At 51.2% G+C, this 56,944-nt stretch carries 57 protein-coding genes (1 of these 57 cut by a window edge); 47 read left to right on the plus strand and 10 right to left on the minus strand.

Features of this window, described 5'->3' with window-relative positions; translation table 11 throughout:
• On the plus strand, positions 1-44 hold the end of the coding sequence (gene bfr / locus PsW64_RS26355; protein WP_054784322.1) for a bacterioferritin. 442 nt of this gene lie to the left of the window's left edge; only the last 44 of its 486 coding nucleotides appear in the window; its start codon lies off the left edge, out of view; its stop codon occupies positions 42-44.
• Positions 45-97: 53 nt separating this feature from the next.
• Here the strand turns inward: bfr and hrpB are convergent, their stop codons facing one another.
• From hrpB to PsW64_RS26375, 4 genes are all read right to left on the minus strand, one after another.
• Positions 98-2,551: an ATP-dependent helicase HrpB gene (hrpB, locus tag PsW64_RS26360; protein ID WP_063305555.1), complete on the minus strand. Its 2,454-nt coding sequence runs from the start codon at positions 2,549-2,551 to the stop codon at positions 98-100.
• A 100-nt stretch (positions 2,552-2,651) separates the two neighbouring features.
• Positions 2,652-3,695 carry a glucokinase gene (gene glk, locus PsW64_RS26365; protein ID WP_057464192.1) on the minus strand — a complete coding sequence of 348 codons (1,044 nt, stop codon included), beginning with the start codon at positions 3,693-3,695 and terminating at the stop codon, positions 2,652-2,654.
• A 14-nt stretch (positions 3,696-3,709) separates the two neighbouring features.
• A complete protein-coding gene (locus PsW64_RS26370) occupies positions 3,710-4,138 on the minus strand; it encodes a methylglyoxal synthase (protein ID WP_063286753.1) in 429 nt (142 codons plus the stop codon).
• Positions 4,139-4,399: 261 nt separating this feature from the next.
• Positions 4,400-5,224 (minus strand): DUF1194 domain-containing protein, encoded by an 825-nt coding sequence (locus PsW64_RS26375; RefSeq protein WP_208860247.1) that lies wholly within the window; start codon positions 5,222-5,224, stop codon positions 4,400-4,402.
• Positions 5,225-5,952: 728 nt separating this feature from the next.
• Between PsW64_RS26375 and PsW64_RS26380 the strand changes: the two genes are divergently transcribed.
• The 22 genes from PsW64_RS26380 to PsW64_RS26485 all read left to right on the plus strand — a co-directional run bounded on the left by PsW64_RS26380 (position 5,953) and on the right by PsW64_RS26485 (position 28,219).
• Positions 5,953-6,885: a sugar-binding transcriptional regulator gene (locus PsW64_RS26380; protein ID WP_244271720.1), complete on the plus strand. Its 933-nt coding sequence runs from the start codon at positions 5,953-5,955 to the stop codon at positions 6,883-6,885.
• A 69-nt stretch (positions 6,886-6,954) separates the two neighbouring features.
• Positions 6,955-7,953, plus strand: coding sequence for a BMP family lipoprotein (locus PsW64_RS26385; protein ID WP_082596979.1), 999 nt, complete (start codon positions 6,955-6,957; stop codon positions 7,951-7,953).
• A gap of 306 nt (positions 7,954-8,259) precedes the next feature.
• Positions 8,260-9,798, plus strand: a complete 1,539-nt coding sequence (locus tag PsW64_RS26390) for an ABC transporter ATP-binding protein (RefSeq protein ID WP_063305619.1) — start codon at positions 8,260-8,262, stop codon at positions 9,796-9,798.
• Between the two features lie 61 nt (positions 9,799-9,859).
• Positions 9,860-10,963, plus strand: a complete 1,104-nt coding sequence (locus PsW64_RS26395; RefSeq protein ID WP_063305556.1) for an ABC transporter permease — start codon at positions 9,860-9,862, stop codon at positions 10,961-10,963.
• 10 nt (positions 10,964-10,973) lie between these two features.
• Positions 10,974-11,942: an ABC transporter permease gene (locus tag PsW64_RS26400; protein WP_057464188.1), complete on the plus strand. Its 969-nt coding sequence runs from the start codon at positions 10,974-10,976 to the stop codon at positions 11,940-11,942.
• An 11-nt stretch (positions 11,943-11,953) separates the two neighbouring features.
• Positions 11,954-12,358 carry a cytidine deaminase gene (cdd, locus tag PsW64_RS26405; protein ID WP_063291339.1) on the plus strand — a complete coding sequence of 135 codons (405 nt, stop codon included), beginning with the start codon at positions 11,954-11,956 and terminating at the stop codon, positions 12,356-12,358.
• A 2-nt stretch (positions 12,359-12,360) separates the two neighbouring features.
• Complete coding sequence (locus tag PsW64_RS26410; RefSeq protein WP_063295147.1) at positions 12,361-13,167, plus strand: purine-nucleoside phosphorylase; 807 nt, start codon at positions 12,361-12,363, stop codon at positions 13,165-13,167.
• A gap of 14 nt (positions 13,168-13,181) precedes the next feature.
• A complete protein-coding gene (gene deoC, locus PsW64_RS26415) occupies positions 13,182-13,961 on the plus strand; it encodes a deoxyribose-phosphate aldolase (RefSeq protein ID WP_063305620.1) in 780 nt (259 codons plus the stop codon).
• A 1-nt stretch (position 13,962) separates the two neighbouring features.
• Positions 13,963-15,279, plus strand: coding sequence for a thymidine phosphorylase (gene deoA / locus PsW64_RS26420; RefSeq protein WP_063305557.1), 1,317 nt, complete (start codon positions 13,963-13,965; stop codon positions 15,277-15,279).
• A 99-nt stretch (positions 15,280-15,378) separates the two neighbouring features.
• A complete protein-coding gene (locus PsW64_RS26425; protein ID WP_063286756.1) occupies positions 15,379-16,599 on the plus strand; it encodes a phosphopentomutase in 1,221 nt (406 codons plus the stop codon).
• 250 nt (positions 16,600-16,849) lie between these two features.
• Positions 16,850-17,725 (plus strand): phytanoyl-CoA dioxygenase family protein, encoded by an 876-nt coding sequence (locus PsW64_RS26430; protein ID WP_063295148.1) that lies wholly within the window; start codon positions 16,850-16,852, stop codon positions 17,723-17,725.
• Positions 17,726-17,728: 3 nt separating this feature from the next.
• Positions 17,729-18,730: an adenosine deaminase gene (locus PsW64_RS26435; protein ID WP_063286758.1), complete on the plus strand. Its 1,002-nt coding sequence runs from the start codon at positions 17,729-17,731 to the stop codon at positions 18,728-18,730.
• Positions 18,731-18,973: 243 nt separating this feature from the next.
• Positions 18,974-20,209 (plus strand): DUF1688 family protein, encoded by a 1,236-nt coding sequence (locus PsW64_RS26440; RefSeq protein ID WP_063305558.1) that lies wholly within the window; start codon positions 18,974-18,976, stop codon positions 20,207-20,209.
• Between the two features lie 127 nt (positions 20,210-20,336).
• The gene (gene upp, locus PsW64_RS26445; RefSeq protein WP_057464180.1) at positions 20,337-20,966 is read left to right on the plus strand and encodes a uracil phosphoribosyltransferase; all 630 of its coding nucleotides are present in this window, start codon (positions 20,337-20,339) and stop codon (positions 20,964-20,966) included.
• Positions 20,967-21,137: 171 nt separating this feature from the next.
• Positions 21,138-21,800, plus strand: a complete 663-nt coding sequence (locus PsW64_RS26450) for a phosphoribosylanthranilate isomerase (RefSeq protein ID WP_063305559.1) — start codon at positions 21,138-21,140, stop codon at positions 21,798-21,800.
• 164 nt (positions 21,801-21,964) lie between these two features.
• Positions 21,965-22,474: a retropepsin-like aspartic protease family protein gene (locus tag PsW64_RS26455; protein WP_208981044.1), complete on the plus strand. Its 510-nt coding sequence runs from the start codon at positions 21,965-21,967 to the stop codon at positions 22,472-22,474.
• Positions 22,475-22,616: 142 nt separating this feature from the next.
• Positions 22,617-23,609, plus strand: coding sequence for an aldose epimerase family protein (locus PsW64_RS26460; protein WP_057464178.1), 993 nt, complete (start codon positions 22,617-22,619; stop codon positions 23,607-23,609).
• Positions 23,610-23,656: 47 nt separating this feature from the next.
• Positions 23,657-24,706 carry a histone deacetylase family protein gene (locus PsW64_RS26465; protein ID WP_063305560.1) on the plus strand — a complete coding sequence of 350 codons (1,050 nt, stop codon included), beginning with the start codon at positions 23,657-23,659 and terminating at the stop codon, positions 24,704-24,706.
• 250 nt (positions 24,707-24,956) lie between these two features.
• Positions 24,957-25,400: a DUF805 domain-containing protein gene (locus PsW64_RS26470; RefSeq protein WP_057464176.1), complete on the plus strand. Its 444-nt coding sequence runs from the start codon at positions 24,957-24,959 to the stop codon at positions 25,398-25,400.
• Positions 25,401-25,502: 102 nt separating this feature from the next.
• Positions 25,503-26,672 carry a succinyl-diaminopimelate desuccinylase gene (gene dapE / locus PsW64_RS26475; RefSeq protein ID WP_063305561.1) on the plus strand — a complete coding sequence of 390 codons (1,170 nt, stop codon included), beginning with the start codon at positions 25,503-25,505 and terminating at the stop codon, positions 26,670-26,672.
• A gap of 24 nt (positions 26,673-26,696) precedes the next feature.
• Entirely contained in the window at positions 26,697-27,305 is a 609-nt protein-coding gene (locus PsW64_RS26480) for a hypothetical protein (protein ID WP_063286764.1), read from the plus strand.
• A 95-nt stretch (positions 27,306-27,400) separates the two neighbouring features.
• Entirely contained in the window at positions 27,401-28,219 is an 819-nt protein-coding gene (locus tag PsW64_RS26485) for a DUF2189 domain-containing protein (protein WP_063286765.1), read from the plus strand.
• A gap of 65 nt (positions 28,220-28,284) precedes the next feature.
• On the opposite strand, the gene truA is transcribed toward PsW64_RS26485, so the two are convergent.
• From truA to def, 4 genes are all read right to left on the minus strand, one after another.
• A complete protein-coding gene (gene truA, locus PsW64_RS26490) occupies positions 28,285-29,115 on the minus strand; it encodes a tRNA pseudouridine(38-40) synthase TruA (protein WP_063286766.1) in 831 nt (276 codons plus the stop codon).
• Between the two features lie 151 nt (positions 29,116-29,266).
• Positions 29,267-29,806: a GNAT family N-acetyltransferase gene (locus tag PsW64_RS26495; RefSeq protein ID WP_063286767.1), complete on the minus strand. Its 540-nt coding sequence runs from the start codon at positions 29,804-29,806 to the stop codon at positions 29,267-29,269.
• Between the two features lie 55 nt (positions 29,807-29,861).
• The gene (fmt, locus tag PsW64_RS26500) at positions 29,862-30,800 is read right to left on the minus strand and encodes a methionyl-tRNA formyltransferase (protein WP_208981055.1); all 939 of its coding nucleotides are present in this window, start codon (positions 30,798-30,800) and stop codon (positions 29,862-29,864) included.
• 139 nt (positions 30,801-30,939) lie between these two features.
• Complete coding sequence (def, locus tag PsW64_RS26505; protein WP_063286769.1) at positions 30,940-31,467, minus strand: peptide deformylase; 528 nt, start codon at positions 31,465-31,467, stop codon at positions 30,940-30,942.
• Positions 31,468-31,699: 232 nt separating this feature from the next.
• Here def and PsW64_RS26510 point away from each other — a divergent pair, with 232 nt between their 5' ends.
• A complete protein-coding gene (locus PsW64_RS26510) occupies positions 31,700-32,923 on the plus strand; it encodes a DNA recombination protein RmuC (protein WP_208981045.1) in 1,224 nt (407 codons plus the stop codon).
• Between the two features lie 4 nt (positions 32,924-32,927).
• Here PsW64_RS26510 and PsW64_RS26515 read toward each other — a convergent pair whose 3' ends face one another.
• Positions 32,928-33,845 carry a LysR substrate-binding domain-containing protein gene (locus PsW64_RS26515; protein ID WP_063305563.1) on the minus strand — a complete coding sequence of 306 codons (918 nt, stop codon included), beginning with the start codon at positions 33,843-33,845 and terminating at the stop codon, positions 32,928-32,930.
• A 172-nt stretch (positions 33,846-34,017) separates the two neighbouring features.
• Between PsW64_RS26515 and PsW64_RS26520 the strand changes: the two genes are divergently transcribed.
• The 13 genes from PsW64_RS26520 (at position 34,018) to PsW64_RS26580 (ending at position 46,738) form a co-directional block, all read left to right on the plus strand.
• A complete protein-coding gene (locus PsW64_RS26520; RefSeq protein WP_057464166.1) occupies positions 34,018-34,443 on the plus strand; it encodes a VOC family protein in 426 nt (141 codons plus the stop codon).
• 10 nt (positions 34,444-34,453) lie between these two features.
• The gene (locus tag PsW64_RS26525) at positions 34,454-35,452 is read left to right on the plus strand and encodes a carbon-nitrogen hydrolase family protein (protein ID WP_063305564.1); all 999 of its coding nucleotides are present in this window, start codon (positions 34,454-34,456) and stop codon (positions 35,450-35,452) included.
• A gap of 255 nt (positions 35,453-35,707) precedes the next feature.
• The gene (locus PsW64_RS26530; RefSeq protein ID WP_063305565.1) at positions 35,708-36,706 is read left to right on the plus strand and encodes a carbon-nitrogen hydrolase family protein; all 999 of its coding nucleotides are present in this window, start codon (positions 35,708-35,710) and stop codon (positions 36,704-36,706) included.
• An 89-nt stretch (positions 36,707-36,795) separates the two neighbouring features.
• Entirely contained in the window at positions 36,796-37,740 is a 945-nt protein-coding gene (locus PsW64_RS26535) for a 2-hydroxyacid dehydrogenase (protein WP_063305566.1), read from the plus strand.
• A 132-nt stretch (positions 37,741-37,872) separates the two neighbouring features.
• Complete coding sequence (locus tag PsW64_RS26540) at positions 37,873-38,088, plus strand: hypothetical protein (protein WP_063291355.1); 216 nt, start codon at positions 37,873-37,875, stop codon at positions 38,086-38,088.
• Positions 38,089-38,196: 108 nt separating this feature from the next.
• Positions 38,197-38,709, plus strand: coding sequence for an A24 family peptidase (locus tag PsW64_RS26545; protein WP_057464161.1), 513 nt, complete (start codon positions 38,197-38,199; stop codon positions 38,707-38,709).
• A 230-nt stretch (positions 38,710-38,939) separates the two neighbouring features.
• Positions 38,940-39,719 carry a Flp pilus assembly protein CpaB gene (gene cpaB, locus PsW64_RS26550; protein WP_063305567.1) on the plus strand — a complete coding sequence of 260 codons (780 nt, stop codon included), beginning with the start codon at positions 38,940-38,942 and terminating at the stop codon, positions 39,717-39,719.
• Positions 39,720-39,729: 10 nt separating this feature from the next.
• Positions 39,730-41,181, plus strand: coding sequence for a type II and III secretion system protein family protein (locus tag PsW64_RS26555; RefSeq protein WP_082831234.1), 1,452 nt, complete (start codon positions 39,730-39,732; stop codon positions 41,179-41,181).
• Between the two features lie 11 nt (positions 41,182-41,192).
• Positions 41,193-41,927 carry a CpaD family pilus assembly protein gene (locus PsW64_RS26560; RefSeq protein WP_082831235.1) on the plus strand — a complete coding sequence of 245 codons (735 nt, stop codon included), beginning with the start codon at positions 41,193-41,195 and terminating at the stop codon, positions 41,925-41,927.
• Positions 41,928-41,938: 11 nt separating this feature from the next.
• Positions 41,939-43,219: an AAA family ATPase gene (locus PsW64_RS26565; RefSeq protein WP_063305568.1), complete on the plus strand. Its 1,281-nt coding sequence runs from the start codon at positions 41,939-41,941 to the stop codon at positions 43,217-43,219.
• Positions 43,220-43,260: 41 nt separating this feature from the next.
• Entirely contained in the window at positions 43,261-44,742 is a 1,482-nt protein-coding gene (locus PsW64_RS26570) for a CpaF family protein (RefSeq protein ID WP_057464157.1), read from the plus strand.
• Entirely contained in the window at positions 44,735-45,754 is a 1,020-nt protein-coding gene (locus tag PsW64_RS26575; RefSeq protein ID WP_082596975.1) for a type II secretion system F family protein, read from the plus strand. The genes PsW64_RS26570 and PsW64_RS26575 overlap by 8 nt, the downstream gene beginning before the upstream one ends.
• A 9-nt stretch (positions 45,755-45,763) precedes the next feature.
• A complete protein-coding gene (locus PsW64_RS26580; RefSeq protein ID WP_057464156.1) occupies positions 45,764-46,738 on the plus strand; it encodes a type II secretion system F family protein in 975 nt (324 codons plus the stop codon).
• Positions 46,739-46,742: 4 nt separating this feature from the next.
• On the opposite strand, the gene PsW64_RS26585 is transcribed toward PsW64_RS26580, so the two are convergent.
• Positions 46,743-47,525, minus strand: coding sequence for a tetratricopeptide repeat protein (locus tag PsW64_RS26585; protein ID WP_057464155.1), 783 nt, complete (start codon positions 47,523-47,525; stop codon positions 46,743-46,745).
• Between the two features lie 212 nt (positions 47,526-47,737).
• Here PsW64_RS26585 and PsW64_RS26590 point away from each other — a divergent pair, with 212 nt between their 5' ends.
• From PsW64_RS26590 to PsW64_RS26635, 10 genes are all read left to right on the plus strand, one after another.
• A complete protein-coding gene (locus tag PsW64_RS26590) occupies positions 47,738-49,120 on the plus strand; it encodes a leucyl aminopeptidase family protein (protein WP_063305624.1) in 1,383 nt (460 codons plus the stop codon).
• A gap of 111 nt (positions 49,121-49,231) precedes the next feature.
• Positions 49,232-49,582 (plus strand): MarR family transcriptional regulator, encoded by a 351-nt coding sequence (locus PsW64_RS26595; protein WP_063286786.1) that lies wholly within the window; start codon positions 49,232-49,234, stop codon positions 49,580-49,582.
• A gap of 61 nt (positions 49,583-49,643) precedes the next feature.
• Positions 49,644-50,513 carry a C40 family peptidase gene (locus PsW64_RS26600; RefSeq protein WP_063305569.1) on the plus strand — a complete coding sequence of 290 codons (870 nt, stop codon included), beginning with the start codon at positions 49,644-49,646 and terminating at the stop codon, positions 50,511-50,513.
• 140 nt (positions 50,514-50,653) lie between these two features.
• Positions 50,654-51,163, plus strand: coding sequence for a pilus assembly protein N-terminal domain-containing protein (locus tag PsW64_RS26605; protein ID WP_208981047.1), 510 nt, complete (start codon positions 50,654-50,656; stop codon positions 51,161-51,163).
• A 13-nt stretch (positions 51,164-51,176) separates the two neighbouring features.
• A complete protein-coding gene (locus tag PsW64_RS26610; RefSeq protein ID WP_057464152.1) occupies positions 51,177-51,755 on the plus strand; it encodes a TadE/TadG family type IV pilus assembly protein in 579 nt (192 codons plus the stop codon).
• Positions 51,756-51,776: 21 nt separating this feature from the next.
• Positions 51,777-52,397, plus strand: coding sequence for a TadE/TadG family type IV pilus assembly protein (locus PsW64_RS26615; RefSeq protein ID WP_063305571.1), 621 nt, complete (start codon positions 51,777-51,779; stop codon positions 52,395-52,397).
• A gap of 273 nt (positions 52,398-52,670) precedes the next feature.
• On the plus strand, positions 52,671-54,092 hold the full coding sequence (locus PsW64_RS26620) for a bifunctional enoyl-CoA hydratase/phosphate acetyltransferase (protein ID WP_063305572.1): 1,422 nt from the start codon (positions 52,671-52,673) through the stop codon (positions 54,090-54,092).
• 25 nt (positions 54,093-54,117) lie between these two features.
• Positions 54,118-55,299, plus strand: a complete 1,182-nt coding sequence (locus tag PsW64_RS26625) for an acetate/propionate family kinase (protein ID WP_063300506.1) — start codon at positions 54,118-54,120, stop codon at positions 55,297-55,299.
• A 205-nt stretch (positions 55,300-55,504) separates the two neighbouring features.
• Entirely contained in the window at positions 55,505-55,975 is a 471-nt protein-coding gene (locus tag PsW64_RS26630) for a dienelactone hydrolase family protein (protein ID WP_063300505.1), read from the plus strand.
• 106 nt (positions 55,976-56,081) lie between these two features.
• Positions 56,082-56,699, plus strand: a complete 618-nt coding sequence (locus PsW64_RS26635) for an HAD family hydrolase (protein ID WP_063305573.1) — start codon at positions 56,082-56,084, stop codon at positions 56,697-56,699.
• Positions 56,700-56,944: the final 245 nt, after the last annotated feature.

Here is a 56,944-nt window from a genome sequence, read left to right on the forward strand (position 1 = left end):
GCTACGGCCTGCTGCAGGCAACTCCTGCAAACGAAGGCGAATAAGCTTTTCACCTACGAGTTTTAGAAGGCCGGAGAGCGTTATGCTCTTCGGCTTTTTATTTGCGCGGTTTCACCCGGCGCGTGGCTTCTGCATCCAGCGGATTATCAGGCCACGGGTGTTTTGGGTACTGCCCCTTCATATCAGCCTTCACATCCGCCCAGGACCCTTGCCAGAATCCAGGCAGGTCCCTGGTGATCTGAATAGGCCGCTGAGCAGGGGAGAGCAGTTGCAGCACCAGCTGAACCTTCCCACCGCAAATGCTAGGGTGCTCCGCAAGGCCAAACAACTCCTGCACCCGAACGGAAAGCATCGGCCCTTGCTCGCCATCATAATCAATCGGAATGCGCGATCCGGTGGGCACGACAAAGTGTGAGGGGGCCAGATTGTCCAGCTCCGAACTCAACTCCCACGGAACCAGCGTTGCAAGCGCGTCCCCCAACGTGCCCGCACTCACTTGAGACAGCGCCGTCTTCCCTGCCAGAAACGGACGCAGCCACTCAAAGTCTGTACTCAGAGCCTTATCGCTCAAGTCCGGCCACTCTTTCCCAGCAGTCTCGCGCAGATAAGTCACCCGTCCGCGATAGCGTAACTGATCCTTGCTCCATGGCAGACGGGCCGCACCTTTACGGGCAATCTGGTCAAGCAGTGCATCAACAATCGCTTCTGGATCGGGATCAGAGATTTTCTTCTCGTTCAGCACCAACTTGCCTAGGACCCGCTGCCGAACGGCCTTGATGGCGCCATCTGGCATCAGCTGCACCTGTTCTTTCTCGCGGATGTGCGAGGCAAAACGAGCTTCGAGTTCACTGAAGGAAAGTGGCGCAGCCAGCACAATGCGTGCGCGAGCTGCTGTACCGGTCACTTCAGCAATACTCAAGAATTTCTCGGCATAAAGCGCCTCGCTCTCTTCCAGCTGTGCACCACGCCCATTGGCAAGGCGGAAGCTGCCCCGGGCACCACGTTGCTGTGCAATGCGGTCAGGATAAGCAAGGCTCAGAATATCACCGGCATCTTCAAAGTTGGCACGCTCAGAGGAGCGTCCGCCAACAAGCCTCACCCAGCGCTTGGCCTGCGCTCGGGCTTCTTTGCCTCGTGGGCTCTGGTCTTGCATCAAACGGCGTAAGCGATCTCGCAGGTCAGTCGAGCGACCGCCCAAACCATGCTCACCAATAATCACGGCAATTAGCGATGCCAGCTCGGCTTGTCCCTCTTGCGAGGCTTGCACCAGCATGTGCCCGAGACGAGGGTGCAGCGGCAGTCCCGCAAGGTCACGACCAGCTTTGGTCAGGCCGCCATCTGCATCCAGCGCGTCGAGCTCTTCCAGCAGCTCTTTAGCCTCAGACCAGGCAGCAGCAGGCGGCGGTGTCATGAACTTCAGCTGAGCGGGATCAGAAACACCCCAATTGGCGACATCAAGCACAAGTCCGGAAAGATCACTCTCCAAAATCTCTGGCTTTTCAGCAGCAGGAAGGGCCTTCGTCTGCGCTTCTTCCCAAAGTCGATAACATATGCCCGATTCCACACGGCCTGCGCGCCCTTTACGCTGTTCCGCTGTCGCACGAGAAACCTTCACGGTCTCAAGACGTGTCAGTCCCGTTTGCGGATCATAACGCGGTACGCGGGAAAGACCCGCATCAATCACAATACGCACGCCCTCAATGGTCAGGGATGTCTGCGCAATGGCTGTGGTCAGCACCACTTTTCGCTGACCGGGCTTGGCAGGACGAACAGCCAGATCCTGCGCCTTACTATCCAAAGCGCCATAAAGAGGTGCAATGCTCACATCAGCAGCAACGCGTCCTTCCAGCAAGGACTGCGTGCGCTTGATCTCCCCCTGACCCGGCAAGAACACAAGCACAGAGCCTGTCTCTTCAGCCAAGGCTGAACGAACAGCCCGCGCCACCTGGTCTTCCAGCCTTCCACGCGGATCACGGCCAATGTAGCGCGTCTCAACCGGATACTGCCGACCTTCACTCTTCAGGATTGGTGCATCATCCAGAAGCTTGGAAACTTCAGCCGCATCCAGTGTTGCGGACATCGGCACAATGCGCAGGTCATCGCGCAACGCTTCCTGAACATCCAAAGCAAGCGCCAGCCCAAGGTCTCCGTCCATGGAGCGCTCGTGGTATTCATCAAAGAGAACGGCAGCCACGCCGGAAAGCTCAGGATCATCAAGGATCATGCGGGTGAAGACACCTTCCGTCACCACCTCAATGCGTGTTTTGCCTGAAACCTTGCTGTCCATGCGCACACGATAACCAACCGTCTCGCCAACGCTCTCACCCAGCGTATGCGCCATACGTCGCGCAGCAGCACGCGCTGCAAGGCGCCGAGGTTCCAGCACGAGGATCTTACCATCGCCTCGCCATGGAGCATCCAGCAGGGCGAGTGGCACACGGGTTGTCTTACCCGCACCCGGCTCGGCAACAAGAACCGCATTGGTGTTTTGCTCAAGAGCAGAGAGCAAGTCCGGCAGGATCGCTTCGATTGGCAAAGAGGAAGACGTCATGGGCTCCGCAAAAAAGTAGGCGTCAAAAAAGAGAAAGCAGCTCCACAGACCTTAATCTATGCAAAGCTGCTCCCAGTCAATTTGGAATTTAAGCACAAGGCTAATCTGCAGTCTTGGCGTCCTTGCGGTGCCAGCTACGGCCCGTCAGATCTACCAGATACTCATCAGGTGCGCGGGTATAAGCCGCAAGACCTTCAAGGGCAGGGCTTTTGTGCGTGATGATGTAAGTCGGAATAGACTTCATGATGCCTTCATGCGGAGCCTTGGCCTCAAAAGCAGCCCGAAACTCACCACCATGCAGCCAATGTGAGATCTTCGGCGGAATGCCGCCCGCCAGATACACACCGCCGCGCGCAAGATTGGTGATCGCGAAATCCCCCGCAACACGGCCAAGTGCAGCACTGAACAAGCGCAGCACTTTTTGCGCAACTTCATCACCATCATCCGCCGCCAAAGGCACATCCGATGGCTTCTCATAGGTACGATGCACCCCATCAGCCTGCAGCACAGCTTTAGCAAGGCGCACAAGGCCGGCACCACAGACAACCTGCTCGGCACCAACACGCCCGCCAATGCGCTCGATATACGGCCAGATGCGGTATTCTTCCTCACTCAGCGGGCCAAGCTCAACATGGCCGCCTTCGCCGGGAACCGGAATCCACTTTCCGCAGGAGCGGATCATCGCACCAGCACCAAGGCCAGTACCCGGACCAACAACAAACTTGGTCGCATTCTGCTCAGCCACGCCGCCGCCCACCTGATCCAGATCGACTGGGGAAAGGGATGGCAAGGCAAGGGCCTGTGCTTCAAAGTCGTTGAGAAGAACCACCTGTTCCAGACCAAGCTCTTTGATGAGAGCGGGAGGCTCAATCACCCAGCTTGCATTGGTCAGGGCGATCCGGTCGCAGGAAACGGGAGCAGCAACAGCCAGCACCGCAGACCGTGGCGCAGCGTAGCCTTGTTCCAGAACTCCGGCACGAATGGCATCCTGAATGGTTGCATGCGCCTTCGTTCCTTCCTGACCACAAAGCTTGGTTGGCTCATTGGGGCCTTCTATCAACGCAAAGCGAGCATTCGTGCCGCCGATGTCAGCGACAAGGACCGGGTAGGGTAGGTTTCTTGTAAGCGGAGCAGAGTGCAGCATTTATAAGTTTGACTTTATTGTTGGCTGGAAATTTCTGGTGTCTGCGAGGAAGTGGAAAGTCCCGCTAAGCGTGCAGAGCGCAAAATGATGTCTGCTGTACTGCGGTTCAACGCCATTGGAATATCGTAGACCAGCGCCAGACGCATCAATGCTTTCACATCCACATCATGCGGCATTGGGGAGAGGGGGTCGACAAAGAAGAAAAGACCATCCAGCGCACGGTCAGCAATCATTGCGCCAATCTGCTGGTCACCACCAAGCGGGCCGCTTTTCATGCGTTCTACATCCAAAGATGGGCATGCATCCTGAATACGGCCACCCGTTGTCCCTGTCGCAAAGAGCTTATAGTCAGCGAGTTTGCTTTCGTGCAGTTTGGCAAACGCGACCATTTCGTCTTTTTTTGCATCGTGGGCGATAAGGGCGAGAGTTCTACGCTCGGTCATTTGGGCTCCGTCAACACGTCGCTGGAGCGCATCCCTGAAAGGTGGTTCCGTTTTTCGGAGAGGGACACGCAGAAACAAAAACTTAGAGCTTGCCTGAAACTGTGCACGGCATGCTCTAAGTCTCTTGGGATTACTTATCCTTTAGCGCGTCTTGACAGGCTTTGAAAGAGTCAACTTGCACCGTTTGTGCCTGATATCTGAGCGGCGACAAACGGCAGCAGGTCATACACAGGTTTCAAAAACATTTCGGAGCCAGCAGCATCAGTCGAACAAAGAGCACATGACCATATCTCTGCGTGACTTGGCACGGATGAATTTGGGTTTGTCATCGACAAGACCGGCAATCTCCAGCACAAGCTTCATGCGGATGGCATCACTGAAGCCTTCCTTGGAGCGGACTGGAATCGAAAACGCCCCAGGTCCACCAATGACGCAGTCTTCATAGTAATGGTCCAGATGCAGCATGGATTGCCACGAAATGCTCTCTTCCTTCAGCATCAAAGGCAGACCGTTGACTGTCATACCCTGCGCGATCGCAGCATCACGCGCTTCGGTGACAGCACTGCCCTGATTGTTCGGACCATCACCAGAGATGTCGATGACCTGACGCATGCCGTTGTATTCGTTCGCTATGACCAGATTGACCGCCTGTGTCAGCGCAGAGGAGATGGAAGTGCGCTGCACCCGGCGCAAGGGGGCTTCGGCAATCTTGCCTGCAAACTTACCCGCAGTTGCCTCGTCCGAAATAATGGTCCAGTCCGCAACAACAAAGTGCTCGTCTTTGCCACCCCACTCCATATAGGCAACAGCAATGCGACCGATGGGGCCGTATTTGATCGCATCAAGCACTTCGTCAGATGTCAGTGCCGCAACATACCCTTCTCTTTGAATGCGCTGTTCCTCTGGATCCATGCTTTGAGAAATGTCCACGGCCAGAACCAGTTCAAGGTCCACCTCCTTGGACATATCGAAGTTCAAAGATGCATGAGTATTGGAAGTTGCCAGAATGGGGGTAGAAAACAAGAAACCACCAAGTGCGAATGCGCCCGCAATCGCAGTGAGGGGTTTTGTGCACATGGGCCGCATTTTCAGCCTCCTTTTTTGCAAGGTTCAAGGTGTCCCGGTCACGGACCTCCCCGCCTCAATTTTTTTGTTTTGCTGCAATCGGCACTGAGCTAACGAAAACAGGTTACATCCATAGTATTCCCACGGTCATCCATGAATGTGGAAGACCATTCACTAGCATTGATATATATAGGGTTGTATTAAGCTGGCTCTGCGGAAAATAACTGTTTGATTTGCCAGTAAACGCAATCTGAAGATTTTGCGGCGACAAATGTTGTGCCAGTTAGTGCGTTGAAAATATTTTGTTTATTTTACAAATATTGAGAGTTGATCAAATGTTACATAAAGTTGATTAATTTCTTCATGATCGCTTTGCAAATTTGACCTGAGGCGTGAGTCGTAACCTAAGTAATTTCCGCAAGTACTTGAATTGAAACTATTTGATTTTATTAGTATGGCAAAAACAGTGGTTTAGTTAGCTAGCAATAAGATTCTGCAAATCGCGCAGTTTATTTCCTTGACCTTCCGTTTCACCTAATGCAAATGTGTGTTTGAAATATTTCTCACGTGGTGAAGAAATATTCTTCTCTGATTTGGGGGAGTGCTCAGAAGCTCTGAAACTGAGCATTTCGGTAGGAAAATTGGGAATGGATTCTGGAGGTATTTCCAGAAAGCCATATAGGAATATAAGAGGCTAGACCATGAAGGCAGACGAATGGACCACATCTTTGGCCATTAGGGCCGCTTGGATGTCTTTCATTGGCCGAAGCACTCAGGGAGAGATTGCTGGCCGCCTTGGGGTTTCCCCTGCAAAAGTTCATCGCCTAATAGCACATGCTCAAAAAGAAGGCTTGATAAAATTTCATATCGAAGCCCGGCCTTCTGAATGCGTTGAATTAGAACAATTTCTCTGTAAGCGAATGAATCTGGAAAATTGCTTTATTGCTCCGGATCTTGGCAGCGGTGACGAAACAGACTCTTTCACGGCAGTTTCATCTTTTGCTGGCCAATACCTTCATTCACTTTTTACAACGAATCCACCTAAGCGCATTGGTGTAGGCATGGGGCGCACGCTCCAGTCCACCATCGAGGCAATGCCTCGTGTTCACCTTCCTGAGCTTGAGCTGCTGTCCGTATCCGGCTCGCTCACCCGTCGTCTTTCTGCCAACCCGTATGATGTTGTGCAGCAGCTATGTGCGAAGACGGGCGGTGAAGGTTTCTATCTTCCTGTTCCTTATATTGCTGAAACCAAAGCAGAAAGAGACACCTTTGTCTCTCAGGGCGCTGTTCAGGAGCTGCTCGCAAGAGCTAAGGCCGCAGAACTCTTCATCATCGGCATCGGGTCCGTTGAGAAGGAAGGCCACCTTGTACAACGCAAGCTGATTACCTCTGAAGAACGTGAAGAACTGCTGGAAAGTGGCGCTTGTTCTGACGTGATGGGCCGCTTTGTCGACATTGACGGCAACGAAGTAGCCTGTTCTCTAAACGAAAAAGCAGTTGGTTTGCACTTTGATGACGTCCGCAAGGCGCATGTTGTCGCGATCGTTGGCGGTTACCGCAAGGCGAAAGCAACACTGGCAGCATTGGCGACCGGCATCATCAAGGATCTGATCATCGATGAGGTTTTGGCCAGAGAACTCGCTGGCCTGCTGAAAGAGAACGAGCTCGAAGCAACGACATAAGTTGGGAGTCTGTTCTTCTTAAGGGAGAGTCCTTTCCGCTCTACGGGAAGATATAATAAGGAAGAAACCGTGAAAACCACAACAATCCTCGGTGCAGTTGCTTTAGCAGCAGTCATGACGACTGGAGCTATGGCAGAAACTTTCAAGCCCGCAGTCGTTTATGATTTCGGCGGTCGTAATGACCGGTCTTTCAATGAAGCAGCTTACAAAGGCGCGTTGCAGTTCGAAGAACGCACAGGCATCAAGTTCCGCGATTTTGAGATCCAGAATCCATCTCAGCGTGAACAGGCTCTGCGTAACTTCGCGCGACGTGGTCTCGATCCAATCATCACGATTGGCTTCGCTCAGGCAGCTGCACTGGAGAAAGTTGCTAAGGAATTTCCTGACACGCACTTCGCAATCGTTGATTCCGTTGTAGACCTGCCAAACGTACGTTCCATCGTCTTCAAAGAAGGTGAAGGTTCATTCCTCGTTGGTCTTCTGGCTGCAATGTCAACTGAATCCGACACCATTGGTTTTGTTGGCGGTATGGACATTCCGCTGATCCGCAAGTTTGCATGTGGTTACAAGCAGGGCGCGAAATACGCGAAGCCTGACATTGAAATCATCGAAAATATGACCGGAACCACCGGCGCAGCATGGACTGACCCACTTAAGGGCGGTGAACTTGCTCGTTCACAGTTCGCGCGTGGCGCAGATGTTGTGTTCCATGCAGCAGGCCTGACCGGCACTGGTGTTCTTCAGGCAGCAGCTGATGAAGGCAAGCTGGGCATCGGTGTGGATTCCAACCAGAACCACCTGCATCCGGGTTCTGTTCTGACTTCCATGATCAAAGCGGTAGATGTTGCTGTCGATAAGACGCTGACAGACGCTAAAGAAGGCAAGTGGACATCCGGTGTTGAAGTTCTCGGCCTTGCTGAGAATGGTGTTTCCTGGTCATACGACGAGTATAACAAGCCTCTCATTACAGCAGAAATGCAGTCTGCAGTTGAACAGGCAAAGATGGATATTATTTCTGGCAAAGTAGAAGTTCACGATTACATGGTGGATTCTTCCTGCCCGTTCTAATCTAATGGAAAGTGCCCGCACTATCTGGTGTGGGCATTTTCGCTTACGGTGGTTCTTCGGAACGACCACTCCTTCCAGACTTTCGGTCTTGAAGGGATTTATGAGGGACTTGCGCCCCTGTAGCCCGAGTAGAGTTTTCAGCCTTTGGGAGCGAAGGTTGAAGGGGAAACGAGGATAACTGCATTGGGATCTGTTCTCTGCTTCTCCTGGGGGTGGGGCAACGCTTTTGAAACGGTGTACTTCGAAAGCAAGAACGAGATTGATGCGCAAGTTATTGATTTGATAGACCAGAAAGGCCGGGCAACAGTGGCTGAAAGCAATGTACCTGCCATCGAGTTAATTGGCGTTAGTAAAAGTTTTGGGCCTGTTCAAGCAAACAAGGACATTGACCTTGTTGTAGGAAAAGGGTCCATTCACGGCATCATTGGGGAGAACGGAGCGGGCAAATCCACCTTGATGTCGATCCTCTACGGTTTTTACCATGCCGATAGCGGAACAATTAAGATCGATGACAAGACAACCACTATTCCTGATTCGAAGAGCGCGATTGCGCAGGGCATCGGTATGGTGCACCAGCATTTTATGCTCGTCGATCCATTCACAGTTCTAGAAAACGTTATTCTTGGCGCTGAGGGCGGCGCACTGTTGAAAGATGGTGTAGCAAACGCACGTCGCGAACTTAAGCGTTTGGCAGACGAATACGACATGACAATTGACCCGGACGCAGTCGTGGGTGAATTGCCAGTTGGTTTGCAGCAACGAGTAGAGATCCTGAAGGCTCTGTACCGTGGCGCAGACATTCTCATTCTTGATGAGCCGACCGGTGTTTTGACACCATCTGAAGCTGATCACCTCTTCCGCATTCTTCGCGTACTGCGCGATCAGGGTAAAACAGTTCTGCTTATCACCCACAAACTGCGTGAGATCATGGATGTGACCGATACGGTGTCCGTGATGCGTCGTGGTGAAATGGTGGCCTCTCGCAAAACTGCAGAAACCTCCATGGAAGAACTGGCTGAACTTATGGTTGGCCGCAGTGTTCTTCTGGAAGTGGACAAGCCTGAAGTCGAAGTTGGCAAGCCTCTCCTCAAAGTAGAAGGCCTCAACGTTCGGGATGATCGCGGCGTGATGCGCGTGAAGGATGTTTCCTTCGAAGTGCGTGCAGGTGAAGTTCTTGGTATCGCAGGCGTTTCCGGTAACGGTCAGTCTGAGCTCCTCGCAGCTCTTTCCGGCATCACCCGCGCCGAAAGCGGCAAGATGGAGCTGTCAGGCGAGTCGTTGGACCTCTCAGCGGCACATAATGCAGCTGAAATGCGCACCAAGGGAATGAGCCACGTACCTGAAGATCGCCACCGGATGGGGCTGGTCAACAAGTTCGCAGAATATGAGAACTCCATTCTCGGCTACCATCGCGAACCGAAATACTCAAAAGGTATGTTCCTCAATAAAGATGCGATCCGTAAGGAAGCTAAGGAACGCATTGAGAAATACGACATTCGCCCTCCAACCACCGAAATGACAGCTGCAAAGTTCTCTGGCGGTAACCAGCAGAAAATCGTTCTGGCACGTGAAATTGAGTGCAACCCGGACGTTCTTCTGATCGGTCAGCCGACACGCGGTGTTGATATTGGTGCGATTGAGTACATCCACAACCGGATCATGGACATGCGCGCACAGGGCAAAGCTGTCCTTCTTGTATCCGTGGAGCTTGAAGAAATTCGTTCACTCTCCGACCGCATCATTGTCATGTTTGATGGCAACGTGGTTGGTGAACGCGGGCCAGAAGCAACAGAGCAGGATCTTGGTCTTCTCATGGCTGGTGTCAATCAAGAGGCAGCAGAATGATCATGAACTCCCTGTTTAACAACAAAATTTGCTTTGACCTGACATTTGGGGGAACACAGAAATGAGTAAGGGGCAACTTCCTCGTTGGGTTGACTACGGTGTTTTACCGGCCCTCAACCTGCTCGCGGCATTTATCATCTCTGGCTTGGTCGTTGTAGTAATTGGCGAAGATCCATTCGAAGCCGTTAAATGGCTCGTCTGGGGCGCGCTGGGTTACGGTGAAGGCTTTGGCTATACCCTCTACTACGCAACCAACTTTATCTTTACGGGCCTGGCTGTGGCAGTCGCTTTCCACGCTGGTCTGTTTAACATTGGTGGTGAAGGTCAGGCCTATGTCGGCGGCCTGGGTATCGCTCTGGTCTGCCTTGCCATGGACCGCTTTGTTCCATGGTGGGTGACGTTCCCATTCGCGATTATCGGTGGTGCTGTATTCGGTGCAGCCTGGGCATTCATTCCGGGATACCTGCAGGCAAAGCGCGGCTCTCACATCGTTATTACGACGATCATGTTCAACTTCATCGCATCCGCGTTGATGGTGTACCTGCTGTCTAACATCCTGATCCCTCAGGGCACGATGTCCCCATCCTCTCGTAACTTCGAGGCTGGCGGTCAGCTTCCACTGCTTAGAAACGTCTTCACAAGCTTCGATTTCGGTCAGTCTCCTGTGAACCTCGCGTTCTTCCTCGCTCTCGCTGTTTGCGTGGTGGTTTGGCTTCTGATCTGGCACACCAAGCTTGGCTATGAAATCCGCAGCTTCGGTGCAAACCCGGATGCAGCTGCCTACGCTGGTATCTCCCCGGTGCGCATCACTGTTGTAACCATGCTGATTTCCGGTGCTCTTGCTGGCTTGATGGGCATCAACGTTGTGATGGGTGAGCAGACACGCTTGCTTCTCGACTTCGCAGGTGGTGCAGGCTTCGTTGGTATCGCGGTAGCGCTGATGGGACGAGGGCATCCGATCGGGATTATTCTCGCCTCCATGCTCTTTGGTTTGCTCTATCAGGGCGGCGCAGAGCTGGCGTTCGAAATCCCAACAATCTCACGTGACATGATCGTGGTCATTCAGGCCCTGGTTATTCTCTTCGCTGGTGCTCTTGAGCATATGTTCCGCCCAGCAGTCGTAGCGTTCTTCGATCGCTTCTCATCAAACACAGCAGAAGCATAGGGAGACGGACATGTTAGACACAATCATTCTCGTTCTCGACAGCACATTCCGCCTGTCAACTCCTCTTCTGTTTGCGTGCCTTGCTGGCCTGTTTTCAGAGCGTTCCGGTATTGTTGATATCGGTCTGGAAGGTAAAATCCTCGGCGCAGCTTTTGCTGCCGCTGCCGCAGCCTACGTCTTCCAGAGCCCGTGGATCGGCCTTCTGGCGGGTATCATGGTTTCCGTTATGCTGGCACTGGTGCACGGTTATGCATCTATCAGCCAGCGCGGCAACCAGGTGGTTTCCGGTGTGGCGATCAACTTCCTTGCAGCTGGTCTGACAGTATTGCTGGGTCAGGCATGGTTCTCTCAAGGTGGACGAACACCGGCTCTGTCTCCGGCAACCCGCTTTGAAAGCCTCACGCTGCCATTCGCCGACACTCTGGCAAACGTGCCTGTGCTGGGTCCGATCTATGCCAATCTGATCTCCGGTCACAACATTCTGGTTTATGCATCTTTCGCTGCCGTACCGTTGACCTGGTGGATCATTTTCAGAACCCGCTTTGGTCTGCGTCTTCGTGCTGTAGGCGAGAACCCTTCCGCAGCTGATACAGCAGGTCTATCAGTAACACTGCTACGTTACCGTGCGACAATCATTTGTGGTATTCTCTGCGGGTTCTCTGGTGCTTACCTGTCTGTTGCTCAGGGCGCCGGATTTATTAAAGATATGAGTGCGGGCAAGGGCTTTATTGCTCTGGCAGCTCTTATCTTTGCAAAGTGGAAGCCAGTGAACGCCATGTTCACATGCCTTCTCTTTGGTTTCCTAGATGCATTGGCAATCCGTCTTCAGGGCCAGGAAATTCCTGGAATTGGTGAAGTGCCTGTTCAGGTCTTCCAGGCTCTGCCTTACGTGCTGACTGTGGTTCTTCTTGCCGGCTTCATCGGTCGCGCAATCCCACCGAAAGCATCTGGTATCCCATATGTTAAAGAGCGTACATAAGGACAATAATAATGAGCGCATTTGACAAGCTTTTTGAAGAAGCAAAGGCGGCGCGAGAAACCGCCTATGCGCCATACTCCAACTTCAAGGTGGGCGCTGCATTGCTCACCTCTGATGGCAAAGTCGTCTCAGGGTGTAACGTCGAAAACGGCGCCTACCCGGAAGGCACCTGTGCTGAAGGCGGAGCAATCGCGGCAATGATCCGCGGTGGCTCCACCAAGATCAATGAGGTTGTAGTGCTGGCAGACGCCGCGCTTTGCACACCATGCGGTGGGTGTCGTCAAAAACTTTCTGAATTTGCAAGCAACAAGCAGATCAAGATCCATGTAGCCAACCTCGAAGGTCTGCGTAAAACCTTCACCATGGAAGAACTGCTGCCTGCTGGCTTTGAATTGAATGAACAGATTGAGGATTGATTATGAGCGGATTTGGTAAGGAATCAGCGGAAATTGTACGCGCTGCTCGCCCTGGTGATTATAAAGTTGGGATGATCCTCGGTTCTGGTCTTGGCTCTCTGGCTGAGGAAGTGGAAGACGCGGTTCGCGTGTCTTACAACCGTCTCACTGGTTTCCCTGTTTCTTCTGTTACCGCGCACGCAAGTGAGCTGGTTGCAGGCACTCTGGAAGGTGTCCCGGTTGTTATTTTGTCCGGTCGTGCACACTACTATGAGAGCGGCAACCCATCCGTGATGCGCACTCCGCTTGAGACCCTCAAAGAGCTTGGCTGTGACACAATCGTTGCAACCAACGCTGCAGGCTCCCTGCGTGAAAACATCAAGCCGGGTTCTCCAATGCTGATCAATGACCACATCAACTGGTCTGGTCTGAACCCGCTCATCGGCGAAGAAGATGAGAGCCGTTTCCTCGATCTTTCCGCCGCATACGATCCAGAGCTTCGTGAGCAGCTCAAAAAAGCAGCTGCTGAAACAGGTGAAGACCTCGAAGAGGGCGTCTACATGTGGTTCTCCGGCCCGTCTTTCGAGACACCGGCAGAAATTCGCATGTCTCAGGTGCTCGGTGCTGATGCCGTTGGCATGTCCACTGTACCGGAAGTGATTATGTCTCGCTTCCTCGGCATGCGCGTCGCAGCAATCTCCACCATCACCAATATGGGAGCTGGCCTACAAGCCCACGGCCTCTCTCATGATGAAACCAAGGAAATGGCCCCGCTCGGAGCGGCCAAGATCAAAAAGATTTTGCGTGCCTTCCTCAAAAACATGGCTTGAAGGAAACTGGCAAAATGACCGAAGCATCAACAAAAGAAATAGCAAAGCGTGCTCTAGGACTTATCGATCTAACCAACCTGAATGATGACTGCACTGCAGAAGATGTAGCAGCACTTATTGAGCGCTCAACTACACCTTACGGTCACACTGCAGCCATCTGCATCTGGCCTCGCTTTGTAAAGCAGGCTGCTGAGCTTCTGAAGAACTCTCCAGTTCGCATCGCGACTGTTGTGAACTTCCCTGCTGGCGGTGAAGACACTGCTGCAGTGATCGAAGAAACCAAAAAGGCAGTTGCTGACGGCGCGGACGAAGTTGATCTCGTCATGCCATATCGCGCATTCGCAGAAGGCCGTCGTGGTTTCGCTGAAGATCAGATCAAACAGGTTCGTGGCGCAATTCTTGCTCCAGCACAGCTCAAGGTTATCCTTGAAACCGGTGAGTTGAAAGATCCTCGTTTGATCCACCTGGCTTCTGAAATTGCAATTGCACAGGGCGCAGACTTCATCAAAACCTCAACAGGTAAAGTGGAAGTCAACGCAACTCTCGAAGCTGCGGAAATCATGCTCAACGTACTGCGTGAAACTTCCAAGGAAGATCACCGCGTTGTTGGCTTCAAGCCAGCTGGTGGTGTGCGCACTGTAGAAGAAGCAGCTGAATACCTGAAACTGGCTGACGACTTGATGGGCAGCAACTGGGTATCCTCAGCAACGTTCCGTTTCGGCGCAAGTGGCCTGCTTGATGCAGTGCTCGCTGGCATCGAAGGCCGTGATAACGACACTAAAGAGACCTACTGATATGCTTCCTCAAGAAATCGTTCGTAAGAAACGTGAAGGCGAAGTCCTGACAGCTGAAGAAATTCAGTTCTTTGTAAAGGGCATCACTGATAACAGCGTAACCGAAGGACAGGTTGCTGCTCTGGCAATGGCCGTGTTCTTCCAGGGTCTCAGTGTTGACGAGCGTGTTGCACTGACACTCGGCATGCGTGACAGCGGTGACGTTCTTGACTGGTCCGACATCGGCGCACCAATCGTTGACAAGCACTCCACGGGCGGTGTTGGCGACAACGTTTCTCTGATGCTTGCGCCTGCACTTGCTGCAAACGGTGCTGCTGTTCCAATGATCTCCGGTCGCGGCCTCGGCCACACCGGCGGTACTCTGGACAAGCTGGAAACCATTCCGGGCTATTCCGCAAAACCATCCAACGAACTGTTCCGCAAGGTTGTTCGTGAAGTCGGTTGTGCGATCATCGGCCAGACTGGTGACCTCGCACCTGCTGACAAGCGCTTCTACGGTATTCGTGACGTGACCGCGACTGTTGAGAGCATTGATCTCATCACCGCGTCCATCCTGTCCAAGAAGCTGGCGGCTGGCCTTGAAACTCTGGTTCTCGACGTTAAGTGGGGCACCGGCGCATTCATGGCGAACTACGAAGACGCGAAAGCTCTGGCTGAAAGCCTCGTTCTTGTTGCAAACGGTGCAGGTCTCAAAACCACCGCATTGCTCACAGATATGAACGAGTCTCTGGCATCTGCAGCTGGTAACGCGATCGAAGTTCAGAACGCTGTAGACTTCCTGAAAGGCACCCACGTTGACAATCGTCTGTGGGATGTGACCGTTGCAATTGGTGCAGAAGGTCTTGCCAACTCAGGTCTTGCTGATAGCGTTGATGACGGTAAGAAGAAGATGGAAGAAGCCTTCACCTCTGGTAAGGCAGCTGAACTCTTCGGCAAGATGGTCGGCGAACTCGGCGGTCCAAACGACTTCATGGAGAAGCCGGAAGCATACCTTGCAAAGGCTCCGATCCAGCGCGCAATTCATGTGCCAGAAGCATCTTTGGTGACTGGTGTTGATGCACGTGCAGTTGGTCTCGCAGTTGTTGAACTTGGTGGTGGTCGTCGTGCCGCAGCGGACGAAATCGATCCTGCTGTTGGTCTCACAGACATCGCTGGTGTTGGCACGTCCGTAGATAGCGAAACTCCAATCGCCGTCATCCACGCACACACCGAAGATCAGGTAGAGCGTGCAGAGAAAGTTCTGCGTGACGCTTACACCTTTGGTTCTGCGGCGGACGTTAAAGAGTTCGACACAATCCGTGACCGTATTGCGCCTTAATCTGCGCAGCAATAATTAACTGGCAGGACAGCCTCTCACCTCTTTTGAGCAGACAATTATCTGATTGAGAGCTGTCCTCCAAAAACTAAGGAAACGCGAATGCCACGCGCAATTATGTGTGTACTCGACAGCTTCGGTATCGGCGCAGCCGACGACGCTGACAAGTTTGGCGATGTCGGCTCCGACACCCTTGGTCACATTGCCGATGCATGTGCAGAAGGTAAAGGCGATAAAGAAGGTCTGCGCAGCGGTCCTCTCTCCTTGCCAAACATGGATCGTCTTGGACTGGGTGCTGCCGCTCGTGCATCCACTGGTAAAGACATTAAAGGTCTGGATTTCTCCGGCACGCCAGAATCCCATTGGGGTTTTGCTGCTGAAGTTTCCAACGGCAAAGACACACCATCCGGTCACTGGGAAATTGCTGGCGTACCAGTCACATTCGACTGGGGCTACTTCCCGGATGAAAACCCGTCATTCCCTGCTGAGTTGATCGAAAAGATCATCGAAGTTGGTGAACTGCCGGGCGTTCTGTGTCTGACGCATGGTTCTGGCACTGTTGTCATCGAGGAATTCGGTGAAGAGCACGTCAAGACCGGCAAGCCAATCATCTACACCTCTGCGGACAGTGTTCTTCAGATCGCTGCACACGAAGAGAGCTTTGGCCTTGAGCGCCTGCTGGATCTCTGCGTGAAGTGCCGCACACTGGTAGACGAATACAACATCGGTCGTGTGATTGCCCGTCCGTTTGAGGGCTCTGCTGAAGCAGGCTTTGAGCGGACTTCAAACCGTCGCGACTACTCTGTTCTGCCACCGGCTCCAACTGTTCTGGATCGTCTGGAAGATGCTGGTCGTCAGGTGATTGCTGTCGGCAAGATCTCTGATATTTATGCAGCACAGGGCATCACCAAACTGCTGAAGGGCGCTGGCAACGATCAGCTCTTTGACCGCACTTTGGAAGCAATGGATCTGGCGAAAGACGGAGACCTCGTGTTCTCCAACTTCGTTGACTTCGACATGCTCTACGGCCACCGTCGTGACGTGCCAGGTTATGCCGCAGCTCTGGAACACTTCGACAAGCGTCTGCCAGAGATGATCGAAAAGATGAACGACGGCGACCTGCTCATTCTGACTGCCGACCACGGTTGTGACCCAACCTGGAAAGGCACAGACCACACACGTGAGCATGTTCCTGTACTGGCTCTGGTGAAAGGCGAGAAGGGTTCCAACATCGGAAAACGCCCGACTTTCGCTGATATGGGCGAGTCCGTTGCCAAACATCTTGGAATTTCAACTGGCGAAAACGGAAATAGTTTTCTGTAGATCCACTAGGAAATTTTGAAAATAAGCCGGGCAAGCATTGTTTGCCCGGTTTAGTGTACCGCGATATATTTCTGAATTGCCTATGATTTGCAATTGTTAGAGTGCGTTCCGTTTGTTTGGACACAATCAAACGGCAAGAATTCACTCCAATAAAAATGTTGGAGCATGATGCGTGACTTTAAAGGAACGCGGCATGCTCTGAGGATGCTGGGAGAGGCATCCGTCGTGTTACATGAGAGGGGAATGCAGCATGCAGGCTCGCACGTTTACTGCACAGCAAGATGGAAGCTTAACGCCTGAGATGAAGCAGGCGTTTGAAGAGGACGGCTTCCTCGTTCTTGAAGGATTTGCATCGCCGGAAGAGTGCGATCAGTTGAAAGCACGCATGGCTCACCTGATTGACGAGTTTGACCCGTCAACAGTCGCGTCCGTGTTTGAAACCAATGCGCAGACGCATGCGAAGGACGCTTATTTCCGTGAAAGCGGTGATAAAATCCGTTTCTTCTTCGAGGCAGAAGCATTTGACGAAAATGGTGCTCTGACCAAAGACAAACATCAGGCACTGAACAAAGTCGGTCATGCTCTGCATGACTATGACCCTGTGTTTGAACAGTTTTCACGCTCCCCGAAAATGGAACGCGTGGCCAAAGATATCGGACTGACAGAGCCACTGCTCGCTCAGTCCATGTACATCTTCAAACCGCCTCACATCGGCGGAGAAGTAAACAACCATCAGGACTCCACATTCCTCCACACAGCGCCGTTGACCTGCACAGGCTTCTGGTTCGCTTTGGAAGATGCGGATGAAACCAACGGTGGTTTGTATGGCGTTCCAGGTGGTCATCAAGGACCGCTTCGCAAACGCTTCCATTACAACGGCGAAGGCCTTGTGATGGAGACCCTAGACGAAACCCCACTCGAAAAATCTGCAGATGATGCGGCGCCACTTGTTGCCCCCAAAGGGACCCTTGTTATCCTTCACGGACTTGTGCCGCACAAATCTGCTCCGAACCGCTCTGATAAGTCCCGCCATGCCTATGCTGTACATATGGTAGACGGAACCGCAAAATGGTCGGATGACAACTGGATTACTCGGGCTAAAGACAAGCCAATGCACGGATTTTAAGAAATGAGACCAAAGCAGAACGTGGTGCCACGTGCCGAACTGCACTGCCACATTGAAGGTGCAGCACCTCCAACGCTCGTAAGAAAGCTGGCTCAACGCTATGATGTAGATCTGGGTGATCTGTTCGACACCAACGGAGCCTACAGCTGGCATGACTTTACCACCTTTATTCAGCAGTACGATGTTGCAGCATCTCTGTTCCGCCGCCCGGGCGATTATGCAGAACTGGCTGAAACCTACTACAAGATGCTGGCAGCTGAAGGCGTGATCTATGCGGAGGTGTTTATCTCTCCTGATCATGCAATCAAAGCAGGCCTGAGCTACAATTCCTATCTGGAAGGCCTCATAGCCGGTCTTGAACGCGCAAAAGCTGACACAGGCATCGAAGGTCGTCTGGTTCCACTCGGCGTGCGTCATGAAGGCGCTGAATCCGTTGAAGGCGCAGTCAAGGCTGTCATCGACAACCCACACCCAATGGTAACAGGCTTCGGTCTGGCTGGTGACGAGCGCATTGGCCCGGCAAAGGATTTCGAAAAAGCCTTCGCTATGGCCCGTGAAGCTGGTCTCGGCCTCACAGCCCATGCTGGTGAGTTCGGTGGTGCTGAAAGCGTGCGTGATGCACTGGATTATCTGAAGATCACCCGTATTGGTCACGGTGTGCGTGCCGTAGAAGACGACGCACTGGTTCAGCGTCTTGTGGATGAGGAAATCACCCTTGAGGTATGCCCGCATTCCAACATTGCGCTCGGTGTCTACTCAAACCTGCGCTTCCATCCGGTAAACATGCTGCGTCAGGCAGGTGTGCGTATCACTCTCAACTCCGATGATCCGCCATTCTTCCACACAACGCTTGGCCACGAGTATGTTGAAACATCTCGTGTGTTTGGCTGGACGCGTGACATCCAGAAATCCATCACAAAGAATGCGCTGGAAGCAGCGTTTGTTGATGAGGAAACCCGTGCTGTTCTTCTAAAGCGTTTGGACACTTTAACTGAAGAAGCATGAGTTTTTGCTTGAGTTGAGTGTGCATAAGCAGGAAAACTGGCATAGCCGGGTTTCTTATGCTCAAAACCTCAGAGCATAGATTGCAAAAAGCCCGTACCTTCATAAAAAGGTGCGGGCTTTATAGCGTAGATCACTGGGGCATTTTAGGCTTCGGGGCAGACGTTGCATAAGGCCCACTCCGGCAAACCAGAAATACGAGTGCTTTACAGGCCTCACTAGGCAAAACGATAGGAACCGACGAAGATGGAGATGCAAGCATCGCAGGCTTTGTCCTTGCTCAACGCAAAAGCAGTACGTGAACGCTCACATGTGCTTTTGGAGCTGGGATTGCAGGGCGAACTTGAGCATTTTGCTGTTGATCTGTCTCACCTTGCAGAAGCTGCCCGCAGAACACTCGCTGCAACCGACAACACCTATCCAGACCGGCAAATTCCGTTTCATGCCCGCTGGCGCCAGTTTGAGACCGGCGGTATCGACCGTTGGGGAATGCTGGCTGGTGCGCGACGCTTTTCTGATGTGCAGGGCATGGGTCGAGCAGCCTGCGATCTGGCAATTGTTTCAGCGCTGCTTGATGCCGCCGCTGGTGAGCACTGGACGTATCGCGAAGCAATCACCAATGAGACCTTCAAGCACTCTGAAGGATTGGCGATCGGTTCACTGGCCATGTTCTCAGCTGGCTTCTTTTCTCACGAGCCGCTGGACCCGCTCAGGGCAGATGCCATCACCTTGTTCCGTTTGGACAAAGATGAGCTCGCAGAAGGCCTACAAATCACAGAGAAGAACCAGCTCATCGGGCTGAATGGGCGACTGTCTTTGCTGAACCGTCTGGGAGAGGCTGTTTCTCTTCGTGATGATCTGTTTGGTAAAGAAGATGAGCCACGTCCGGGCGGTCTCTTTGATATCCTCTATGAGGAAGGGCAAACGGGTCCTCTGGATGCAGAACGTATTCTGGAGCTGGTTCTGGATGGATTAGGGCCGATCTGGCCCAATCGTGAGCAGATCGATGGTGTAATCCTCGGGGACACATGGCGTCATTCCAAGGTCACAACTCAGGACAAAACCACCAATCTTGTCCCTCTTCACAAACTTTCTCAATGGATTGCTTATTCTTTAGTTGAACCTCTGTCGTGGGCTGGTATTGAGATGACAAACATTGATGGTTTGACTGGCCTTGCTGAGCATCGCAATGGCGGATTGTTTTTGGACACGGGCGTGCTGCGCCTGAAAGATCAAAAGCAGTCCCTGAACAAACACGAAGTAAGCAGCGAGCTGGTTGTTGAATGGAGAGCACTCACGATCGCTCTTCTCGATAAGCTCGCGGATTGGATTCGGGCAGATTTGTCTGTCTCCCGGGATCAGCTTCCACTGGCATGTGTGCTGGAAGGTGGGTCTTGGGCTGCAGGACGACAAATTGCCCTTGAAAAACGAGGTGATGGATCTCCACCCCTGATGATTATCAGTGATGGAACCGTTTTTTGATCTATAACCTTTCGTCAATCGCACCTGAGAATATCAGGTGCCTAACTAAGACACGCACTGCCATGTACATGCTGACAAAAGGCAGCTGCATATAAAAGACCCGACTGGGTTGAAAAAGAGGAACACGATGTCCGGCGCAACCGTAATCGCACACCCGCTGGTCCAGCATAAGCTGACCCACATGCGGAGAAAAACAACCCCGACGCAGGACTTCCGCCGCTTGCTGCGCGAAATCTCTTTGTTGCTGTGCTACGAAGTAACACGCGACCTGAAGATGACCACCCAATCCATCGAGACACCAGTTGCTGAAATGGATGCACCGGTTCTGGCTGGTAAAAAGCTTTGCTTCGCCTCCATCCTGCGTGCTGGTAACGGCCTGCTGGAAGGCATGCTTGAGCTGATCCCATCTGCACGCGTTGCACATATCGGTCTCTACCGCGATCCTAAGACCCTTGAAGCCGTTGAATACTACTTCAAAGCGCCTCAAGAGCTGGAAGAGCGTCTGGTGATCGTTGTTGACCCAATGCTGGCAACTGCAAACTCTGCGATTTCTGCTGTAGACCGCCTGAAGAAGCGCGGCGCAAAGAACATGGTGTTCGTTTGCTTGCTGGCTGCTCCTGAAGGTGTTGCGCGCTTCAACGAAGCACATCCTGACGTGCCAATCTACACTGCGTCCATCGATGAAAAGCTCAACGAAAAGGGCTACATCATCCCGGGTCTCGGTGATGCTGGTGACCGGATGTACGGTACAAAATAAACTTTCTTGGTTTAGAAGCGTCAGGCATCAGGTCTGGCGCTTTTTTCTTGAAGGCATCCTCAAGAAATACAGACAGAAATACCGGAGACGATACGCATCTCAAAACTGTGTATTCGTCCTTTATGAGGTGTAGACCGTGTTGTAAGGTCATGCGCGCAAGGGGATGATGGAATGCCAAATAAAGCTCGTACCCGTTTGAAGGTTTGCTGTATTTCAACTTCGGGTGAAGCAGCCACCGCTGTTGCTTGCGGCGCCGATGCTGTCGGTCTTGTTGCCCACATGCCGTCCGGTCCCGGTGTGATCGAAGATGACCTCATTCTCAATATTGCCCGGCAAGTCCCGCCAGCTGTCGCAACCTGGCTCCTCACATCACGCACCACTGCAAAAGACATCGTCGAGCATGTGCTCACCTGCGGCACCAACACGGTTCAAATTGTCAAACCAATTGATCCGGGCGAATATCAGGAACTGCGCTTGGACCTGCCTGCCTGCACACGCATCGTGCAAGTTGTTCATGTCGAAGATGAGTACTCCTTTGAAATCGCACAGGAATATAACCGCGTTGCGGATGCGGTTCTGCTCGATTCAGGCCGCCCTTCAGAAAATGAACTCGGCGGAACAGGCCGAACGCACAACTGGGATCTAAGTCGCCATATTGTCGAGAAGCTCGATATTCCGGTATTCCTTGCCGGTGGGCTAACCCCTCAGAACATCATCGAAGCAGTTGAGACTGTAAAACCCTACGGCGTAGATGTTTGCAGCGGCGTACGTGTGAATGGTCGCCTCAACCGAACTCGACTGTCAGAATTTGCTGCGGCAATCGCCTGTACCTGAGTTCTAGGTAGATCTCCGGAAATCTTAGGTTTTTAATTAGAATTCTTGCCTTTTTCTTCGGCTCGGCTGTATACCTATGAAAAGTAATGGGCAAAACACTGAGTGATCTCTGAACACGGCGAAAGACCGGGATGTTGTGGTGCCCAGAAGATGTGGGGGCGCACGTGCAACGTTATATCTGGGTCATGGTTGTCGTCATTTGTGTCGCGTTGATCGTACCCAAGGTGCTCGAAGAGCGCTTGCTGGGCGTCGTTGAGGTGCACGAATCTCAGCCAGTAAACGAACCTCAGAAAACCTCAAAACGCATCACCAGAATTCGCAAGTCTCCCAACGGCCACTTCATGGCGACCATCAAGATCAATGGTCACAAGACCTCGGCTCTGATTGATACGGGTGCAAGTTTGCTCGCTATACCTTACAGCATCGCACGTAAGGCTGGCATAAGGGTGCGCAACGAAGATTTCACTGTCGAAGTGCGCACAGCAAACGGCATCACGTCGGGGGCATCAGCCTCTATTTCAAATCTCTATCTGGGTTCAATTCATATACGCAACGTTAAAAGCCTAATCCTTAAAGATGAAGCGCTCTCACAGGTGCTTTTAGGGATGTCTGCGTTGAACAGGCTTGGCAAAATCACGCTCGGCAACAAAGAGCTCGTGATCGCACCAAGATAACCAAAAAAATAAACCCTGCTTTCTGCTGCTCTTAGACTGGCGGTATCCTTTTGTCTTGCTTGTACGAATTCTCGTTTCATAGGAGGTTGGTATGGAATGAATGACCTGAGGGGAGGCAGGTCTGCAATGGAAAGGGAAAGCAGTGGCTATTCGTGATTTCGGTGAACTGGAAAACCGGGAAATTGTCAAAGAAGTGACACTGCATGGCGGCAACCTTACCGCAAGCATCCTCACCTATGGCGCCACAGTTCGCAGACTGCAACTGGGAGATCGCGACCTGACGCTCGGCTTTGACAATCTGCGCGACTATGAACTCCACTCCCCGCACATGGGCGCGACTGCAGGCCGCTGCGCCAACCGCATTGCAAGCGGTTGTTTCTCAATTGGCTCTGAAGAATTTCAGCTCTCTGTGAACGAAGGCGGACGACATCACCTGCACGGTGGGCACAAAGGCTTCGCCCATCGGATCTGGACCATTGAAGAAGCCAGCGAGGACAGTGTTTTGCTCTCTTTGGAATCTCCGGATGGCGAAGAGGGATATCCGGGCACTGTCCAGATCACCTGCCGCTATACCCTGACCAAAGACAACACGCTGCGCATCGAATTCTCCGGCACCACAGACAAGCCAACCCTGCTGAATCCGGCGCACCACAGCTACTTCAATCTGGGCGATCATGAGGATGTTACCAGGCATCAGATCATGATTCCTGCGCGCTCTTACCTCCCTGTTTCTGATCAGCTGATCCCGACTGGTGAGATCGTTGATGTCGCGGGAACACCCTATGATTTCCGTGAGATGCGCGAGATTGCCGACGCGCAGGATTCACGCTTCGATAACAATTTCTGCCTCAGGCAGTTCCGTCTGAAAAAGCCTGAGCTATCCGCTGTGGTGTTTGAGCCTGAGACCGAGCTCAAGATGGAAGTCTGGTCAACTGAACCCGGCATCCAGTTCTACGACGGCAGTTCCCTCAATACCCCGGTTCCGGGCTTTGGCGGCAAAATGTATGGCCCAAGAGCGGGTCTGTGTCTGGAACCTCAATGCTGGCCAGACAGTCCAAACCATGAAGAATTTGCGTGTTCCACGCTTCAACCCACTGAGCACTATCTACAAGTAACCGAGTACCGTTTCATCTGATGTGCAAAGGAGAGACAGCACATCAGTTGTTGTAAAGGACGATAACAGTGAAGACCATTTTCTCACCTGATCAGCTGTTGCATGCCCCGACCAAAGAAATCTCTGATGGGCAGTTGGTTCCCGCCAATGAGATCCCATCTCGTGCCGAAATTATTCTTGCGCACCTCAAAAAAGCGCAGTTCGGTGAGGTGCTTACACCAAATGAGTTTTCTCTGGACCCAATCCTGAAGGTACATGATGCGGATTATGTCACCTTTCTGCAGGATTTCTGGAAGCTTTGGCTGGCAGAAGGGCGCACAGTAGAAGAGGTCTTCCCGTTCGTCTGGCCCGTACATGGTCTCAGACATGACATTGTGCCGGATCACATCGACGGAAAGCTTGGTTTCTACTCGTTCGATGCTGGCTCTCCCATGGGCGAACACACATGGGTCGCAGCGCGCAAAAGTGCGGAAACTGCTCTGACAGGGGCGGAATTGATCCTGTCAGGTGATAACTCCGCCTTCGCACTCTGTCGTCCTCCGGGCCACCACTCACATCGTCGCCTTTATGGTGGCTATTGTTTCCTGAACAATGCAGCGATTGCCGCGCAATACCTGCGAGATCAAGGCGTTGCCAAGGTCACGGTCTTTGACGTGGATTACCACCATGGCAACGGTACTCAGGCAATCTTCTATGACCGCGCTGACGTGCAGTTCCTCTCCATCCATGCAGACCCGAAGGTTGAGTTTCCTTATTATCTCGGCCATGCGAATGAGCGGGGCTTGAAAGAGGGCGCAGGGTACAATCACAATTATCCTCTGCCACACGGCACTGCATGGGCTCAGTGGGAGGAGGCGATGGAAGACGCCTGCCACTCCATCGAGAAGTTTGCGCCGGATGTCATCATAGTCTCTCTGGGCATGGATCCGTATGAGAATGATCCGATCTCTCAGTTTAAGCTGAAGAGGGATGATTTCACAAAAATCGGTGCCCGCATTGCCAAACTAGGTAAGCCAACCTTGTTTGTGATGGAGGGCGGATACGCTGTTGGGGATCTGGGCATCAATTGCACCAAAGCACTAAGCGGATATCTCGATACTGTGAAGGTTGGCTCCTAATCAGCTAACACGCTCAGAAACCTATGTTTTATGTAGTGACGGGGAAAGATCTTTCCCGCCACTTGTGTCTTGCCGCAATGCCCCTCTTGAAAGCGGCCCACAATATGCGTACATCCTTGCGAACTGAAATTTCTTAAAGCGTATTCCCGTAAGGTGGGGAACGGTTTACGGATAACAACACGCGAGACCACGAGGGATTAGAGCAGCACAGCCAGTCTGACGAAAGGCGGCTGCTTTAAGTGATCAAAGAATGCCAGAGCAAAATCTAAGAAAAACAAGCCTTCTGTGGTTATTTTGCAATCCGTTTGGACGCATCTCCAAAGGCGTCTACTGGCTGGCAACGGCACTGATCTTCTGTGTTTTATCCATCGCAGTAAATGTCGCCACAAGTTCGCTTGCCGACACCTATATCGAAAACGGAACATCAGATCTCACATTGGCACAAGCCTACAGTGACCTGCTGACTACAAATCCGTTGCTGTACCCATTGCTGCTTATCGCAAACTTTATGGTGTTCATGCTGGTGATCAAGCGGTTACAGGACCGTGGTGTCACTGGTTTCGTTGCACTGACACTCTTCTTGCCATTCCTGAATCTTCTCGTGCCAATCATTGTTGGTTTCCTCAAGAGCCAGGAAGGCCCGAATAAATACGGTCCGGCATCCAACACCCGCCCATTACAACGCAAAAAATAAGTGTTTATGTTGAGATTTTGCGTTGCTATGTGCCAGTGAAAATCACGAAGTGCTGGCAACTCGTGATTGACCATCAGGCACAGCACAGCTAAATCTCGAGGTATGACTGATACGCTTTCTCCTGCGGTACAGATCTGCCGCGACCTAATCCGCTGTCCAAGTGTCACGCCAGCTGAAGGTGGTGCTCTCACCACGCTTGAAAAGCTGCTCGCTGGCGCCGGTTTCAACGTCTCCCGTGTGATGTTCTCCGACGAGAACACGCCCGACATCGAGAACCTGTTTGCAACCATTGGCTCTGGCAAACCACACTTCGTGTTTGCAGGCCACACTGATGTTGTGCCAGTCGGAGATGAAGCAGCCTGGACCCACGGTCCGTTCGACGGCACCATCGCAGATGGCATGCTTCATGGACGCGGAACCGCAGATATGAAAGGCGGCGTAGCAGCGTTTGCCGCTGCTGCAATCGACTATGTTAAAGCGCATCCAGATGGAATTCCCGGCCAAATCTCCTTCCTGATCACAGGCGATGAAGAAGGTCCGGCAATCAATGGCACCGTTAAACTGCTGGAATGGGCCAAAGAGCAGGGACATGTGTTCGATGCCTGCATTGTTGGTGAACCAACCAATCCGGATGCGCTGGGAGATGCGATCAAAGTTGGCCGCCGCGGGTCACTGACGGGCACTGTCAAAGTCAACGGAACTCAAGGCCACGTTGCCTATCAACATCTTGCGGACAATCCGGTCCCAGGCATGCTCAAGCTACTGAGTGCCGTTGCTGAGGTTAAGCTCGACAAAGGCAACGAGCGGTTCCAGCCATCCAATCTGGAAATCACAACTGTTGATGTTGGCAACACCGCAACCAACGTCATTCCAGCCCACGTCATGGCGAAATTCAATATTCGCTTCAACGATCAATGGTCTGTCAGCTCACTGAGCCAGCACATCGAGAAGCTTTTAAATGATGCGGCCCCGGACGGCCTCGACTGGAGCATAGAGTTTGCCAGAGAAGCCACCGACAGCTTCCTGACTCATGATGAAGCGTTGATCCAGACCTTGTCTGATTCCATCAAGACGGTCACTGGTCGCACACCAGAGCTGTCCACTGGCGGCGGAACCTCAGATGCACGCTTCATCAAGAACTATTGTGCTGTAGTTGAGTTCGGCCTTGTTGGTCAGACCATGCACAAAGTTGATGAGCACGTTGCTGTGGCTGACATCGAGCAGCTCGCAGACATTTACCTCCGCTTCCTGCAAGATTACTTTCAGGCATAAGCTAATAAGGAACAGGGTGTTGTGATGGTTCTTGGCACACAGGAAATTCGCCAGTCCTGCATTGCATCCTGGAGGATCATGAAGGGCGAGACGGAAGCGTTGCAGCAGTTTGATCTGTCTGCAGATGGCTTCTGGCGCTCCTTTCTGGTCATCTTCCTCCTGCTTCCGTTCTATCTGCTGAGTCTGATCGCAGAGCATGCGTTGATGGTTGAGCATTTCACCACGCAGGGACAAGAGAGCACTGAGATGGTTGCTGGGGGCTTCCAGCTGTATTTCGGTAAATTCCTCTCCCTGTTTGTCGACTGGATCACATTCCCGATCGTTGTTGGGCTTCTCGCTGGATCGTTGGGGCTGAAACGCAACTACGGACCATACATCATCGTCCGCAACTGGAGCACGCTCATCATCCTGCTCCCGCAGACGCTGCTGTATCTGCTTTATATGGCGGGGCTCATTCCCTCAGAACTGCTGATCATGTTGACCTTCCCGATCATCGGGTGGGTGCTGTGGTACAGATTCCAGATTGCCCGTGTTGCAGGGGACTGCAGCTTCTCAATCTCGATTGGTCTGGTGGTTCTGGATCTGGTGCTTTCCATCCTGATCAGTGCGTCGCTTGACCGACTATTTGCGTAATAATACCTATTTTTCACGCACCCCTTTAAATTTTCAGTAGCGCTCATCCCAGTTTCCGCGCACACTTAACGTGGAGGAAAATTGGGAGGGACGGAATGTCAGACAATCATCTGACTGTGCCTGCGGGTGCGCAAAACTCACAGCACAAACTGGCGAAACCGATCGTGCGTCAGGTTACTCTGGAGGATATAACAAGCTCCCTGAAGCTTGGAATTCTGGACTTTGTGAAGACGCCTGTTATTGGCCTGACCTTTGGCGCCTTCTTTGTCGTCGGAGGGGTACTGGTCACGCTGCTCTCGTTCTGGGTGGACATGAGCTACATCAGCTACCCACTGGCCTGTGGCTTCCTGCTTCTGGGACCATTTGCAGCTTTAGGGCTCTATGAGGTTTCCAGACGACTGCAGGCAGGCGAGACACCGCGCATGAGCGGCCTGTTTACGCTGATGTGGGAGCAACGCCGCGGTGAAATTGCCTGGATGGCCTTTGTCGTCATCTTCATCCAGTTCCTATGGATGTTTAAGGTCCACCTGTTGCTGGCCCTCTTTTTGGGAATGCAGGGCTACGGCACATTTCTGCAGTTTGCGCAGACGATCTTTGAGACCTCTGATGGTCTCCTGTTTCTGTTGGCTGGTCACCTTGTCGGAGCGTTTTTCGCCATGCTGCTGTTCGCAGTCAGTGTGGTGTCATTCCCGATGCTGCTGGACACGGAAGTGGATTTTGTGACTGCAATGATCACAAGCTTCAAGGTGGTGACGGGAAGCCCGGTGATCATGGTAGGCTGGGGATTGCTCATCACAGCGATATTGATGGCTTCAATGATCCCTATGTTTGTTGGCTTGCTGGTTACATTGCCAGTGCTCGGCCACACAACATGGCATCTTTACAAACGGGTCGTGTCATTCGAAGAAAAGTAAGACCTTGTGTAACCGGAGGTGGACGGCCTCCGGTTTCCTAACGACTTAACGGAATGAAGAGAGACTTAGTCTTCTTCATCCGCTGGGGCTTCATCAGCACCAACGTTTTTCAAGCTGTCCTGATAGGCAAGGAACGACGCTTCATCCTCTTCCGGGGTGCGATAATCGACCTGCGTAAGATACAGCCCCTCAGGCACGGCAACAGGGCCGCACGCCTGTCTGTCACAGGCTTCCAGTGCTGCTCTCAGATCGTCCTTAGTCCAGCGGCCTTCACCCACAAGACGAAGGCTACCCACCATGGAACGAACCTGATTGTGCAGGAAGGAGCGGGAGCTGCATTCAAGGAAGACATGATAGCCTTGACGATAAACGCAGATGCGCTCCATCGTCTTCCACGGGCTCTTCGCCTGACAACGCGTATGGCGGAAGGTCGTGAAATCATGATGACCCAGCAGCACTTGCGCAGCGTCGTTCATGGCCTCTGCATCCAGCTCTGGCTTCACATGCCATGCCAGCCCAAGGTCGTGTGTCAGCGGCTCAAGACGGTTTGCGATCTTAAAGCGATAATGACGGCGGATTGCTGAAAACCGGGCATCAAAGCCCAGACCTGCCTTTTCACAAGCCAGAATAGCAACAGGGTCCGGTTGCGCATGAAAGTTCAGCGCATTCTTCACGGTTTCTGCAGGCCAATCCTTTGCAAGGTCCAGATGCGCCACCTGACCGGTCGCATGCACACCAGAGTCCGTGCGTCCGGCACCGCCAATGGTCACTGTCTCACCCGTGAAGGACTTGATTGCGCGCTCAATAACACCCTGGGCTGTCGGCCCGTTGTCCTGACGCTGCCAGCCTACAAAAGGGCGTCCGTCATAATCAATGGTAATTTTGTAACGCGGCATTCTTGCTCTTTGCAAAGGTTAGGCAAGCAGACTGTAAGCCAGTTTGCAGGGCGTGAGGCAGGCATGAACCTGCAGGATATCTCTGAAATTTGCGCTGTACTATCAGATTTGAATGGGCAAGGCCAGACCCGACAGTGAGGCGTAAAGGAACCTACTCGAACTCTCGGAAAGGTGTGGCATAGGTAACCTCAACCGGCAGGTCTTCTCGTCCTGCCTGCGTAAAAGGCAATGCCATGAAGATTGACCCGGCATAGGGTCCTTGCACCTTCTTTGCCAGCTCGCTGTCAAAACCAAAGCGGGAGTAGTAATCAGGAGCCCCTAACACCAGAACCAGGTCTTCCCCCAGTCCCTGCAAGTCATCCAATGCTTCCTGAATGAGCTTTGTGCCAACACCTTTGTTTTGAGAGGATGGATCAACGCAAACCGGTGCAAGGCAGCTGATTTTCAGGCGGTGTCCTTCTCCCGTTCCCGTCACACGGGAAAATGCAAGGTGGCCGAGCAGCTTACCGTCATCGTCCGTCGCAATTCGTTCAAGAACCAGCGCACCACAAGCACGCAGTCGCTCAACCAGGCGTCCTTCGTTGCTCTGCCCAAAGGCTTTGACGAGCAAAGACAAAATCGCAGGCTCGTCATTCTTTTCAGGCGTACGGAGACCAACTTGATCCTCTCCAATCTGGTGGAACTCAACCATGATGCCTCCGTGCTTCCTGATGTTTCTTAAGAAAAGCCTATCTGATTAAACAGGGTCAGGAAACCGTGTCTCCGGCACTAAGCTTAGAGCCACGTAAAAATTCATCAGCAGACATCGCCTTTTTGCCCGCTCGTTGAACCTGAACCAGCTTGATCGCACCAGAACCGCACGCAATCGTCAGCGTGGTCTCATCAACAACCAGGACCTCTCCAGCAACGCCTGAACCTTCAGCGACACTGCTGCGCAGGATTTTCACGCGCTCAGGGTTCTTGCCGCCCAAATCCATCTCACACCATGCGCCGGGGAATGGAGAAAGGCCGCGAATGTGATTGTGCACCTGCTCAGCTGGCAAAGACCAGTCAATGCGCGTCTCGCTCTTCTGGATCTTCTTGGCGTAGGTCACGCCCTCTTCAGGTTGAGGCGTAGCACCAAGACCACCACGAGACAGAGCAGACAGCGCGCGCATCATCAAATCACCGCCCAAAGCAGACAGACGGTCATGCAACTCGCCTGCTGTCATGTCTTCAGTAATCGCAACGGTTTCAGACATGCACACAGGGCCAGTATCTAGCCCTTCTTCCATCTGCATCACCTGAATGCCAGATGCCTTGTCGCCAGCCATGATCGCCCGGTTAATCGGCGCAGCACCGCGCCAGCGTGGAAGCAAAGAGGCATGGCCATTCAGACAGCCGTGCTCAGTGCCTTCTAAAATGGCTTTTGGCAGTAACAGGCCATAGGCCACAACAACAGCGACATCAGCTTCAAACGAGCGGAACCGTTCCTGTTCCTCTTCGCTTTTCAGGGAGGTTGGCGTAAAGACAGGAATGCCAAGGCTTTCAGCAGCTTCATGAACCGGCGTCTTCTTCAGCTCCATACCGCGTCCGGCCTTGCGTGGGGGCTGCGAGTAACAAGCGACCACATCCCAACCTTGCCCGACGATCTCAAAGAGAGTTGGAACGGAGAAATCAGGAGTACCCATAAAGATGACGCGCAATGACATAGCTGACCTGCCTGGCTGTAATTCTTGTGTTCCAGACTTAATGCGTCAGCTGGTAGGGAAGGACAAGGAAAAAACAACAAAAAAAGCGGCTCTCCAAAGAAGGCCGCTTATTCAGCTTGCAGTACTGAGTTGATCAGGCTTGTTTTGCCTGCTTGATCATCTTCTTCACGATCCGGTCACGCTTCAGTCGGGACAGGTAATCGATGAACAGCACACCGTTCAGATGGTCCAGCTCGTGCTGAATGCAGGTAGCCAGCAAACCGCCAGCTTCAATTTCCTGCTTCTCACCGTCGATGTTGAGGAAGGAAACGCGCACTTCGCTTGGGCGCTCAACATCCTCGTAAACGCCAGGAATGGACAGGCAACCTTCCTGATAAGTGCTCTTCTCCTCAGATGACCACGTGATCTCTGGGTTGATGAACACCATTGGCTCTTTCTCGACGGAATCGTCTTCTTCGCTCTCGCGCTCTGCAACATCAAGAACGAACATACGTTTCAAAACGCCAATCTGACTTGCAGCAAGGCCAATGCCCGGCGCGTCATACATGGTCGCCAGCATATCGTCGGCAAGTTTTCTGATTTCGTCGTTGATGTCTTCAATCGGAGCGCACTTCTCGCGAAGGCAGTTTTCCGGGACAAATTTTATCTCGCGAATCGTCATAATTACTTTTGAAGTTGTTCTCGTTGCAAAGCTGTCTGCTCAACGTGAGGCCAGCTGATAGTGTTGTTTAGGCTTCATATCCTCTTATGAGAACTTTGCCAAGTCGTTGACTATAGGCTTTTGGCTAGCAGCATTTAATGGATACTCCCCATCAATTGAAGGATGTGGGTTGCAGTGCATCCAAGAAAGCTGAGAGGTATCGCGGTCTTGCAAAGTGTTCTATGTTTGTTTCATGGAACAGACAGTCTTCACATACGGTGCATTCACCCTCTCATATATTCAGGCAACCATAGTTACTGGAGGCCTTTTTTTCCTTTTGCTGCTCATCTGGATCATGAGCCTGCGGGCAAAACTGAACAGAGTGCGTGGTACATCGGTGCTGGAGCAAAAGCGGGCAGAGGATACCGAAGCTGCCTTGGCAAACCTAGTGCGCTCTCAGGGTGAAATGACAGGCCGCATGCAAACCATGGCAGAAGTGTTTGGCTCCCGTCAGTCAGATCTCATGCGTGTGGTGAATGATCGTCTGGATGGTCTTGGAAAAACGCTGGGTGCGTCTGTTCTGGAAACCCACCGCCAAACCCACGCCAGCCTCACGGGCCTGCAAGAACGTATGGCACTGCTCGACAAAGCGAATAAAACCATGGGTGAGCTGGCAGGGCAGGTGACTGACCTACAGATGGTCTTGAACGACAAACAAACCCGCGGCGCATTCGGCCAGGGGCGTATGGAGGCAATCATTGATGACGCATTGCCACCAACAAGCTTCTCGTTTCAAAGCACACTCTCCAACCGCTCGCGGCCCGACTGCCTGATCCATATGCCGACGGGTGCACCACCGCTGGTGGTGGATGCCAAATTCCCTCTGGAAGCTTTTGCTGCAATCAAGGATGCCGAAACCAAGCAAGACCTGAAAGAAGCAGCTGCTCGCTTCCGAAAGGATATCTCTAAGCATCTGGAAGACATCGCAGGCAAGTATTTGCTTCCGGGTGAGACGCAGGACACGGCGCTGATGTTCGTTCCCTCCGAAAGCCTTTTTGCGGAGATCCACGAAGGCTTCCCGGACCTGACGCAGAAAGCCCACCGCCTGCGCGTGGTCATCGTATCACCGTCTCTGCTTGTCCTTGCTGTGCAGGTGATCCAGTCTGTGCTGCGCGATGCCCGCATGCGTGAACAGGCTCACTTCATTCAGGCTGAAGTTGGTAAGCTCCTGCTGGATGTTGGACGTCTGACGGAGCGTGTCTCCAAACTGCAAAACCACTTTGCGCAGACCAACAAGGATCTGGATCAGATCATGATCTCAGGCGACAAAATCGGCAGCCGGGCTCGTAAGATTGATGAGATGCAATTGGGCGGCAAAGCAACAGACCACGTCTCATCATCCGCATCTCAAGCCCCTCAAACAACACACCTGGCAGAAGATGAGTTGCCATCACCCTTTCAGTTTGATCGGCGATAAGCAGCTACTCGATCTGTAGAAGATGATCACGCAAGGCCGCCACTGCCGGACGCCTCCAGACAGCTGAACTTCCAACGATGTAATAGGTGTTCCCTGTCATATGCCGTGCAGGGACTGGCTCGATCAGCGTTCCATCTGCCAGATCTTTCTCAATCAGCAATGAAGGAAGCAAGGCAAGGCCAAGCCCCTGACGTGCCGCCTCCAGAACCATGAAAAAGTGCTCAAAGGAGAGGGAAGTATCTCCAGGCAGGTAGCTTGATAGCTTGTGTGCCTCCGCCCAGTATTCCCAACTGCCAAGCCGCGTGGAATGAATGAGGCGGGGCAGACCTAGAAGGTCTTTTATACTCGCCGGTTTTGCTTCTCCCAAAAGGCTTGGGTGACAAACCAAAACCATCTCTTCATCACAAATCCGGTGACTTTCCAGAGCAGGCCAACTGCCACGCCCAACAGTAAGCGCCACATCCACACTGGACGGATCCCAGTTAACTGGATCCTTATGACCAGCTGAAAAGTCGGCTGGAATGGTAACAAGATCAACGCTGATAGCAGGATAGGCCCGCTTAAAGCCTTTGATCCGCTCCATAAACCAGAGATTGGCGAGTGAGGGAAGCGTGCCGATACGCAGCTGACCAGAGACTGAACCCTTCAGCTCATGCTCAAGATCCTCCACCAGCTTCAACGCGTTCTTGGCCTTCTGGCTCAGCAGCAACCCATCTTGAGTAAGTGCCAGCGTTTTTCCCTGACGGGAAAACAACACCAACCCCAGCTGCTCTTCCAAATTCTGAATGCGGCGGGACACAGCGCCTTGCGTGATGCCAAGCTCCCGTGCCGCGCGGGTAAAGCTCCCATGCCGTGCTGCTGCATCAAAAACAGGAAGAACGGCAAGGATCTGCGAAGTGATCGAAAGACTATGTCGGCTCATGCTATGAGTTTAACTCATGTCTATGTGACTGTCATTGGTCTATCTATGAGGTTTTACGTAGTTTAAAACAACTCCAACATGAGTTTTGAGTATAGATCTTATTCTAGGTAAGTGGCCCTCAATGCCCCTACCTGAATACGGTTTTTAGTTTGAAAATAAGGTGAGGCTGAACATGGCGCGTCCATTCCATCTGGCATTTCCGATTGATGATCTGGAACAAACCAAAGCGTTCTACATGGGCGTGCTTGGGTGTAAACAGGGCCGTGAACTTGAAGGCAAATGGGTCGATTTTGACTTGTTTGGACACCAGATGTCCGCGCACCTTCGTGAAAAATCACAATTTCCCCTTGGAGTCACTGGTGTTGTTGATGGAGATGCAGTTCCCATTCCTCATTTTGGCGTTGTTTTGCCAATGGATGAATGGAAGACGCTTGCTGATCGACTGAAAACACATGAAACTATTGAATGGTTGCTGGAACCGAAAATCAGGTTTGAAGGGCAACCGGGAGAGCAGGGAACTTTTTTCATCAAAGATCCCTCGGGCAATGCTCTCGAATTCAAGGCATTCGCCAGTGACTCTGACATTTTCGCAACCTGAGTAGATCCCCATGGAAATTTTAGAAGCAACACATACAACACAAAATCCTGCCGAATCTGACCGGATCAAAGTCGCGCTCGCACAGATCGCTCCGGTCTGGTTGAAGCGAGAAGAAACACTGAAAAAAGTGGCTGATGCAGTAGAGCTCGCAGGCAAACAGGGCTGTCAGCTTGTCACCTTCGGCGAAGCACTGGTCCCGGGCTACCCGTTCTGGATTGAACGCACCGACGGGGCACGTTTCAACGATCCAAAGCAAAAAGCGATTTACGCGGAATACCTTGAGCAAGGCGTAGTGATTGAAGACGGCCATCTCGATGGCATCTGTGCGATCGCCAAGAAATACAACATCGCTGTGTATCTCGGCGTCATGGAGCGTGCTGCAAACAGAAGCGGTCATAGTCTCTATTGCTCGCTGGTCTACATCAACCAGAATGGTGAGATCGGCTCCTCGCACCGCAAGCTACAACCAACCTTTGAGGAGCGCCTTGCCTGGGCACCGGGCGATGGCAACGGCCTGCGTGTTCACCCGCTGGGCCGCTTCACCGTGGGTGGCCTCAACTGCTTCGAAAACTGGATGCCGCTATCCCGCGCTGCCCTTTATGCGCAAGGAGAAGACCTGCATGTCGCAGTTTGGCCAGGTGGACTACACAACACCGAAGACACAACCCGCTTTGTTGCCAAAGAAAGCAGAAGCTATGTGATCTCGGTATCCGGCCTCATGCGCCCAACGGACTTCCCGAAAGACACGATGGAACTTGCCAAGATCCTTGAGAACAGCGATGACTTTCTCGCAAACGGCGGCTCCTGCATCTCTGCGCCAGATGGGTCTTGGGTTGTTGAGCCGCAAGTCGGTAGGGAAGTTCTGATTACAGCAGAATTGGACCATGCCGTGGTACGTGGTGAACGCCAGAATTTTGACCCAACGGGTCATTACAGCCGACCAGATGTGACACGCTTGATCGTTGATCGGAAACGTCAACAACTCGCGGATTTCATCGACGCTGAATAAAATTAAGTACTCAGGCAGATTTATTGGGGCAGGGTTTTGATTAGCTTAGGTTTTGTCTCTCAAAAAATTCAGTAAAGTTGAGGGATACGACCAGCTACAGGCACCCCTGCCTCATAGTAAGATCAAGACTTGAAATAACAGAATCTCAAAGCAGGTAATGCTGACGTGCTTCAGTGCCTGAATGATAGACTCTGTTGTTTGCAGCCCCGCCAAACCCGAGTGTGATCTTCGCATCTGCAAGCTGAGTATTGAATTATGGAAATTTTGGAAGCAACGCATTTATCTCCCGACCCGTCCGCATCTGACAAAATCAAAGTCGCCCTCGCGCAGATCGCTCCAGTCTGGCTGAAGCGTGAAGCGACCTTGGACAAAGTGATTGATGCGGTAGAGCTTGCTGGCAAGCAGGGCTGCCAGCTTGTTGCATTTGGAGAGACATTAGTGCCGGGCTATCCGTTCTGGATTGAACGCACAGACGGTGCACGCTTCAATGATCCAAAGCAAAAAGCCATGTACGCCAAATGCCTTGATCAAGCCGTGGTGATTGAGGAGGGTCATCTGAATGCTGTCTGTGCAGCAGCAAAGAAGCACAGCATTTCCGTGTATCTCGGTGTTATGGAGAGAGCAGCAAACAGAAGCGGGCATAGTCTGTACTGCACACTGGTCTACATTGATCAAAACGGAGAGATCGGCTCTTCCCATCGCAAACTGCAGCCAAGCTATGCTGAACGTCTTGCGTGGGCACCGGGAGATGGCAACGGTTTGCGTGTCCATCCGTTGGGCCGTTTTACAGTTGGTGGCCTGAACTGCGCTGAAAACTGGATGCCCTTGTCACGTGTCGCCCTGTATGCGCAAGGAGAAGACCTGCACGTGGCCGTCTGGCCGGGTGGCCTGCGGAACACAGAGGATCCAACACGTTTTGTTGCCAAAGAAAGCAGAAGCTACGTACTATCAGTCTCAGGGCTGATGCGTGCTGCAGACTTTCCAAAGGATACGCCAGAACTAGCAGAAATACTCGATAACAGTGGTGAGTTTCTCGCTGATGGTGGGTCCTGTATCGCTGCGCCTGATGGATCATGGGTGGTCGCACCACAGGTAGGCAAAGAACTCCTGATCACAGCAGAATTAGATCACGCATTGGTGCGGGCTGATCGCCAACTCTTTGACCCGACCGGTCATTACAGCCGACCGGATGTCACACGTCTCGTCGTCGATCGTAAGCGCCAACAGCTTGTTGAATTCGTCGACTCTGAATAAAACAAATCGCAGATTGATATATTACAACGTATTTGTGAGATAAGCCTGCTGGTTCTCAAACAAAAATACGCTCAACAACGGAGTGCCTCATGAACCTGGTCTTATCTCTCAAAAGCTTCAACGAACCTGAGTGGATCGACCGTTTGCAGGCACTTCTTCCCAATCGAAAGATTGAGGGCTGGAACGGCGGCGTCGCTGAGCCCGAAAAAGCAGAATATCTCCTTGCCTGGAAACCGGACCCTGCCGTCTTTTCTGCCCTGCCAAACCTCAAGGTGATCTTTTCACTGGGCGCAGGTGTCGATCATCTGACCTCATTGCCGGAACTCCCCAACCTCCCGTTGGTCCGGATTGTTGACCCAGACCTCACCAGCCGCATGACAGAATGGGTGGTCTTCCAAACGTTACTCCACCATCGCCAACATTTAACCTATGCCGCTCAGCAGGAAGCAGGTGTTTGGAATGGACACAGGCAGTGGGCGGCAAAGGACGTACGCGTTGGTATTCTGGGTCTTGGCGAGCTGGGGTTGGATTCAGCAAAAGCCCTCAAAGCGCTGGGCTTCAACGTTGCCGGGTGGTCTCGCTCGCCAAAAGATGTAGACGGCATTGAGAGCTTTGCCGGTGAAGACCAGCTTGAGGCGTTCCTTAATCGTACTGATATCCTGATCAATCTGCTGCCCTCAACACCTGCCACGCACAAGCTGGTCAATGCAGAGCGATTGGCCATGTTGTCTCAATCTGGCGCATTAGGAGGGCCTGTCTACATCAACGCTGGACGTGGTGCGACACAGGATGAAGCTGCGATCGACACAGCTTTGACATCCGGCCAGCTCAAAGGTGCCAGCCTTGACGTGTTCGCAATCGAGCCTCTGGCTGACACAAGTCCTCTCTGGCAGCAGAGAAATTGCATCATCACACCACATGTGGCAGCTGAGAGCGACCCGCAAGCTCTCTCCGAATATGTTGCCCAGCAAATCAAGGGATTTGAGCGAGGTGAAGCGCTCGAGAACCTAGTTGATTTGGAAGTCGGGTATTAAGTTCACCTGATTCTTGATGAAACCTTAGTTTAGAGTGCCAAATAACGGAAGAAGTTGAGTGCGGAGATCAATCTAAGGTTTAGCTGCAAGGAGTAGCATCAAACACAACTATAACAATTAAGTTGTGACCTGATGCTCTCCATAATCCGAGGTTTGTTCCAGCGAGATCTGGGCAGCGCGACTATTGAATTCAGCCTCATCTCTGGCCTCATCGCTCTGGCGATTCTTGCCATGGTGTCCGCACCAACGCTCACCAGCACCTCTTTTATTGCTAAGAATACCAGTGCGCAGCCAAACGCAGCCGAGCGTGATCTTCAATTGTGGGAACTGGTGAAGCCAAACAATTAAATTTGTAAATAAATGAATTTTAGCGAGACAAAACTACCAAGTGTTAAGGCCTTCTTTGGAATTACCCTTGCAAAACCATAACATGGTATTTGTGGGGGAGATCACGACATGATTGCAAATGGACTATTGATCATTTTTCCATTGCTGCTTGCAATCGCCGCATTCTTTGATCTCTTCACAATGACGATTCCGAACAAGCTCAACCTGATTATAGTCGTTGCCTTTGTCAGTCTGGCCTTCTTATTGCAATTGCCCCTAGAACAGGTTGGCATGAGCTTCGCACTCGGCTTCGGTGTGATGGTTGTCGGCTTCGGTCTGTTCGCGCTCGGTGTTATGGGCGGCGGTGATGTGAAGTTCCTCGCTGCAATCTCTCTTTGGCTCGGTCTCTCGATGAACATGCTGGACTTTATTTTGCTGACCAGCATTTATGGCGGAGCATTAACACTGGTTATCCTGGCCTTGCGTAGGGTTCCGTACTTTCCGCAGTTCATGCAGGGGCAGGAATGGCTCTTAAGATTGCATGACAGAAAAGCAGGCGTTCCATACGGGATTGCAATCGCAATTGCGGGGATTCAGGTGTACCCGAAGACCTTCTGGTTTGCTCAAATTCCAACTTTCTGAGCATTTCGCGAGCAAATCATCTTAGTAAAGTATTAATGTTTTGAACTAGTGTGCTTTCACTGGAGCTAACCTATTGCTGTTCATGCATATTCCTAATTTGACTCTATGCACATAAGTAAAAAATACAAATGTAGTGATGTTACGGAATATTAACTATGTCTTGACAATTTTTGCTCAAATTAGGGTTAACGAATGCTGCTTAGCTAAATCTCTTAGAGGGTGGGTGCCACATGAAGGCCTCCAGATTACTAGTTTTAATTATCGCTTTAAGCGCCGGTGGGTTGGCCGCCTGGCTGAACCTGTCTTCTGGTTCCCGGGAGCAGTCGCCAACCATTGTTGCTCCAGTACAAGAAATTCCGTCACTGGATATTCTTGTTGCAGCGCAGGATCTCAAAGTCGGTACATCTCTTACCCAAGGCGATTTAGCTTGGGCTAAATGGCCAGAAGAATCTGTAACTGATGGCGTAATCTTGCGCGGCTCAAGCCCAAATGCAGATGAAGAATTTCTGGGACAGATTATCAAAGCAGCGATGTTCAGCGGCGAACCAATCCGTGCAGAGCGTCTCATTGATACGGACAAAGGCTTCCTGGCAGCGATCCTCCCAAAAGGAAAACGCGCCGTTGCTGTTCCGGTTGATGCAGTCTCTACCGCAGGTGGTTTCATCCTTCCAGGAGACAAGGTTGACGTGCTGATCAGCATGCAAGCCAAAAAACGCGAAGACGGCTTCATCAGTGAAACGCTCCTCGAGAATATCAAGGTGCTCGCTATCGATACCACGACGGCCTCTGAAAACAGTGAGAAGGCGATGTCTCCAGACCAGACAGCTACACTGGAACTCTTGCCCCACGAGGCTGAGGCTATCGCTCGCGCAACCCAGATGGGAACTCTCTCGCTCTCATTGCGCAGTGCTGCAGATTCCAGAGACGGTTTGAAGCAACCGCCGCGCGTCAAAGGTGGTGTGAAGTTCGTAAAATACGGGATTGCCTCCCAGTCTGTTAACGGAAATTAGTAGGTAAACTATGGTTTTTCATCGACAAATTAGTCTGGCGAGAAGTTTACCGCAAAAATGTCGCCTCAGCGGAACTCTCGTGCAGTTCCTTCTGATCTTTGCTCTAGCGCTTGTCGGACCGCAGATCGCATTCGCTCAGAACAATTTTGAAGCCACAGTGGAAGTCACTTCCCAGCATCGCGACCATGTCCGCCAACTGAATGTTGGTAAAGGAAGATCTATCGTCCTCAACACAAACGAGGAAGTTCGCGACGTCCTTGTCTCAAATCCAGATATTGCAGATGCTGTTGTCCGCACCAGAACCCGCGTTTTCGTCTTTGGTAATACAATCGGTCAAGCCTCGCTGGTTTTGTTTGGCAACGGTGGCCGCCAACTGGCATCGTTTAACCTAAATGTACAGCCTGATCCATCCGGATTGGTCGACCTCATCCAACGACTGCTGCCGAACTCCGCGATCAATGCTGACGTCGTCAATCAGAGTGTCGTCCTTTCAGGAACAGCAATCTCCGCCCTTGAAGCACAACAAGCCTACGATATCGCGCTGCAGTTTGTGGGCAACGATAGTAAAAAAATTGTCAATACAATTGCGGTTGCCGAGAAAGATCAGGTCCAGCTTAAAGTAACAGTCGCTGAAGTTGACCGGACGACGATTAAGCAGCTTGGTGTGAACCTCCAAGGCTCACTCAAAATTGGTGCTCTTGATGTCAATTTCAATACGTCGCCTGCTTATAACATCAACCCTTCTGTCGTAAATGCAGGATCGCTGGCAGGTAAGTTAGGGTTCGATGGCGGTACGCTTAATCCCACGATCAAAGCGCTCGAGCGTGAAGGGGTAATGAGAACACTGGCGGAGCCAACACTTGTAGCGGTCTCTGGCGAAAACGCTAGCTTCCTCGCCGGTGGTGAGTTCCCGATCCCGGTTGCTTACGAAGACAATAAAGTAAGTCTTGAATTTAAACCTTTTGGTGTTGGGTTGGATTTCACTCCTGTCGTTCTTTCAGAAGGACGCATCAAGCTGCGAGTTAAAACCGAAGTCAGTGAGTTAAGTTCTGAGGGCGCTGTAAGTATCGCAGGTGCTATTGCCGTTTCTGCACTTAAAGTTCGCCGAGCGGAGTCTACACTCGAGCTCCCTTCTGGAGGAACCTTGGTTATGGCAGGTCTCCTGAAGCAGAATTATGGGCAGGAGATTGACGGGATACCTGGCTTAAAGAATATCCCAATTCTCGGTACCATGTTTAAGAGCCGCGATTATATCAATCGCCAAACTGAGCTTGTAATTTTTGTGACGCCTTATGTTGTGAGACCAATCGCGCGATCTCAAGTTGCGCGACCTGATGATAATTTTGCAGCACCAAGTGATCAGTCAACAATCTTTCTAAACCAATTAAGCCGGATTTACAGGGGAACAGATGCTCCTGTGAAAGGAAACTACCACGGCAAAATTGGCTACATTTACGAGTGAGGACAAGTGAAATGATTACCCTACTGTCACCCACTTTGAAATGTGTAGGCAAATTGAGAGAAGTTTCAGTAGTGCTTGGCACAGTTGCTATGCTTGGAGCATGTCAGTCACAACCATCATATGTCGAACATCAGTCGATTGCAGACTTTGACTATCGGAAAAGGCATCCGATTGTCATTACAGAAGCGCCTGAAAATTTTGATATTCCCGTAGCTGGGGAGATGCGTAATTTGAATGGGTCCATGAAAACGGCAGTTGCTGCGTTTGGTAAACAAGCTGATATCGATGGAAATGGATTTGTTGAGGTTTTGGTTCCGTCAGGTTCTGGGAATGAAGCAGCAGCAAAAGCTATTTCCCCTCAGATTCGCACCGCATTGAAAAAAGGTGGGGTAGCCGCAAATCATATCGTTATGAGGAGCTACGCGGTGTCTGACATGAGTGCATCAGCACCAGTCCGTCTTTCATTTATGCGTGTGAAAGGGATTGTGCGTGATTGCGGCAATTGGCCTGATGCGATGATAAGCAATCATCAAAACACAGACTATCACAACTTCGGGTGTGCTACTCAGGCAAACCTCGCTGCGATGGTCGATAATCCGACAGATCTGTTGCGACCACGCCCCTTGGGACCGAATGATCCCTCGAGAACCAATGAGATTTTGGCAAACAACCGATCTGGAGACCTGACTGCAGGTCAGTATGGAGCTGGTGTTGGCACAAACGTATCATCCGTGGCGCAGAACTAGTGGGATAAACTATGAGCGATTTAGCGCAGTTCGATTCAGATGCCTCATCACGGCAAGAAACGACGAGTCAGCTTTCAACTTCTGACTTTCAGTTTGTAAATATTCCGCGAATTTCTGTTCAGGCATTTTGCGTGGATTCGAGAACATCAGAGACGATCCAGAATGCGAGCTTAGATCGCCGGATGTCGAAGACGCATACGATGGTGCGACAAGGTGGTATTCCCGCAGCTGTAGAAACATTTGAAAGTGCCGCTACACCTAACTTCTTGATTGTCGAATCGTTGTCTAATCCAAAAGAGATGATCGCTGAGTTAGATCGGCTGGCTGAGTATTGTGATGCTGGGACTAATGTTCTTGTTATTGGGCGCATAAATGATGTCAACTTGTACAGAACGCTCATTAGCAGAGGTGTCGGCGAGTACATTGTCGGACCAATTGATATCCCTCAATTAATAAATACCATTGGTCAATTTTATGCAAATACTGACGCGGAACCCTTCGGTCGAACTGTGGCTGTAATCGGTGCTAAAGGTGGATGTGGTGCATCGTCAGTTGCTCATAATCTGTCTTGGTCAATTGCGAAAACACTCGACAACGATGTTGCCATTGCTGATTTGGATTTGCCATTTGGAACAGCAGGTTTAGATTTTAATCAAGACCCATTACAAGGCATAATGGAAGCAATTGCATCTCCTGAGCGGCTTGATGACACGCTACTGGATCGCCTTCTTGCTAAGTGTAATGACCGTCTCAGATTGTTAGCAGCACCAGCTACGCTTGATCAAACCTACGATTTTGATACTGAGAAGTTTGATCAAGTTATTGAGGTCATGCAGAAAGGAACGCCGACTGTCGTTCTTGACTTGCCGCACACGTGGAACAGCTGGGTACGGCATATCCTTGCACATGTAGACGAAGTCTTGATTGTAGCTGAGCCTGATTTAGCAAATCTTCGAAATGCAAAGAATCTAGTAGATAGCATTGGTCAACTCCGACCAAATGACACAAAACCATACTTGGTTTTGAACAAGGTTGGCATTCCGAAACGACCTGAAATTAAGCCTGATGAGTTTAGTAGCGCTTTAGATGTGGTTTCTTTAGCGGTAATGCCGTTTGAGCCTGCATTGTTTGGGACTGCATCTAACAACGGTCAGATGATTGCAGAGTTTGATAGCAAACACGCTGTTGCGGGTTTGTTTGAAGAGATTGCGGCCAAGGTCACGGGCAAGGCTGAAACGTATACAAAAAGCAAGTCACTCATCGCATCTCTTATTAAAAAAGTCCGCAAATAGTCCTCTGGTTGATTTTGTGCTGATTTCAAAGGCGGAAGAATATGTTTGGTAGACGTGGCAAAGGTGAATTTGGAAACAAAAATCCAAAGTCTGCTCCAATAAATCCTGCGATACAGAAACAGGCAACAAAGCCTGCTGTTCAGGACACACCAAGCACTGCAAAACCTAAGTCGTCTGGCGCCGAAGTTCAGCAGGAAAAGCCCAAAGAAACTGCTCCTGAAACACAACGAACTCAGGAGTACTACGCAACCAAGGCATCGATTTTCAATGCATTGGTGGAGGCAATCGATCTTTCTCAGTTGAGCCGGTTGGATCAAGAAGATGCACGTGACGAGATCCGGGATGTCGTCAACGACATCATCGCCCTCAAAAACCTCGTCATGTCGATTTCTGAGCAAGAAGATCTGCTTGAAGACATTTGCAACGATGTGTTGGGTTATGGACCACTTGAGCCGCTATTAGCCCGTGATGACATTGCCGATATCATGGTGAATGGGGCGAACACCATCTATATCGAAACGGCTGGCATGGTGGAGCAAACCAACATCCAGTTTCGCGATAATCGTCAGCTGATGAACATTTGCCAGCGAATTGTGTCTCAGGTTGGTCGTCGTGTAGATGAAGCCAGCCCGATATGTGATGCGCGCCTTCCTGATGGTTCTCGTGTAAACGTGATTGCCCCACCACTGTCATTGGACGGACCAGCGCTGACAATTCGTAAGTTTAAGAAAGACAAGCTTACACTCGACCAGTTGGTGAATTTTGGTTCGATTTCGCCTGAAGGCGCTGAGATCCTGGAAATTATCGGCCGGGTCCAATGTAATACGGTTATTTCTGGTGGTACGGGTTCAGGCAAAACCACGCTTTTGAACTGCTTAACGCGCTATATCGATAGCACGGAACGCATTATCACTTGCGAAGATAGCGCCGAACTCCAACTTCAGCAGCCACATGTCGTCAGATTGGAAACCAGACCTCCAAATCTGGAAGGTGAGGGTGAGATCACAATGCGTGACCTCGTGAAAAACTGTCTGCGTATGCGCCCTGAGCGGATCATTGTAGGTGAGGTGCGTGGCCCGGAAGTCTTTGACTTGCTTCAGGCGATGAACACCGGTCACGATGGCTCAATGGGTACGATTCACTCCAACTCCCCACGTGAGTGCTTGAAGCGTATTGAATCCATGATTGCTCTTGGAGGTTTCTCTCTTCCATCTAAAACTGTACGCGAGATCATTGTTGGCTCTATTGATGTGATTGTCCAGGCTGCACGCTTGAGAGATGGTTCGCGTCGCATTACCCATATTACCGAAGTCGTCGGAATGGAGGGAGATGTCATCACGACACAAGATCTCTTCACCTATGACATCACAGGAGAAGACGCGAATGGCAAAATCATAGGCCAGCATCGCTCTACCGGCATAGGACGTCCGCTCTTCTGGGAAAGAGCAAGATACTTCAACGAGGAAGAGCGGCTAGCCCGCGCGCTAGATGCTTCAGATGTTTCTGGAGGGCTGCATGGCTGACCTGAATAGCTTTCTGGCTTCTCCGCTGGCAGATTATCTGATTACAGCTTTGATTATGGTGAGCGTTGTGGGTGTCACGTTCACGCTTTTGATGCCAATGTTCTCTAGAGACAAACTAGATAAACGAAAAGAAGGCCTTGTTAATAGTAGTAATTCTGTGGCTGGGAGTAGTGCCAAAAGAGTAGATACAACTGCGAGGCGGAAATCAGTACAAGATCAACTTAAGACGATGGAGGCTGCTCAGGCAGCAAAGAAAAAAAATGCTGATAAACCAATTTTTGCAGATTGGATTGGGCAAGCTGGTCTAACTTGGTCAAAGCCTAAGTTTTACGTAATTTCAGTTGGTTGTGGTCTTTCTATCTTTCTTATCAGCGTATTGCTTGGTCAACCGATCTGGATTTCGTTTGCGCTACTTTTTGTTGGCATCTTCGGTTTACCGCGATTTTATGTTTCTAGAAAGCGAAAGAAACGTTTCAGTAAATTTCTTGATGAGTTTCCAAACGCAGTAGATATCATTGTGCGCGGTATTAAATCAGGAATGCCGCTTGGAGACTGCATGCAAATTGCTGCAACAGAATCCAAAGATCCAGTCGGAGCTGAGTTTGCTCACGTGCTCGACAAAATGCATATGGGCATGCCGTTGGCGGAAGCAATACACTATATTCCCAAAAGAGTACCACTTCAGGAAACAAACTTTCTTGCAATTGTCATTACAATTCAAGCTCAAGCTGGCGGTAGTCTTTCTGAAGCACTCGGTAATTTATCAAAAACACTTCGTCAACGCAAAGAAATGAAGGGTAAGATTAAAGCCGTTAGTCAGGAAGCGAAAACTTCTGCTGCAATTATCGGCTCACTTCCATTTCTTGTGACACTAATGCTTTCAGCGGTAGCGCCAGACTATATTGGTTTGCTCATTGAAACCGAAATTGGCCTAATTCTAGTTGGTATTGGTCTGTTTTGGATGTCGTTAGGTATACTGGTGATGCGCAAGATGATTGACTTCAAAATATAGGTCCTTGGTATGTTTTTAGCTGATCTTGGAAACAGCAATGTTTTTGTCGTTATCCTTACTCTTTTAGCAGTATCGGGTACTATCTACGCATTACTTATGCCGCTGTTCGATCGTGACGAGTTGAAAAGTAGAATGAAGTCAGTCGCGCTTGAGCGTGAGCAAATCCGCGCACGCGAAAGAAGTAGACTCGCAAATCAGAAAGAGAATGAGCGTGTTTCTCTCCGGAGTAGTCCGAAAGAGAGTGTGCGTGAGTTTGTTGATAAATATAACTTAAAAAATCTTTTGGCTAGTGAAAGCTTGATTAGAAAACTGAAAATGGCGGGATATAGGGGGGCTTCACCTTTATATACTTATTTGTTTCTGCAAATTATTTTGCCGATTGGATTTTTTGCATTTACATTTTTCTATCTGGAAGTCGTTCTCAAGATTGAGACTTCAATCGCTGGGGTCCTTTTGATATCATTATTGGTCGCAGCTATTGGTTTTGTTGGTCCAGGCGTTTTTGTGCAGAACCAAATAGCAAAAAGGCAAGAATCTATAAGATTGGCTTGGCCAGACGCAATGGACCTAATGCTGATCTGCATTGAATCTGGAATGTCAATCGAGGCAGCATTTAAAAAAGTTGCTGAAGAAGTTGGTACTCAGTCAGCAGCTCTTGCAGAAGAACTGGTATTGGCGACTGCTGAATTATCATTTTTAGATGAACGCAGGAATGCCTATCTGAATCTTGCAGAGCGAACCGGCCTTGATGGTGTTAAGGACGTTGTTGTTGCTCTGATGCAGGCAGAAAAGTATGGAACTCCTATCGGATTTGCATTGAGAGTGCTTTCAGATGAAAACCGACAGGCGAGAATGCAAGAAGCTGAACGAAAGGCTGCTGCGCTTCCACCGCGTTTAACGGTACCAATGATGATGTTTTTCATGCCAGTGTTGTTTATTGTAATTATCGCACCGGCTGCAATTCAGGTCATGCAAACTTTCTAACCCATCACGCCTTGCCCAGCATGGTCTTCAAATACGCCACATTCTCGGCGGCTTGGCGTGGGTCTATATCGGATTGGGCGACGCGAACGGCTTCGTCAAACCGGCCTTGCAGTCCAAGGGTCAGAGCAAGGTTCTGGCGAACCTGACTGCCAGCTTTGCCGGTATCCAGTGCTGTTCGTAAAGTCGTCTCTGCGTTGCGCAGGTCGCCTCCCAGCAAGTAGGACATTCCCAGGTTATTCAAAACAGTTGGCTCATTTGGTGAAAGCTTCAGCGCTTGCTGGTAGGTTGAGCGTGCTTGTTTTGTGTCACCGAGTTGATCCAGAATAGCCGCCTTGGCAGAAAGCATCTTCCAGTTTGGCTGTGCTGGGTCGAACGCATTGTCAATGACATTGAGCGCTTCCTGCAACTTGCCGTTTTCAGCTAGCACTTTGCCATAGCTTGCCGCAATCGTGTTGTTATCAGCATTAGCGATGACACCACGTCGTAAAATTGCTTCTGCTTGCTGGCCCTGGCCATCAATTCTCAAAGCTGCTGCAAAGTTCAGGATCGTCCGTGGATTTTTCTGATCTTTGGCATAAGCACCGCCCCAATAGGCGAGGGCTTTTTGCATCTCTTGTGAGCCAGGTTTAAGCTGCTGGTTCTGTGAGATAGATGCCTGAGCGCGTGGTTTGTTGGTTGCGCAGCCGGAAAGTGCAAGCCCACAAACCAGCAACAGCGAGACAGCTGTTGCACTTCTTAAAATGCCAGAAGACATCTTAGTTGTGTGTGTGCGGTCAAATACGGCCATAGAACCCTCAACAACGAAGCAATTCAAATATTGTTTGAAAATCTAATACTATCCCTAATTTCTGGTTAATTTAGTGCAGGTGCACCCACTGTTGGGCGGGGGAGCAGCAAGCTGAATGTCTTGCGCAGAACCAGTAACGCCGTTAGGTTGCCACAACGCTGCCCGTATAGGACAGAACACAAATTTCAAACATCTCATCAATGGAGCTCCCGGTGCACGGACCGTTAATTTCTGCCGATAAAACAGTAAATCCAATCCCGGTCGTAGCGCTCTCTGCCAGTGAGTTAGAAGCGTATCTTGATGCCGCGGGTTCCATGGTGAAATCTTGGGCGAAAGCGCAGGAGTTTACAGCTGCTTTTGGGGAGACTCTGGCAGTTCCAAATGAAGCAGGCAATATTGCAACCGTGCTGTTTGGATATGGTGAAAGCCAGAGAGATGCTTTGGAAACAGGCGCTGCTCTTAATAAAAAGCTCCCAGCTGGCGCGTTTGAACTTGCAAAAGGCTTTGAAGATCCAGCTGGTATCGCTCTCGGGTTCTCACTCGCAGCCTACCGTTTTGATGCTTATAAGAAAGTCCCTGCATCAAAGTCTCAGCTCGTCATCAGCGAGCCGGGCATTTTGGAAGAGCTAGCACCAATTATCGCTGGTGCGCACCTGGCAAAAGATCTCATCAATACACCCGCGAATGATATGGGTCCGGAAGAACTTGCCGCAGCAGCTTGCCAGCTATTTGAAGATCATGGCGGATCTTCAAAGGTCATCATGGGCGATGTTCTAGAGAACGAGTTCCCGCTTGTGCATGCCGTCGGCAACGGCAGTGACAGGGCACCGCGCCTGATTGATGCGACTTGGGGCAAAGAGACTGATCCGAAAATCACCTTGGTCGGCAAAGGGGTGATCTTCGACAGTGGCGGTTTGGACGTAAAGCCAGCAGCAGGCATGATCCTTATGAAAAAGGATATGGGCGGCGCGGCAAATGTTCTTGGCTTGGCAGCAATGATCATGAAAGCCGAGCTGCCAATGCGCTTGCGCGTGATTATTCCAGCTGTTGAAAATGCAATCTCGGGCCGCTCCTTCCGCCCGTCTGATATTTTCACAAGCCGTAAAGGCCTTTCTGTAGAGATCGGAAATACAGATGCTGAAGGACGGTTGGTCCTGGCAGATGCACTTGCGCTGGCTGATGAAGAAAGCCCGGAGCTGATTGTTGATATGGCAACGCTGACAGGTGCGGCCCGTGTCGCGCTGGGGCCTGATTTGCCGCCGTACTATACTGACGATGAAGACTTGGCCGAAACCATCGCTGTTCACAGTGAAGCCGTGAATGATCCTTTGTGGCGCCTGCCACTCTGGAAGCCATATAAGAAATACATCACCTCCAAAACAGCTGATCTGGCAAACATCAACACAAGCGGAGCAGGCTTTGCAGGCTCAATCACTGCAGCTTTATTCCTTCAAAGATTCGTTGAAAACGCGGGAAGCTGGGTACATCTTGATATCTACGGTTGGACCCCAATTGAGAAAGATTTCAGAACCCATGGCGGAGAAGCCCAGGCAATTCGGGCACTTTTTGACATGTTGAAGACCCGATTTGCCTAAGCAAAGTGCAGATTGCGTTGTCAAAATTACTTAATACCTCAATCTGGTAAGGGTCCCGAAATGATTTGCAGGCTAGGTTTTAGCCTGCAATAGGGATTAGGACGATAAAATATGCCCGTAGAGATCCGCCCGTCGCAGGCGCTTAAGCTATGGCATGATGTAGTGTTGGAATTGGTGCGCGCAGCAGATCAGGATTTGACTGCTCGCCAAATGTCTATTCTTTTAACTGTATATCTTGAGCCTCCACCACATACCGTGCGCGGACTTGCGCAAAAACTAGGGGTGACCAAGCCTGCAATTACGCGTGCACTGGATACCCTTGGAACAAACAAGCTGCTTTCCAGAAAGCGTGATGAAAATGACCGCCGCAATGTCGTTGTCACACGCACAGTTGCCGGGGCGCTGTATCTGGAACAGCTTGGTGATCTGGTCTCAGAAAAAGCTCAGGACCTTTCGCGTTGATCGAAAGGCGGAACCAAGACATTATCACTCCGCTATGCCATTTTGATTGGAGGGGCCTCATATGACTGCTCAACTTGACCGCCGTTTACATCCGGTAAGACCGGATTTGGCTTCCACTGACTATCGCGGCCAGGTGCAATCTGAGCGTTTTGTGGAGGGGACCGACTACTCTGTCAAAGCAGATAAGATTGAGCTACGTGCTCAGCCAGATGTTGCATGCGGAATCGATACTGAGCTGAATTTTGGCGAAACCTTTCGTGTATTTGAGACAACGCAAGAAGGGTGGTCTTGGGGACAGTTGCAAACAGACGGATATGTCGGCTGGCTGCCGACGAACGCGCTGGAGCCTGTTGAACAAGCAACGCACAGAGTGATTGCCCTGCGCACCTATCGCTACCCGGAAGCCGAAATGAAACGCCCAGCTCTGGGGCAGGTCTCCATGGGAGCACTGGTAAGCGTTGTGGGATATGAGACCACGCGCGGGCTGGAGTTTGCACAGCTTGCCGATGGCTCGTTTATGGTCAAAAAACACTTGGTAGAGCAGACTGATAAAGCGGCCGACTGGGTGAAAGCAGCAGAAGCGATGGTTGGAACGCCATATCTTTGGGGTGGACGCTCTACTCTGGGGCTGGATTGCTCCGGCTTGATCCAACTTGCACTCCAGACCGGCGGTATAAATGCCCCACGTGACGCGGATATGCAGGAAGCCATGCTGGGCGAACAACTCGACCTCTCCAGTGGCCTGCCAGCTTTGCAGCGCGGCGACTTGATGTTCTGGAAGGGGCATGTGGGCGTTATGTCTGATTCTGAGACTTTGCTGCATGCCAACGGTTACACAATGACGGTCGCTTATGAAGGGCTTCAGGCGGCTCTTAAACGCATTGGCGAGAACGAATTTGGCCAGCTCACCTCTGTGAAGAGGCTAAGTTGAACCGATGTTTACCCGTGCTTAACCATAAAGCGCATTATCGGAATATCTGACCCGTCAATTCGCGCAAATTAGGTTTTCGTTCACTAAAATAATCGCACAAATAACTAGTAAAATTTAACAGTTATTCGGTGGGGTTTGCCGTGTTTTGGAAGCTGCAAAAACAGGTCTCTGACCGTTCGTCAAAAATTGCCTCTGTCGCAATCTCTACTGCGATGATCGCAGGCATCTCTGCTACCTCAATCACACCCGCCTCAGCGGATGTTGAGGTGGTCGCCGACCAGGCAAAAGTCTTCCGTCTCGAAGAGCCAGCCGAAACCATCATTCTTGGAAATCCAAGCATTGCAGATGTGACAGTGCACGACCGCGTGACAATCGTAATCACGGGCAAATCCTATGGCACAACCAATCTGGTTGTCCTGAACGATGCTTCTGAGCCCGTTGTCGAAGAGCTGATCACCGTAACAGCAGAAATGGCGGGCTACGTCGCCGTCCAACGCAACAACAGCCGCTTCACCTACTCCTGCAACCCCGACTGCCACGAAGTCCTGCGTCTTGGCGACAATAAGAAAAAGATCGAGGATGTCGCCAGCACCATCAGTGTTCGTAATGAGTTGGCGCAAGACGGAACCGTGGCAGGTAACGGTCAATAGCAGGTAGGCTCTCATGCAATTCTTGTCACACAAAGAGACAGCTAAAGAATATCGGCGCACTACCCATAAGTCACTGCTGAGCTTCTTTTCAGATTTTCGTGGTGTGACGGCGATTGAATTTGCGCTTATCGCTCCGGTTCTATTTGGGATCCTATTAGCAATTATGGAACTCGGCCTCTCGATGCTGGTTGAGGTCTTATTAGATAATGCTGTTGCTGAAGCTGCGAGGCAGATCAGAACAGGTCAAGTTCACTTTGCTCAAGAGAATGGCGACTACAATAAAACTAAGTTTAAGAATGTTATTTTGGAAAATGGGACTGGCTTGCTGAAAGCGGTTGAAGACAAAATCTTCATTGATGTGGAAGCGTTTGACGACTTTGGTGACATACGTGATTACAAACCATTGGTAAAGGATGGTGCAGTTGTCATGGAACAGAAGTGGGATCCAGGGCAAGCCAGCGACGTTGTTATCGTTCAAGTTGTCTGCTCGTGGCCAATGATAAGCTCAAGAATGGTTGGAATTTTTGGTCAGGCAGAAGATGGAAGCCGAATTCTTGTTGCAACAGAAATTTTTAGAAACGAACCTTTCTAATAAATAGGGTCGGCCAAGTTCATGAATTATCGCAAAAACATCAAATGGCTCTATTCCAATAAAGATGGTGTGGCGTCAATTGAGTTTGCAATTTTATTACCGATGTTAGCATTTCTCTTTCTCGGTATGGTCGAGCTAACAACGGCTGTTTCTTATGATCGACGTGTTAGTAAAGCTGGGGCTGCAATTGCGGATCTTATCGCGCGCTCAGATGATGTCACAGATGGGATGGCTGACATCAACAGGGCTATCGATCATCAGATGGCCCCGTTTGAAGATGTCGATATTGAAATCAAAATTGGAATGGTCCTAATTAGGAATAATCGACCTCAAGTTGTTTGGAGTTGGGAGAATAGCAAAAGCGAACCGCCTTGGCCTCAAGGTAGCGAGCCTGATGGTATTTCATTTTCAAACAAGATGCTGATTAATGGGCGATATTACGTCGTCTCAACATCGCAGTTTGAATACAAGTTCCTATTAGGGGCAGCATTGAACAATTTGTATAAACTGGTGTCTAAACCAAGTGCAGATGACAGCGAGAAGTTTGTGTCAATTTCTTTAAGCGATAGCTTCATACTTCTCCCTAGAAGGGTCTCCTGTGTAGAGTATGATGACCATTGCGCAAACTGGCCGCCGTCATAATAACAACTACGTAAGATTTAGTGCTGTAATCTAAATATTGATGTGTCATAACTTCGCAGAACGCCAAAAACTGCTGTTTTGTGATCTTTACCGATAGATTTGTTAGCTCAAATGTTGAATAAGCGCCCCAAGCTTGGCGAAGAATTTAACGCACATATCGCTGAACAGTCACAGAGCTGCGATAGTACGGCTGAGACCTCCCCTCAAGAGCCCTATCGCAACACTCTTGAGCTCGGGCTGGTGCGGTATGTGGAAAATGAAAAGAGGCTATCAATGGCTACCAATCGGACCTATGACCAAATCCAGGTCGGAGATTCCGTCACTCGCTCCCGCATCTGTACAGCAAACGATCTTTACGTTTTTGCGCACGCGTCTGGCAACATCAATCCACTGCATCTGCCAAACGCGCAGTGGGAAGGCATTGAGAAGAAAGATGGCCCATCCGCACCGTTCATGTGGGGCGCTACTCTGATCTCAGCAGTCGTCGGCAACTACCTCCCAGGTCCTGGCTGCGTGTACCGCGATCAGACACTTTCCTTCCATAACAAGGTCAAAGTGGATCAGGTTCTCGACGTCACTGTAACCGTTCTGGAAAAACTGCCAGATAACATCATCCGCCTTGCAACAAGCGTGAAGGTTGACGATGGTACTCTGGTTGCTGAAGGTGAAGCTCGGGTAGAAGCACCAACTAAGTCAATCTCTTACGATGCAGAAGAGCTGCCAGGCCTGCTGATGAAGCGCCACCAGCACTTTGATCGTCTCGTTGCAACTGCTGCTCAGCTGCCAGCGATCCCGACTTCTGTTGTGTGCCCAGACGATGCAAACTCCCTCGGCGGTGCAGTCATGGCGGCTCAGGCTGGCCTGATCATCCCGATCCTGTGTGGTCCTGAAAAACGCATTCAGGCTGCTGCTGACAAAATCGGCGCAGACATCTCCAGTTACGAGTTGATCGACACACCTGATGAAGGTTCTGCGGCTGCTAAAGCTGTTGCGCTGGTTCATGAAGGCCGCGTGCGGTCCGTTATGAAGGGTCACCTTCACACAGATGACCTGCTGCGCCACGTTGTGAAGCGCGAAGGTGGTCTGCGCACCAAGCGTCGCCTGTCACATGCGTTCGTAATGGATGTTCCGGGTCGCGAAACCCCGCTCATCGTCTCTGATGCTGCAATCAACATTGCACCAGACCTGATGTCAAAAGTTGATATCACTCAGAACGCAATCGACGTTGCTCGTGCTATCGGTATTGAGCCTCCAAAAGTCGGCATCCTGTCCGCTCTTGAAACCGTAAACCCGGCGATCCCATCCACCATCGATGCAGCTGTGCTGTCCAAGATGGCTGAGCGTGGTCAGATCAAAGGCGGTATCGTTGACGGTCCTCTGGCGATGGATAACGCGATTGATCTTGAAGCTGCTCGTACCAAAGGCATCGAATCCGTTGTTGCAGGTCGTGCAGAAGTGCTGATCGTGCCAAATCTCGAAGCTGGCAACATGGTCGTGAAAGAGCTGACCTTCCTTGCTCATGCAGAAACAGCTGGCCTCGTAACCGGTGCATGCGTGCCAATCATCCTCACCAGCCGTGCTGACAACGATCGTGCTCGTCTCGTTTCTTGTGCTCTGGCATCCATGTACGACTACTACCTGCGCAACGGCGCTGCGTATGTTGGTGAACAGGATCTGGCAGAAGCTGCAGAGTAATTTCGGGATAGCTGAGAAAACAATAATGACAATCGAAACAATCCTTGTACTGAACGCTGGGTCTTCCTCCATCAAATTCCAGTTGTTCAAAGGCGAAGAAAGTGTGCTTTCCGGCCAGATCGACGGTTTGGGAGCATCTGCTTGGGTTAAAGGCAAATCCGCTGAAGGCGCAACGATCATGGATCGTGCGCTCTCAGACGAAGAAGCACAGAACCACAACACGGCTCTGCAGGTTATCCTTGCTCTGCTGAAAGAGTTCGATCCGAACCTTGAAGTGGACGCTATTGGTCACCGTGTGGTTCACGGCTCTTCCAAATACTCTGCACCTGTGCTGGTCACTGAAGAAGTTGCTGCGGAACTTGAAACATTCAACCCGCTTGCGCCTCTGCATAACCCGCACAACCTTGCAGGTATTGCGGGGTCCAAAGCGGCCTTCCCGGGCAAGCCGAACGTTGCGTGTTTTGACACCGCGTTCCACCGCACGCAGGAATTCAAGAACGAAGCCTACGCGATCCCGACCAAATACTACGACGAAGGCATTCGTCGCTATGGTATGCACGGCCAGTCCTTCCACTTCATCGCGGAAGAGCTGCACAACGTGGCGCCAGAAGTGGCAGATGGCAAAGTTGTCGTCGCTCACCTCGGCAACGGCGCATCCATGTGCGCGATCGAGAATGGCAAATCTGTGACCACCACCATGGGCTTTACCCCGGTTGATGGTTTGGCAATGGGCACACGTTCCGGTCTTATCGATCCGGGTGTCATCTTCTACCTGATGGAAGAAAAAGGCATGTCCGTGAAAGAAGTCGCGAACCTGCTGAACAAGGAATCCGGCATGAAGGGTCTTTCCGGCATCTCGCAGGATATGCGTGATCTGGAAAATTCAGATAGCCCTGATGCAAAACGCGCACTCGACTATTACGACAACCGCATCAAGCGCGAGCTGGGTGCTCTGGTTGCTGTCATGGGTGGTCTGGACGCAATCGTCTTCACCGGTGGCATCGGCGAGAATTCCTCTCAAACCCGCGCTGGTGTTTGTAAGGGCCTTGAGTTCCTCGGCGTAGAAATCGACGAAGAAGCCAACAAGGCGCGCGCGAAGGAAGCAATCACAATTTCCAAAGCATCTTCCAAGGTTAAGGTCATGGCGATCCCAACCAACGAAGAAGCCATGATCGCTCGTCAGACCCGCGCGATTTGCGAGTCGTAATCGACCTAAAAGTGGTGTTGATCACAGCGTTTAAGCCGCACTTTTCTTAAAGGAGAAGTGCGGCTTCTTTTTTGTTTGCCTATACGTACAAGAGCAGACGGGATAGTTGCACAAACATATTTGCATAGGTTGAATTATCAAAATAAGTTATATATTGAGGCGTGCATCTCTATTATATATAGCTTCAATAAACACTGGCATTCCTATGATCATCGCTGCAACTACATTAGCGCTACCAGCCTCTTTACAGGCTGCTGAGCTGCGTCTGGTGGAATACCATCAAAGAAATTTAGCCTACATCATTGTACCTCGGACAGATAAGAAATTGCCTGCACTTGTGCTGTTTCATGACTGGGCAGGATTAACCGAAGAAGCGATCCTGCAGGCTGCGAAAATCGCAGAACAAGGCTATGCAGTGTTCCTTCCTGATCTGTTTGGCGGCAAGGCCCCACAGTCAAAAGAAGAAGCCCAGCCACTGGTTGAAGCGATCCTGGAAACGGACCATCAGCAAGAGCTTATGGCAAATGTCCATTCAGGTTTGCAGGTGCTGGAAAGTGTAGAAGAAGTAGAGCCAGTGGACGTCTCCATTTCTGGTCTTGGTATTGGTGAGCAAGTTGCCAGTTACATCTCAAAAAGTGATATGACGCCCGCGCTGCCAATGCTCACCTATGCATAAGTCAGTGCGTCTGGCTGATGCCATTTTGTAATCCCACGCATTGCATCCCGTATGCTGAGGCAATACTACTGGGCCAACTCAATCTTTACATCTGAAGGAGGGGCTCATGTCCTCACCGGTCACTGCTGTCGTGTTTGATATTGGCAATGTCTTGATCTCTTGGGATCCGGAGAACCTGTATAAGGACCTGATCCCAGACGCATCAGAGCGCCAGTTCTTCCTTGATGAAGTATGCCCCTACGACTGGAATCTGGAGCAAGACAGAGGGCGCCCTTGGAGAGATGCCATCGCCGAACGGCTTGCCAAATTTCCGCAGTACGAAGAGTGGATCAAAGCCTATTACGAGCGCTGGGAAGAAATGCTGGCTGGTGCGATTGAGGCCAATGTCTCGCTCCTGAAAGAACTCAAGGATAAGGGCATCTCTTTGTACGCCATCACCAACTTCTCTACTGAGAAGTTCGAGGATGCCAAACGCCTGTTCCCATTTCTTGCGGACAGCTTCATCGATACCGTGATTTCTGGTGATGAGAAGCTTCTGAAGCCGGATGCTGCCATCTACAACGTGCTGCTGGAAAGAAACCAGCTTGAAGCCTCCAACCTTGTCTTCATCGACGATACACTCAAAAACGTTGAAGCAGCTCAGGGCGTCGGTATGAAAGCGCTCCACTTCTCCGAAGCAAACAAACTCCGCTCAGAACTAAAGCAGCTTGGCCTGCCACTCTAAGATCAATGATGTCTTCCCGGGCGAAGCGTAGCGGAGACCCGGGATCCAGAGCACCTTGCTTAGACATTAGCGAATGTTGCGCTAGATCCCGCATCATATGCGGGATGACGGTGGCGAACTGAGATTAAGAGCAACTGACTTTCGCCTACAAAACTTATCCCCCTCCCCAAAATCCTCCTTATTCTTAGTCCCGTGCCCACGCATTCGGGCAGGAGTGGACCGTCCATTCCGCGGCGTGGGTGGGG

Source organism: Pseudovibrio sp. W64, assembly GCF_001623145.1.
Lineage (GTDB): Bacteria > Pseudomonadota > Alphaproteobacteria > Rhizobiales > Stappiaceae > Pseudovibrio.

Coding starts and splice junctions, on each gene's coding strand:
- PsW64_RS26630 (WP_063300505.1), top strand. CDS start 55,505: ATGATCATCGCTGCAACTACATTAGCGCTACCAGCCTCTTTACAGGCT.
- PsW64_RS26565 (WP_063305568.1), top strand. CDS start 41,939: ATGAGCGATTTAGCGCAGTTCGATTCAGATGCCTCATCACGGCAAGAA.
- PsW64_RS26495 (WP_063286767.1), bottom strand. CDS start 29,806: ATGGTTGAGTTCCACCAGATTGGAGAGGATCAAGTTGGTCTCCGTACG.
- cdd (WP_063291339.1), top strand. CDS start 11,954: ATGAGCGCATTTGACAAGCTTTTTGAAGAAGCAAAGGCGGCGCGAGAA.
- PsW64_RS26570 (WP_057464157.1), top strand. CDS start 43,261: ATGTTTGGTAGACGTGGCAAAGGTGAATTTGGAAACAAAAATCCAAAG.
- PsW64_RS26410 (WP_063295147.1), top strand. CDS start 12,361: ATGAGCGGATTTGGTAAGGAATCAGCGGAAATTGTACGCGCTGCTCGC.
- PsW64_RS26480 (WP_063286764.1), top strand. CDS start 26,697: ATGGTTCTTGGCACACAGGAAATTCGCCAGTCCTGCATTGCATCCTGG.
- PsW64_RS26610 (WP_057464152.1), top strand. CDS start 51,177: ATGCAATTCTTGTCACACAAAGAGACAGCTAAAGAATATCGGCGCACT.
- PsW64_RS26435 (WP_063286758.1), top strand. CDS start 17,729: ATGAGACCAAAGCAGAACGTGGTGCCACGTGCCGAACTGCACTGCCAC.
- PsW64_RS26535 (WP_063305566.1), top strand. CDS start 36,796: ATGAACCTGGTCTTATCTCTCAAAAGCTTCAACGAACCTGAGTGGATC.
- PsW64_RS26525 (WP_063305564.1), top strand. CDS start 34,454: ATGGAAATTTTAGAAGCAACACATACAACACAAAATCCTGCCGAATCT.
- PsW64_RS26540 (WP_063291355.1), top strand. CDS start 37,873: ATGCTCTCCATAATCCGAGGTTTGTTCCAGCGAGATCTGGGCAGCGCG.
- PsW64_RS26380 (WP_244271720.1), top strand. CDS start 5,953: ATGTCTTTCATTGGCCGAAGCACTCAGGGAGAGATTGCTGGCCGCCTT.
- def (WP_063286769.1), bottom strand. CDS start 31,467: ATGACGATTCGCGAGATAAAATTTGTCCCGGAAAACTGCCTTCGCGAG.
- PsW64_RS26470 (WP_057464176.1), top strand. CDS start 24,957: ATGCCAGAGCAAAATCTAAGAAAAACAAGCCTTCTGTGGTTATTTTGC.
- PsW64_RS26485 (WP_063286765.1), top strand. CDS start 27,401: ATGTCAGACAATCATCTGACTGTGCCTGCGGGTGCGCAAAACTCACAG.
- PsW64_RS26375 (WP_208860247.1), bottom strand. CDS start 5,224: ATGCGGCCCATGTGCACAAAACCCCTCACTGCGATTGCGGGCGCATTC.
- PsW64_RS26545 (WP_057464161.1), top strand. CDS start 38,197: ATGATTGCAAATGGACTATTGATCATTTTTCCATTGCTGCTTGCAATC.
- cpaB (WP_063305567.1), top strand. CDS start 38,940: ATGAAGGCCTCCAGATTACTAGTTTTAATTATCGCTTTAAGCGCCGGT.
- PsW64_RS26530 (WP_063305565.1), top strand. CDS start 35,708: ATGGAAATTTTGGAAGCAACGCATTTATCTCCCGACCCGTCCGCATCT.
- deoA (WP_063305557.1), top strand. CDS start 13,963: ATGCTTCCTCAAGAAATCGTTCGTAAGAAACGTGAAGGCGAAGTCCTG.
- glk (WP_057464192.1), bottom strand. CDS start 3,695: ATGCTGCACTCTGCTCCGCTTACAAGAAACCTACCCTACCCGGTCCTT.
- PsW64_RS26580 (WP_057464156.1), top strand. CDS start 45,764: ATGTTTTTAGCTGATCTTGGAAACAGCAATGTTTTTGTCGTTATCCTT.
- PsW64_RS26635 (WP_063305573.1), top strand. CDS start 56,082: ATGTCCTCACCGGTCACTGCTGTCGTGTTTGATATTGGCAATGTCTTG.
- PsW64_RS26585 (WP_057464155.1), bottom strand. CDS start 47,525: ATGGCCGTATTTGACCGCACACACACAACTAAGATGTCTTCTGGCATT.
- truA (WP_063286766.1), bottom strand. CDS start 29,115: ATGCCGCGTTACAAAATTACCATTGATTATGACGGACGCCCTTTTGTA.
- PsW64_RS26425 (WP_063286756.1), top strand. CDS start 15,379: ATGCCACGCGCAATTATGTGTGTACTCGACAGCTTCGGTATCGGCGCA.
- PsW64_RS26510 (WP_208981045.1), top strand. CDS start 31,700: ATGGAACAGACAGTCTTCACATACGGTGCATTCACCCTCTCATATATT.
- PsW64_RS26575 (WP_082596975.1), top strand. CDS start 44,735: ATGGCTGACCTGAATAGCTTTCTGGCTTCTCCGCTGGCAGATTATCTG.
- deoC (WP_063305620.1), top strand. CDS start 13,182: ATGACCGAAGCATCAACAAAAGAAATAGCAAAGCGTGCTCTAGGACTT.
- PsW64_RS26395 (WP_063305556.1), top strand. CDS start 9,860: ATGAGTAAGGGGCAACTTCCTCGTTGGGTTGACTACGGTGTTTTACCG.
- PsW64_RS26600 (WP_063305569.1), top strand. CDS start 49,644: ATGACTGCTCAACTTGACCGCCGTTTACATCCGGTAAGACCGGATTTG.
- PsW64_RS26515 (WP_063305563.1), bottom strand. CDS start 33,845: ATGAGCCGACATAGTCTTTCGATCACTTCGCAGATCCTTGCCGTTCTT.
- upp (WP_057464180.1), top strand. CDS start 20,337: ATGTCCGGCGCAACCGTAATCGCACACCCGCTGGTCCAGCATAAGCTG.
- PsW64_RS26430 (WP_063295148.1), top strand. CDS start 16,850: ATGCAGGCTCGCACGTTTACTGCACAGCAAGATGGAAGCTTAACGCCT.
- hrpB (WP_063305555.1), bottom strand. CDS start 2,551: ATGACGTCTTCCTCTTTGCCAATCGAAGCGATCCTGCCGGACTTGCTC.
- PsW64_RS26620 (WP_063305572.1), top strand. CDS start 52,671: ATGGCTACCAATCGGACCTATGACCAAATCCAGGTCGGAGATTCCGTC.
- PsW64_RS26555 (WP_082831234.1), top strand. CDS start 39,730: ATGGTTTTTCATCGACAAATTAGTCTGGCGAGAAGTTTACCGCAAAAA.
- PsW64_RS26560 (WP_082831235.1), top strand. CDS start 41,193: ATGATTACCCTACTGTCACCCACTTTGAAATGTGTAGGCAAATTGAGA.
- PsW64_RS26400 (WP_057464188.1), top strand. CDS start 10,974: ATGTTAGACACAATCATTCTCGTTCTCGACAGCACATTCCGCCTGTCA.
- PsW64_RS26370 (WP_063286753.1), bottom strand. CDS start 4,138: ATGACCGAGCGTAGAACTCTCGCCCTTATCGCCCACGATGCAAAAAAA.
- PsW64_RS26520 (WP_057464166.1), top strand. CDS start 34,018: ATGGCGCGTCCATTCCATCTGGCATTTCCGATTGATGATCTGGAACAA.
- PsW64_RS26440 (WP_063305558.1), top strand. CDS start 18,974: ATGGAGATGCAAGCATCGCAGGCTTTGTCCTTGCTCAACGCAAAAGCA.
- PsW64_RS26615 (WP_063305571.1), top strand. CDS start 51,777: ATGAATTATCGCAAAAACATCAAATGGCTCTATTCCAATAAAGATGGT.
- PsW64_RS26625 (WP_063300506.1), top strand. CDS start 54,118: ATGACAATCGAAACAATCCTTGTACTGAACGCTGGGTCTTCCTCCATC.
- PsW64_RS26450 (WP_063305559.1), top strand. CDS start 21,138: ATGCCAAATAAAGCTCGTACCCGTTTGAAGGTTTGCTGTATTTCAACT.
- PsW64_RS26595 (WP_063286786.1), top strand. CDS start 49,232: ATGCCCGTAGAGATCCGCCCGTCGCAGGCGCTTAAGCTATGGCATGAT.
- dapE (WP_063305561.1), top strand. CDS start 25,503: ATGACTGATACGCTTTCTCCTGCGGTACAGATCTGCCGCGACCTAATC.